At 36.2% G+C, this 57,671-nt stretch carries 58 protein-coding genes and 1 pseudogene; 22 read left to right on the top strand and 37 right to left on the bottom strand.

Translation table 11 applies throughout. From position 1 onward, the window contains the following. Nucleotides 1-39: 39 nt before the first annotated feature. From AZF04_RS05445 to pdhA, 4 genes are all read right to left on the bottom strand, one after another. Nucleotides 40-471, bottom strand: a complete 432-nt coding sequence (locus tag AZF04_RS05445) for a DinB family protein (RefSeq protein WP_061947882.1) — start codon at nt 469-471, stop codon at nt 40-42. Nucleotides 472-556: 85 nt separating this feature from the next. Then, nucleotides 557-769, bottom strand: coding sequence for a hypothetical protein (locus AZF04_RS05450; RefSeq protein WP_061947883.1), 213 nt, complete (start codon nt 767-769; stop codon nt 557-559). Between the two features lie 60 nt (nt 770-829). Continuing rightward, nucleotides 830-1,381: a signal peptidase I gene (gene lepB, locus AZF04_RS05455; protein ID WP_412459197.1), complete on the bottom strand. Its 552-nt coding sequence runs from the start codon at nt 1,379-1,381 to the stop codon at nt 830-832. A 169-nt stretch (nt 1,382-1,550) separates the two neighbouring features. After that, entirely contained in the window at nt 1,551-2,579 is a 1,029-nt protein-coding gene (gene pdhA / locus AZF04_RS05460; RefSeq protein WP_061947885.1) for a pyruvate dehydrogenase (acetyl-transferring) E1 component subunit alpha, read from the bottom strand. A 139-nt stretch (nt 2,580-2,718) separates the two neighbouring features. Between pdhA and AZF04_RS05465 the strand changes: the two genes are divergently transcribed. After that, a complete protein-coding gene (locus AZF04_RS05465; RefSeq protein ID WP_061947886.1) occupies nt 2,719-3,552 on the top strand; it encodes a PaaX family transcriptional regulator C-terminal domain-containing protein in 834 nt (277 codons plus the stop codon). A 386-nt stretch (nt 3,553-3,938) separates the two neighbouring features. Here AZF04_RS05465 and AZF04_RS21115 read toward each other — a convergent pair whose 3' ends face one another. The 3 genes from AZF04_RS21115 to AZF04_RS05480 form a co-directional block, all read right to left on the bottom strand. Continuing rightward, complete coding sequence (locus AZF04_RS21115; protein WP_061947887.1) at nt 3,939-4,298, bottom strand: LPXTG cell wall anchor domain-containing protein; 360 nt, start codon at nt 4,296-4,298, stop codon at nt 3,939-3,941. Next, complete coding sequence (gene pelA, locus AZF04_RS21120; RefSeq protein WP_064504067.1) at nt 4,264-9,366, bottom strand: pectate lyase; 5,103 nt, start codon at nt 9,364-9,366, stop codon at nt 4,264-4,266. The genes AZF04_RS21115 and pelA overlap by 35 nt, the downstream gene beginning before the upstream one ends. Before the next feature lie 1,129 nt (nt 9,367-10,495). Further along, a complete protein-coding gene (locus tag AZF04_RS05480) occupies nt 10,496-10,843 on the bottom strand; it encodes a VOC family protein (RefSeq protein ID WP_061947888.1) in 348 nt (115 codons plus the stop codon). A 636-nt stretch (nt 10,844-11,479) separates the two neighbouring features. Between AZF04_RS05480 and AZF04_RS05485 the strand changes: the two genes are divergently transcribed. The 4 genes from AZF04_RS05485 to AZF04_RS05500 all read left to right on the top strand — a co-directional run bounded on the left by AZF04_RS05485 (nt 11,480) and on the right by AZF04_RS05500 (nt 14,582). Further along, entirely contained in the window at nt 11,480-12,292 is an 813-nt protein-coding gene (locus tag AZF04_RS05485; protein WP_061947889.1) for an alpha/beta fold hydrolase, read from the top strand. A 94-nt stretch (nt 12,293-12,386) separates the two neighbouring features. Beyond that, nucleotides 12,387-12,821, top strand: coding sequence for a YciI family protein (locus AZF04_RS05490; protein WP_061947890.1), 435 nt, complete (start codon nt 12,387-12,389; stop codon nt 12,819-12,821). Beyond that, nucleotides 12,818-14,077 (top strand): RNA polymerase sigma factor, encoded by a 1,260-nt coding sequence (locus AZF04_RS05495; protein ID WP_061947891.1) that lies wholly within the window; start codon nt 12,818-12,820, stop codon nt 14,075-14,077. Before AZF04_RS05490 ends, AZF04_RS05495 begins: the two co-directional genes overlap by 4 nt. Before the next feature lie 163 nt (nt 14,078-14,240). Then, complete coding sequence (locus AZF04_RS05500) at nt 14,241-14,582, top strand: DUF1801 domain-containing protein (protein WP_061947892.1); 342 nt, start codon at nt 14,241-14,243, stop codon at nt 14,580-14,582. Nucleotides 14,583-14,750: 168 nt separating this feature from the next. Here the strand turns inward: AZF04_RS05500 and AZF04_RS05505 are convergent, their stop codons facing one another. Both AZF04_RS05505 and AZF04_RS05510 read right to left on the bottom strand, forming a co-directional pair. Further along, nucleotides 14,751-15,107 carry a cupin domain-containing protein gene (locus tag AZF04_RS05505; protein ID WP_061947893.1) on the bottom strand — a complete coding sequence of 119 codons (357 nt, stop codon included), beginning with the start codon at nt 15,105-15,107 and terminating at the stop codon, nt 14,751-14,753. A 402-nt stretch (nt 15,108-15,509) separates the two neighbouring features. After that, entirely contained in the window at nt 15,510-16,061 is a 552-nt protein-coding gene (locus AZF04_RS05510; RefSeq protein ID WP_235599930.1) for a helix-turn-helix domain-containing protein, read from the bottom strand. A gap of 222 nt (nt 16,062-16,283) precedes the next feature. On the opposite strand from AZF04_RS05510, the gene AZF04_RS05515 reads away from it, so the two are divergent. Continuing rightward, a complete protein-coding gene (locus AZF04_RS05515; RefSeq protein WP_045488866.1) occupies nt 16,284-17,042 on the top strand; it encodes a sugar phosphate isomerase/epimerase family protein in 759 nt (252 codons plus the stop codon). A gap of 19 nt (nt 17,043-17,061) precedes the next feature. Further along, the gene (locus tag AZF04_RS05520; RefSeq protein WP_061947894.1) at nt 17,062-18,084 is read left to right on the top strand and encodes a Gfo/Idh/MocA family protein; all 1,023 of its coding nucleotides are present in this window, start codon (nt 17,062-17,064) and stop codon (nt 18,082-18,084) included. Between the two features lie 159 nt (nt 18,085-18,243). On the opposite strand, the gene pflA is transcribed toward AZF04_RS05520, so the two are convergent. Continuing rightward, nucleotides 18,244-18,981 carry a pyruvate formate-lyase-activating protein gene (gene pflA / locus AZF04_RS05525; RefSeq protein ID WP_061947895.1) on the bottom strand — a complete coding sequence of 246 codons (738 nt, stop codon included), beginning with the start codon at nt 18,979-18,981 and terminating at the stop codon, nt 18,244-18,246. Nucleotides 18,982-19,020: 39 nt separating this feature from the next. Further along, nucleotides 19,021-21,246 carry a formate C-acetyltransferase gene (gene pflB, locus AZF04_RS05530; protein ID WP_061947896.1) on the bottom strand — a complete coding sequence of 742 codons (2,226 nt, stop codon included), beginning with the start codon at nt 21,244-21,246 and terminating at the stop codon, nt 19,021-19,023. A gap of 353 nt (nt 21,247-21,599) precedes the next feature. On the opposite strand from pflB, the gene AZF04_RS21125 reads away from it, so the two are divergent. Next, a complete protein-coding gene (locus AZF04_RS21125) occupies nt 21,600-21,755 on the top strand; it encodes a hypothetical protein (protein WP_156479506.1) in 156 nt (51 codons plus the stop codon). Nucleotides 21,756-21,883: 128 nt separating this feature from the next. Continuing rightward, entirely contained in the window at nt 21,884-23,092 is a 1,209-nt protein-coding gene (gene chrA, locus AZF04_RS05535; RefSeq protein ID WP_061947897.1) for a chromate efflux transporter, read from the top strand. A gap of 107 nt (nt 23,093-23,199) precedes the next feature. Here chrA and AZF04_RS05540 read toward each other — a convergent pair whose 3' ends face one another. From AZF04_RS05540 to AZF04_RS05580, 9 genes are all read right to left on the bottom strand, one after another. Continuing rightward, nucleotides 23,200-24,216 carry an ABC transporter substrate-binding protein gene (locus AZF04_RS05540; RefSeq protein WP_061947898.1) on the bottom strand — a complete coding sequence of 339 codons (1,017 nt, stop codon included), beginning with the start codon at nt 24,214-24,216 and terminating at the stop codon, nt 23,200-23,202. A gap of 28 nt (nt 24,217-24,244) precedes the next feature. After that, on the bottom strand, nt 24,245-25,321 hold the full coding sequence (locus AZF04_RS05545; RefSeq protein ID WP_045489087.1) for an ABC transporter ATP-binding protein: 1,077 nt from the start codon (nt 25,319-25,321) through the stop codon (nt 24,245-24,247). A gap of 14 nt (nt 25,322-25,335) precedes the next feature. After that, entirely contained in the window at nt 25,336-27,054 is a 1,719-nt protein-coding gene (locus tag AZF04_RS05550) for an ABC transporter permease (protein WP_061947899.1), read from the bottom strand. An 80-nt stretch (nt 27,055-27,134) separates the two neighbouring features. Continuing rightward, entirely contained in the window at nt 27,135-28,136 is a 1,002-nt protein-coding gene (locus tag AZF04_RS05555; RefSeq protein ID WP_061947900.1) for an ABC transporter substrate-binding protein, read from the bottom strand. Nucleotides 28,137-28,445: 309 nt separating this feature from the next. Continuing rightward, the gene (locus tag AZF04_RS05560) at nt 28,446-29,729 is read right to left on the bottom strand and encodes a PTS ascorbate transporter subunit IIC (protein WP_061947901.1); all 1,284 of its coding nucleotides are present in this window, start codon (nt 29,727-29,729) and stop codon (nt 28,446-28,448) included. Nucleotides 29,730-29,738: 9 nt separating this feature from the next. Further along, nucleotides 29,739-30,029, bottom strand: coding sequence for a PTS sugar transporter subunit IIB (locus tag AZF04_RS05565; RefSeq protein WP_061947902.1), 291 nt, complete (start codon nt 30,027-30,029; stop codon nt 29,739-29,741). Beyond that, a complete protein-coding gene (locus AZF04_RS05570) occupies nt 30,026-32,113 on the bottom strand; it encodes a BglG family transcription antiterminator (RefSeq protein WP_061947903.1) in 2,088 nt (695 codons plus the stop codon). Before AZF04_RS05570 ends, AZF04_RS05565 begins: the two co-directional genes overlap by 4 nt. A 275-nt stretch (nt 32,114-32,388) precedes the next feature. After that, on the bottom strand, nt 32,389-33,576 hold the full coding sequence (locus AZF04_RS05575) for a cytochrome P450 family protein (protein ID WP_061947904.1): 1,188 nt from the start codon (nt 33,574-33,576) through the stop codon (nt 32,389-32,391). Between the two features lie 86 nt (nt 33,577-33,662). Beyond that, the gene (locus tag AZF04_RS05580) at nt 33,663-34,244 is read right to left on the bottom strand and encodes a TetR/AcrR family transcriptional regulator (RefSeq protein ID WP_161485254.1); all 582 of its coding nucleotides are present in this window, start codon (nt 34,242-34,244) and stop codon (nt 33,663-33,665) included. Between the two features lie 103 nt (nt 34,245-34,347). Here AZF04_RS05580 and AZF04_RS05585 point away from each other — a divergent pair, with 103 nt between their 5' ends. From AZF04_RS05585 to AZF04_RS05605, 5 genes are all read left to right on the top strand, one after another. Next, entirely contained in the window at nt 34,348-34,677 is a 330-nt protein-coding gene (locus AZF04_RS05585) for a DMT family transporter (protein WP_061947906.1), read from the top strand. Between the two features lie 2 nt (nt 34,678-34,679). Further along, nucleotides 34,680-34,997: a DMT family transporter gene (locus AZF04_RS05590; RefSeq protein WP_061947907.1), complete on the top strand. Its 318-nt coding sequence runs from the start codon at nt 34,680-34,682 to the stop codon at nt 34,995-34,997. A 166-nt stretch (nt 34,998-35,163) separates the two neighbouring features. Beyond that, nucleotides 35,164-35,592, top strand: a complete 429-nt coding sequence (locus tag AZF04_RS05595) for a MarR family winged helix-turn-helix transcriptional regulator (protein ID WP_061947908.1) — start codon at nt 35,164-35,166, stop codon at nt 35,590-35,592. A gap of 25 nt (nt 35,593-35,617) precedes the next feature. Then, nucleotides 35,618-36,262 (top strand): nitroreductase family protein, encoded by a 645-nt coding sequence (locus AZF04_RS05600; RefSeq protein ID WP_061947909.1) that lies wholly within the window; start codon nt 35,618-35,620, stop codon nt 36,260-36,262. Nucleotides 36,263-36,556: 294 nt separating this feature from the next. Further along, nucleotides 36,557-36,754: a hypothetical protein gene (locus AZF04_RS05605; RefSeq protein WP_061947910.1), complete on the top strand. Its 198-nt coding sequence runs from the start codon at nt 36,557-36,559 to the stop codon at nt 36,752-36,754. 37 nt (nt 36,755-36,791) lie between these two features. Here the strand turns inward: AZF04_RS05605 and AZF04_RS05610 are convergent, their stop codons facing one another. The 5 genes from AZF04_RS05610 to AZF04_RS05630 form a co-directional block, all read right to left on the bottom strand. Then, nucleotides 36,792-37,997, bottom strand: a complete 1,206-nt coding sequence (locus AZF04_RS05610) for a GTP-binding protein (protein ID WP_061947911.1) — start codon at nt 37,995-37,997, stop codon at nt 36,792-36,794. 9 nt (nt 37,998-38,006) lie between these two features. Then, complete coding sequence (gene folE2, locus AZF04_RS05615) at nt 38,007-38,831, bottom strand: GTP cyclohydrolase FolE2 (RefSeq protein ID WP_235599931.1); 825 nt, start codon at nt 38,829-38,831, stop codon at nt 38,007-38,009. 117 nt (nt 38,832-38,948) lie between these two features. Beyond that, nucleotides 38,949-39,293, bottom strand: a complete 345-nt coding sequence (locus AZF04_RS05620) for a hypothetical protein (protein ID WP_061947913.1) — start codon at nt 39,291-39,293, stop codon at nt 38,949-38,951. 34 nt (nt 39,294-39,327) lie between these two features. Continuing rightward, complete coding sequence (gene rpsN, locus AZF04_RS05625; protein WP_061947914.1) at nt 39,328-39,597, bottom strand: 30S ribosomal protein S14; 270 nt, start codon at nt 39,595-39,597, stop codon at nt 39,328-39,330. 37 nt (nt 39,598-39,634) lie between these two features. Further along, nucleotides 39,635-41,329 carry a metal ABC transporter solute-binding protein, Zn/Mn family gene (locus AZF04_RS05630; protein ID WP_061947915.1) on the bottom strand — a complete coding sequence of 565 codons (1,695 nt, stop codon included), beginning with the start codon at nt 41,327-41,329 and terminating at the stop codon, nt 39,635-39,637. A 195-nt stretch (nt 41,330-41,524) separates the two neighbouring features. Between AZF04_RS05630 and AZF04_RS05635 the strand changes: the two genes are divergently transcribed. Continuing rightward, the gene (locus AZF04_RS05635; RefSeq protein ID WP_061947916.1) at nt 41,525-42,400 is read left to right on the top strand and encodes a metal ABC transporter permease; all 876 of its coding nucleotides are present in this window, start codon (nt 41,525-41,527) and stop codon (nt 42,398-42,400) included. A 577-nt stretch (nt 42,401-42,977) separates the two neighbouring features. On the opposite strand, the gene AZF04_RS05645 is transcribed toward AZF04_RS05635, so the two are convergent. Continuing rightward, a complete protein-coding gene (locus AZF04_RS05645) occupies nt 42,978-43,406 on the bottom strand; it encodes a Fur family transcriptional regulator (RefSeq protein ID WP_045489137.1) in 429 nt (142 codons plus the stop codon). 183 nt (nt 43,407-43,589) lie between these two features. After that, a complete protein-coding gene (locus AZF04_RS05650; RefSeq protein WP_061947918.1) occupies nt 43,590-44,618 on the bottom strand; it encodes a ZinT family metal-binding protein in 1,029 nt (342 codons plus the stop codon). A gap of 188 nt (nt 44,619-44,806) precedes the next feature. Between AZF04_RS05650 and AZF04_RS05655 the strand changes: the two genes are divergently transcribed. Beyond that, entirely contained in the window at nt 44,807-45,718 is a 912-nt protein-coding gene (locus tag AZF04_RS05655; RefSeq protein ID WP_153017223.1) for an aminoglycoside phosphotransferase family protein, read from the top strand. A 16-nt stretch (nt 45,719-45,734) separates the two neighbouring features. Here the strand turns inward: AZF04_RS05655 and AZF04_RS05660 are convergent, their stop codons facing one another. Beyond that, complete coding sequence (locus tag AZF04_RS05660; RefSeq protein ID WP_153017224.1) at nt 45,735-46,127, bottom strand: hypothetical protein; 393 nt, start codon at nt 46,125-46,127, stop codon at nt 45,735-45,737. Between the two features lie 134 nt (nt 46,128-46,261). Here AZF04_RS05660 and AZF04_RS05665 point away from each other — a divergent pair, with 134 nt between their 5' ends. The 3 genes and pseudogenes from AZF04_RS05665 to AZF04_RS20575 form a co-directional block, all read left to right on the top strand. Then, a complete protein-coding gene (locus AZF04_RS05665) occupies nt 46,262-46,858 on the top strand; it encodes a hypothetical protein (protein ID WP_061947921.1) in 597 nt (198 codons plus the stop codon). Beyond that, nucleotides 46,855-47,046 carry a hypothetical protein gene (locus tag AZF04_RS05670; protein WP_061947922.1) on the top strand — a complete coding sequence of 64 codons (192 nt, stop codon included), beginning with the start codon at nt 46,855-46,857 and terminating at the stop codon, nt 47,044-47,046. Before AZF04_RS05665 ends, AZF04_RS05670 begins: the two co-directional genes overlap by 4 nt. A 136-nt stretch (nt 47,047-47,182) precedes the next feature. Next, a pseudogene (locus AZF04_RS20575) lies at nt 47,183-47,578 on the top strand (DinB family protein); the annotation flags it as partial. An 87-nt stretch (nt 47,579-47,665) separates the two neighbouring features. Here the strand turns inward: AZF04_RS20575 and AZF04_RS21130 are convergent. Beyond that, on the bottom strand, nt 47,666-48,244 hold the full coding sequence (locus tag AZF04_RS21130) for a BclA C-terminal domain-containing protein (RefSeq protein ID WP_061947923.1): 579 nt from the start codon (nt 48,242-48,244) through the stop codon (nt 47,666-47,668). A 258-nt stretch (nt 48,245-48,502) separates the two neighbouring features. Continuing rightward, nucleotides 48,503-49,477 carry a collagen-like protein gene (locus tag AZF04_RS05680; protein ID WP_061947924.1) on the bottom strand — a complete coding sequence of 325 codons (975 nt, stop codon included), beginning with the start codon at nt 49,475-49,477 and terminating at the stop codon, nt 48,503-48,505. A gap of 379 nt (nt 49,478-49,856) precedes the next feature. Between AZF04_RS05680 and catA the strand changes: the two genes are divergently transcribed. Both catA and AZF04_RS05690 read left to right on the top strand, forming a co-directional pair. Further along, nucleotides 49,857-50,507 (top strand): type A chloramphenicol O-acetyltransferase, encoded by a 651-nt coding sequence (gene catA / locus AZF04_RS05685; protein ID WP_061947925.1) that lies wholly within the window; start codon nt 49,857-49,859, stop codon nt 50,505-50,507. 140 nt (nt 50,508-50,647) lie between these two features. Beyond that, nucleotides 50,648-51,532, top strand: coding sequence for an SMI1/KNR4 family protein (locus tag AZF04_RS05690; RefSeq protein ID WP_061947926.1), 885 nt, complete (start codon nt 50,648-50,650; stop codon nt 51,530-51,532). Nucleotides 51,533-51,678: 146 nt separating this feature from the next. Here the strand turns inward: AZF04_RS05690 and AZF04_RS05695 are convergent, their stop codons facing one another. The 5 genes from AZF04_RS05695 to AZF04_RS05715 all read right to left on the bottom strand — a co-directional run bounded on the left by AZF04_RS05695 (nt 51,679) and on the right by AZF04_RS05715 (nt 55,167). Beyond that, complete coding sequence (locus AZF04_RS05695; RefSeq protein ID WP_061947927.1) at nt 51,679-51,954, bottom strand: hypothetical protein; 276 nt, start codon at nt 51,952-51,954, stop codon at nt 51,679-51,681. A gap of 72 nt (nt 51,955-52,026) precedes the next feature. Beyond that, complete coding sequence (locus tag AZF04_RS05700; protein WP_061947928.1) at nt 52,027-52,815, bottom strand: PhzF family phenazine biosynthesis protein; 789 nt, start codon at nt 52,813-52,815, stop codon at nt 52,027-52,029. Between the two features lie 160 nt (nt 52,816-52,975). Continuing rightward, nucleotides 52,976-53,410 carry a DUF5412 family protein gene (locus AZF04_RS05705; RefSeq protein ID WP_061947929.1) on the bottom strand — a complete coding sequence of 145 codons (435 nt, stop codon included), beginning with the start codon at nt 53,408-53,410 and terminating at the stop codon, nt 52,976-52,978. Nucleotides 53,411-53,846: 436 nt separating this feature from the next. Beyond that, the gene (locus tag AZF04_RS05710) at nt 53,847-54,302 is read right to left on the bottom strand and encodes a DUF4240 domain-containing protein (RefSeq protein ID WP_201030528.1); all 456 of its coding nucleotides are present in this window, start codon (nt 54,300-54,302) and stop codon (nt 53,847-53,849) included. A 181-nt stretch (nt 54,303-54,483) separates the two neighbouring features. Continuing rightward, the gene (locus AZF04_RS05715) at nt 54,484-55,167 is read right to left on the bottom strand and encodes an FMN-dependent NADH-azoreductase (protein ID WP_061947930.1); all 684 of its coding nucleotides are present in this window, start codon (nt 55,165-55,167) and stop codon (nt 54,484-54,486) included. Between the two features lie 193 nt (nt 55,168-55,360). Here AZF04_RS05715 and AZF04_RS05720 point away from each other — a divergent pair, with 193 nt between their 5' ends. Beyond that, nucleotides 55,361-55,912, top strand: coding sequence for a TetR/AcrR family transcriptional regulator (locus AZF04_RS05720; RefSeq protein WP_061947931.1), 552 nt, complete (start codon nt 55,361-55,363; stop codon nt 55,910-55,912). 257 nt (nt 55,913-56,169) lie between these two features. On the opposite strand, the gene modB is transcribed toward AZF04_RS05720, so the two are convergent. Continuing rightward, the gene (gene modB / locus AZF04_RS05725) at nt 56,170-56,829 is read right to left on the bottom strand and encodes a molybdate ABC transporter permease subunit (protein WP_082795255.1); all 660 of its coding nucleotides are present in this window, start codon (nt 56,827-56,829) and stop codon (nt 56,170-56,172) included. Between the two features lies 1 nt (nt 56,830). Next, nucleotides 56,831-57,595 carry a molybdate ABC transporter substrate-binding protein gene (gene modA / locus AZF04_RS05730; RefSeq protein ID WP_061947932.1) on the bottom strand — a complete coding sequence of 255 codons (765 nt, stop codon included), beginning with the start codon at nt 57,593-57,595 and terminating at the stop codon, nt 56,831-56,833. Between the last annotated feature and the right edge of the window lie 76 nt (nt 57,596-57,671).

Raw genomic sequence — 57,671 nt, forward strand, 5'->3', positions numbered from 1 at the left:
CTTATAGAGCAATGATGAAATTCACTTAGGTATAAAAAGTTATAAGTTCCAATCTTTTTTCCAAGTTGGTGGCAATTCTATTCCTTTATTTTGAAGAGCCACGGCAAATTGCCCTTGATGAATTCCTTCATGCTGAATCGCCATACTGTAGACTTCCTCAACCGTCAATATTTCATCATGAAAGGCCACAGTCGTACATTTCGTACTTAAAAATGCTTTGATAAGTTGCTCTTTGCTTATATGTAACTCATTCTTTAAATCGACTGATTTCTGTGGTCTGACCCCAGGAAAGGCTAATACCCCTGTTTCTAATCCATCTCGATAAATGTTTCTTACCCGTACAAGATGGACAAATAGCTTTCTCAGTGTACCAATATCCTTCATTAACGGCTCATCCCATTTTTCAATGGAGATCGTTTCTGAAAGTTGATTCGTCATTCCAATCGCATATTCAAGTCCTTTTATATCCATTGAATCCCCTCCTTGTACTAAAGACCTTCTCACAAGTAAATAGGCCAGCATCACAAAGTGCAGACCTCAATAAGTCATCATTTGTTTAAGGGCTAAAATAAATAGCCATTATACTTAACACAATTCCATACAATAACAGCGTTCTTATATATTTTAATCTTTTTCTTGATTTGGTAGCAAGCTCTTCAGAAATCGGGCCACCACGTTTTATTTTTCTTGTGGAAATAACTAATTGTAAAATTAGCACTCCAGCCACTGCTAAAAAAATTAACGAGAGAACAGACGAGATAAAATACATGCAAATAACACCCCTTTCTAAAAAAACACTCATTTCTAAATGGTTCTAATGTTATCTCTGTTATTCACTAGGAAAACCAAAACTCGAAAAGGGATAAAAGCGAAGCTTCACTTCACCTATGACGATCTCCTCAGATATAAATCCAAAGTTACGACTATCAAGACTTCTGCGACGGTTATCACCAAGAACAAAGTACATGCCGTTAGGTACTTCTGAAACTCCAAACATTTCCTCTAGTGTAAAATCCTCTGTTATTTTCCCGAGAAACTTATCATCGCCATTTCCCCATATATAAGGCTCTTCGATTATTTCATCATTTACGAGCAACTGATCATTCTTCATCTCAATTCGATCACCTGGCAAGCCTATGACTCTCTTTATATATCTCTCTTCTAACATATTAGGAGCTTCAAAAACAATCACATCAAGCCTTTCAATCGAAGTAATCTTACTTATCATGAGTCGATCCTGATCCTCAAATGTAGGAGACATCGATTCACCAAAAACCGTCATAGGAGCAAAAAGAAAGGCTTTACATAAGCAGGCAATGACAATACCTACCGCAATAGATGTAGCCCATGATTTTAATTCCTCTTTCATATTGTCTTCCAAAACCATTCCTCCTTGAAAAGAAAAGCGTTTTTAAACCATTAAAAACATAGCCCTTATCTTTTTTTCTAGCGAAAAGCATTTATATTTATCATACCATTCACTAGAAACTTTTCTACCATTTCACCGTATATTTTTTGTTGAAAATAGATAAACACTAAAAAATAATAGTCTACTTCTTTTCGAACATATTTTCTACTAAATCAGATATGCTTTGCTTTTTAGCTGATTCAGCCTTTTTAATGGCGATTTTCACATCATCTACTGCTTTTTCCTCCCATTTCTTCTCTTCTTCACTTGACCATAGCTTCTGATTTTCTAAGAACAAACGATATCGGTGTAAAGGGTCCTTTAATCTCCAGCTCTCTTCTAATTCTTTATCGCGATATTTGCTCGGGTCATCTCCTGATGTTGAATGAGGTCCAAAACGAAAGGTTAATGCTTCAATCAGGGTAGGTCCCTTTCCTTGAAGAGCATCCAATCTTGCTTTTTTCGTGATTGCATACATAGCTAAAACGTCCATGCCATCTACTCTTACTCCTTTTATACCAGCTGCTACTGATTTTTGAGCAATGGTCCTTGCTGCAGTCTGCCTCTCAAATGGTGTCGAAATCGCAAACTGGTTATTTTGCACAATAATAACTGTAGGAGTTTGAAATGCACCTGCAAAGTTCATCCCTTCATAAAAGTCTCCTTGTGAAGAGCCTCCATCTCCTGTATAAGTAATCGCAATGTTTGCCTTTTTTCTTTTCTTTAATCCTAATCCAATCCCCGCGGCTTGAACAATTTGGGCACCAATAATGATTTGTGGAGGAGTAACATTTAATCCCTTAGGCATTTGCCCTCCTTTAAAATGTCCTTTTGACCATAGAAATAATTGTGACAATGGCACTCCATGAAAAAGAATTTGTGGTAAATCACGATACCCAGGAAGAATCCAATCGTTTGGGTCTAACGAGAATTGGGAGCCTATCATACTAGCTTCTTGTCCCGCAACTGGAGCGTAGAATCCTAATCTACCTTGTCTGCTTAAAGAAATGCACCTTTCATCTAGCTTTCTTACATATACCATCCTGGCCATTACTTCTACCAGCTCTTTTTCTGTCAATGAAGGCATTAAGCTCTTATCGACTACTTCACCAGCCTCATTTAAAACCTGTAAAGTTTCCCAACCGTTTTGTTCACTATTATGATTATTCATTGCGCGCCACCTTTTATAATATTATTTTTTCGTTCGTTAAAATTATGTTATTATTAAATGAGTAGCTCGTCAATGGTTATTAAAAGAAATAGTGAAAATTTTAATTAAATCCGCTATGATTCAAATGGAGGTGAGAAAAGTGGCATTAGAAGACCAAATTATGTTTCTGCTATCAAAAAAGAAAGAAATGCAAGGAAAAGAAATTATTCAAATTTTTGAGGCCCAAAACTATTCTAATCAGACAACGAGAAATGCTTTAACTAAACTTAAAAAGCTGTCTTACCTTTCAACTGTTCAGCGCGGATGTTATTCTTTAACTTCTAAAGGGTTGGAATCCTATCACGTTTTGAGAAATAAGGAAAACTTTTACCATCAGAAATGGAATAACAATTGGATATTTGTCATGCTGGAAATCCCTGAGGAACTCCGCAAGAAAAGAGATGCTTTTCGAAATCAATTAATTCGTTTAGGCTTTGGACAATTATATAAAAGTGTCTATGTTTACCCTTGGGACATTCGCCATAAGCTATTTGATTTGATTGATTCGTTGGAAATTGAAAATTACATTACAATCTTAATGGGTGATACGTTTATTCTTAACCCGATTAATCCAGAAGGTACTCCAGGACCGAATAGCGCAGAAAAAATTTGGAATTTACCATCTATAGCTGATATATATGTCGAAAAAAAAGCGTGGCTAGATGAGCATTACTCTCTTCATAATCAATTAGCAATAAAACCTTCATCCAATCTACTTACTACTTTTGCTCAATTCTTGCTATTAAAAGAACTAAGAGATGAATTAATTACAAAGGATCCTATGCTTCCTCCAGAGTTTTTACCAGGTAGCTGGATTGGCACTAAGGTATTATTTGAAATAGAAAATCTCCTTCATTCATTCGCTAAAATATTAGAAAAGGATGGGGATTATTCAGTATTTGTAGGAAAGAACAATGAATACAAAAAAAACTGAAGATACGATGATTTTATGTGTATCTTCAGTCCATCAGCTATGAAATTGATAAAAGTAAATATCAGACAAAGTTATTAAAGCTTTAAGCGTTTATCATACAGCTATTTCTCCTGTCAGCCATTCTTTAATAAAGTCCTTCAATGAAGCTGAAATTCACATCCGACTATATCTTCATGATTCCATACATATATATCATTACGTTCGATTGTACCTTTTTTAGTTATCGCATACCCGAACAAATCACCATTCCAGCATCCGCAAAAAAAATAAATAATCAATTTTACCTTAATTATTGAATGAGAAACGTAAAAAAGAACGGGAAGATTCGAAACCTCCCATTCTCATCTATTTATTTTTCAAATCAGCTTTGCTCACATCTAAATCGGCTATTCCTTTTCCGTTTTTTTTCTCATTCGGAGGATAAATAACGCTCCACCAACGGTCATTAACATAACGCCAATCATCATCCAACTGTACATCGACGTTGCCGTATTCGGTAAAATGCCATTCCCAGACCCTTTGTTTCCTGATTCATTGTTTACCTTTTGCCCACTTCCAGGCGAATGCTTGTCTCCTTTGTTTACATCATTCTTTCCTGCTCCATCATCTCCTCCTGCTCCATCATCTCCTCCTGTTCCGTCATCTCCTCCTGTTCCGTCATCTCCTCCTGTTCCCTCATCTCCTCCTGTTCCGTCATCTCCTCCTGTTCCGTCATCTCCTCCTGTTCCGTCMTCCTGTTCCGTCATCTCCTCCTGTTCCGTCATCTCCTCCTGTTCCGTCATCTCCTCCTGTTCCGTCATCTCCTCCTGTTCCGTCATCTCCTCCTGCTCCATCATCTTCTCCTGCTACTTCTACTAGCTTGCTTACTTTTAAGTTGTCGACGTAGTGATCTCTCTCACTGCTTCCTGGTGTAATTGACTTCACTTGAGCAATATTCTTTCCTTCGCGGTAGAAAGCTTCTTTTTCAAAAACAAGCTCGTCATCTATGAATAAATCAAATGTCTGCGTTTCGATATCAGCGACCACACGAACATTTCTCCATTGTTCATTGATGTTTTCAACGGTGCTTGCTTTAAAGCTATTATCTGGCAACCTCGTACTGAACAGATGGTTACGTGCCTCAATTCGAATTAAGTCATTTCCTTCTTCGTCAGCAAGTGTGAGCACAACGGTCGCATTTGCTCTTGTTGGCTGCATAAAATCTAATTCAGCTAACACGATTCCATCTTGTTTTTCAAATTCCTTAACAAAACCATTGCTATTTCCTGATGCGGGAAGATGTAGGACTTTGCTTGCGCCTTCAAGCTCAACTACAACGCCCGCATCACCAGTCATCATAAATCCTTCTGGCTCTGTTCCTGGAGTAAATCCTTCAAAATCTTCCATGAAGATAACGATTTCTTCAAACTCTTTCTCAGGTGTTTCCTCGCCTGGGTCATTTCCATCACCATCACCTGGCTCTTCTCCACCTGAACCACCTTCTGATGGGTCCCAGCCTTTTAATACATTGGCAACTGTCCATTTGGCAGCTTCTTCATCTGTTAGCTGTCTTCTTGAATCATTGATTACCGCACCTGGGCCTTTGTTTTGATATTCAAAAAGTCTAGCATCTTCAGGCGCTAAGCCACTCATCGAAGTCCATCCTTCTTCTTTAATGTGATCTCCTAATTCCGTATGCATAAAGACGACACTGCCTCGCGCCTCTGGATTTCCACCTGCTGGCCATGGTCTTCCTAAATAAACCGTGCCCGGAGCTGCATCACTAGTTAGCTCACTATTTAAAATAAGGAAGCCATACTCTTCAGAAAGCAATGTGCTTGCTGCAGTAACATAACCATTGTTAGTGCTAGAACCTCGATCAAGAGAATGAATCACTGAATTTTCAAAGACCGCACGAGCTCCTCCGAAAATAAAGTCAACATCTCCTTCTACATATACATTTTGATAATACTGAGTTCCAGAATGCGCATAAAGCGTATCTTGGTTTCCAGTAAAGGAGACATTTTTAAAATGCATTCGCTCACCACTTGCATAAACAGCAACAGCTTGTCTTCCTTCGACATTTGAATTTGCATCAAATGAATTTTCAAATGTTAAATTTTCTGCACGGAAGTCACTTGCTCGTAAAAAAGCACTCGAACTTCCACTTGTTCCAATTGTGCCTCCTACCCCATTGTCTCTCCCTGCCCAGTTATCATAGGTAAGAATGGTTTCTGTTTGGCTTTCACCAAGCAAAGTTATATATGGTTTATTGTTAGGAACCGTCACGACTTCTTTATACGTGCCGTTTTTTATGAAAATGGTTACTGGTTTTTGATTATTTGTAGGTACCGCATCAATCGCTGCTTGGACCGTTTCATAATCACCGCTTCCATCTTTGGCAACTGTCAGCAAATACTCGTCTTTCTCCATTTCCTTTGTTTCCCCTTTTAATTGAGCCACTTGATCTTTCACTAATGTGCGCCCTTTTTTGTCAACGGATTGTGTGTTTTTCACTTGAACAAACACTTTATCATCAAAAAATCCGATGTTTTTCGCGACATCCAAAATTTGCGTGGCCCAATGACCACCCCATGAATAGCCATTTCTCCGTTCTTCTTCAATTTCATGAATATCGTATTTAATCACACCATCACGCCCAGAGAAAATTCCTTTGTTGGTGCCCACTTCATAAAAACGATACCAAGCGGTTGAATTCGGATCGTCATGAAAATAAATATTTTCCGGGTCACCACTTACGTAGCGTGTATTTTCCAGCTTCACCTCATCTAACCATTCGAGTGCCCCTAATACCGCTCGCTCTACTTCATCCGTTTGCGTTCTAGACATGAGAAAGCGAATCACTCCAATTGATTCAGAAGCAGAATTGGAAGGATGTTCATATGCGCGCCCTTCTCTTGGAGCATATGTTACCGGATCGTGTTGTTGACCCCATACTTGCAGTTTTCCATCAGCTTTTATTTGTGCTTTTAAAATATAATCAATCGCTATGTCCATTGAATGCTTGATTCTTGTAAAATAGGCTTCATCAATTACATCTCCATGAAATGGATAGCGTTTTTCAAGCACATCATCAAACATTTCAAGAACATTAATCATCGCTTCATCGTTAAAGGTTACAAAATCGGAATAATTTCCTCGTGCTGGATATACTTGAGCAAATCCTCCTGATTCGTATTGCAGTTTAAAGAGGAACTCAAAGCCTTTCTCAACACTTTCTTTGAACCTTTCATCTTTGGTTTCTTCATACATTTGAGACAAAAAGACAATCTCACTAATAGTCGCATCATTATCAATCGTTCCTAAATCTTGACCATTGTTCACCCATCCTGACTTTGGTTCACTACCATTCCAAGGACGTGTATACATATGTGGCCAGTCTTTCGTCCAACCACCGTGGTCCATTTGCCATGTTAACAAATTGTCAGCTTCTATTAAGGCTTTTTCAAGGTCCCCTGAAAATCTTGTTTCGATTTTTTCTAATTCAAGCTCTCCATACTTGTCCCACTCGTCTAAACTGTGAAGAATTAACACCGTCTGACCAAACTGATTGATTCCTTGTGCAGCTTTATCAATTCGTAGCGGTTGAAAACCAGGTGAGAGCAAGGCCCAATTTCTTGTTGGTGCCACTACTTGCAAGTCGTTAAAATCAAACGAATCAAATCGACCGTTTAACGTCACCGCAAGTAAATTCGTTGCGACTGTATGAACACCGACGATTTCTACATGTTCAGTGCCCGTTACAGAAAGCTCATTTAAAAGCTCTCTTGCTTCACCCCTTGTTAATTGGGATTGATCATTTGAATCTGTTGTTGATTGTTCGAGAGCTGCTATAACTTGATTTGCTTCTTGCACGGTCATAACTTTTTCAGGAGAAATTTTTCCGTTTTCCGCCAGTCCATGCATATAGCCCGCATCAAAAGCTGCTTCGACCACATAGGCATACCATTTGTCTTCTGTTACTTCCCAGCTTTCAGAATCCAAACGTAAATTTTTATAAGGCTCATCTTTCACAAAACCGAATACATCATTAACAAGAGCCATCCATTCAAGTCTTGTAATCGGTTTTTCATCTGCTGCTTCTTGCGCGACAACAAGTCCCACTTCTTCTAATGTTCGTAGCTGCAAGCCACTAACAATTTCTCCTACTTCAACATATTCTGATTCAACCGGCTCTCCGTCGTTCCTTTCTGACTTTGTATGAACTCGCAAATGATCGACATTCGCTCCACCACTTGGCGCAATCCCTATTGCTCGAATTTTATTTTCTCCTTCTTTTAATTGGGCTTTCATTGAAGAATACGTCCATACTGCCCAACCACCTGAAGGATCAAAAGCTAGTTCTGCTTCAATTGTTTCTCCATTTAATACAATTTCTTTCGGACGTAAATCAGTACCACCATGTGCGTAACGGAAATCAAGCGAATATTCCCCTTCAACAGGAACATCAACTGTCCATTCAATCCAGCCACCTGGCGCATTTGGTACATAATCAACAAATCCGGTTCCGGTAAAGCCTGTATGTTTGTTATCAATAATTGCTGCTTCAAACAACGCATCCTCTGCTTCATAAATCTCATCCCAGAGCAGATTCACATTAAGATGGTCAACATTTGCACCACCACTTGGCGCAATCCCTATTGCTCGAATCTTATTTTCCCCTGCTTTTAAAGTCGCCTCCATGTCGGAATAATCCCAGACAGCCCAGCCACCTGTTGGATCAAAGGCAAGCTCTTCTTCAACCACTTCATCATTTACAAGGATTTCTTTTGGTCGTAAATCCGTACCACCATGTGCATAACGGAAGCCTAAGGAATACTGACCATCAACTGGCACGTTAACCGTCCACTCAATCCAGCCACCTGGCGCATTCGGCACATAATCAACAAATCCAGTTCCTGTAAATCCTGTATGTTTGTTATCAATAATTGCTGCTTCAAACAACGCATCCTCTGCTTCATAAATGCCGAGTCTGCTTGTTCCTTCTTCAACTGGCTCTGTTGGTTCCTCTGTCTCGTTAGCTACTTCTTCTACTTGGTCAGATTCGTCTTGTTCGTCTACTTCTTCTACTTCCTCTTGTTGATTGGGTTCTTCTGGTTGGTCTGGTTCAGTTATATCTGACTCTTCTGAAAATTCAACTTCTTCTAGTGAAAAAACAGATATGATTAAATCATCAACATAATGCCCTTTTGTTGAACTGTTTGACGTAAAGGTTTCAATAAAATTAAAAAAGGTTATATCTTGTTCAAAGGGAGCTCCTTCAAGTTTCAGCTCATCATCAACATATACATCCGCTGTTTGCGCAGGAATATTTAATATTACTTTAAGCGCATACCAACGATTTTCCTCGACCTCTACTAAAGGTTGAAAATCATTTCCTGTTCGATAATTGATTTGTCCATCCTTTGTTTCAATTGTTGCCGCTGTTTTGTCGCCTTTTAAGCGCATTACTTTTGTTGAGCTTGTATATTCTGGCTGCATAAATAACATTTCAACCGACACTTCACCTGTTACTTTTTCTACTTTTTTAGAAAGTGCCACATGAGTTGTTTCACTCGTATCATCTAAGAAGACACTTTTATTCATTTCGTCTGGAACCTCGACAACACGAACAGTCCCCCCAGCCTCATTAACGGTTACATGAGCCGGAACTTCCCCTACTTCGTCCTGATTAAAATCTGTTTCAAAAAAAACAACACGTTCCTCACTGTTTTTGTTTTCAGCAAAAACGTGGGCCCCTGATGACAAAGCACTCATGAAGGAAATCATAAAGGCCAATGCAAGTATTCCAACTCTTTTACACTGTTTGAGCATACACTTTCCCCTCTCATTGTTTTTTCTCCCGTTTCGTCAGACTAAGACATCTTTGATTTTTTTGCTGAAAGTCGACGACATTCGGAAGCGCTTACAAACGAGAGTGTAACACACATTTTTTCGATACCATACAAACAAAATAGTTGGATTGTATTCATTTTTAGTTCTGAATCAATAACCTTATGAAATGATTATCAAGGTTATAAGTAGGCTAATATAATAACCTCTACGAATTGGTGAAAATTGAATAAAACCTTAAGATGAATGACTATAACAATTTCTTGTAGAAAACGAGATCGTTCTTTTAACGCAAGTGATGTTTACTCCGAAAACAACACAGCCTGCGCGATAGAAGTTTGAACATCTAATTGTATTTCTATTCCATTAATTAAGAACATCGAGGTTATAAGAACCATAAGTTGTCATAAAAGCAGGCATTGACAACATCTGTTCCTCACTCTACCATAATTGTTGCTTTAAAAATCGGTTAATAACAGCTTGGAACAAAAAAATCTATTAGTTGTAGAAATGGTAAACAAACATAACTTAAGAATGCTCAATCTATTATCACTGAATAATTTGATAGACAAACTTCAAGCACTCCTAGCCCTTATAGGCCCTCCTTTTTCACCTCTATACTTGAATCAATTATAATGAAAACCAAAAGCGGTTAGGTTTTTGATTTTCACTTTAGGTAGATGCTTTCGGCTTGTCTTCAGCTAACTCTGACTACGCAGAGCTTCGTCAGAGTGGATCTTCAGACTGCGCTGATCCTTTGGGAGTCACTACCTACCGTTTCAATCAACAAGTTCATTCACTTATAGAGCCATTATGAAATTCACTCACTTAAATAAGATTACTTCTTTTGATGTGGTTAAAATGATGAAGATCATGTTCGGCTAGACTTTGAAAATATTCGTATAAAGAAAGAGTAGACTCACTAATCGTAAAAATGACTTCCCATTGGTCATCAGGAATATATTCAATCATGTTGCAAAGTTTTGTTCTTGTTAAGACAGAGTTCTGAATTGTATAACGAGTACATCTCATATAAAAGCTTTGCTACCGGATGACTCATTTTTTTGCTCGACATTTTATTACCTGTTTTTTAGAATGAATACAATAGGAATTATTGAAAGAAATTAATAGCATTATTGTCTAAATCAATAATGGTGAAGTCAAGCTCTCCCCAGTTCTGTCTCGTTAAGACTCCATTAGGATGAATGATATTCATGTCTTTATACTTCTCGTAAAATTGCTCCACTTTTTTCACATGAATTCGGCAGCTTTGTGCGACTAACTTCGATATTCCCTCTGTTTCTGACCACTTAAACAAATGAATCTCCACTTTATCCATGCTCAGGATGGCATATTCTGAATCACTATAAACGATTTCAAAGCCCATTTTATGATAAAAAAGAATACTTTCTTGTATAAGGCTAACAGGAAATCTAGGTATCGCCGCTATCATCTTCACGCAAAAACGCCCCCTTCTTTCTTCACACTTTCATCTTACTGTATTAATCATCATGTATCTATTGCTCTCGAGTATCGATAAAATGGCTTTGCCTTCATCGAGGAGAACATCTGCGTTCAACATCAGAATTAGAAAACTTTCACAAATCAAACGGAACGACTTTGTTTGGACCAACTACCGTTTATTTTAAAGGGTTTCTGAAAAAATTAGAGAATGTAACATCATGTAAATTTTTCAAGAAATATATTTGAATCAATTTCATCATTCATATCTTATAATGAAAACCGAACGATTTGTTTTTTGATTTCCACTTTAGGTAGATGCTTTCCCAAGGGCTTGTCTTCAGCTAACTCTGACTATGCAGAGCGTCGTCAGAGTGGATCTTCAAACTGCGCTCATCCTTTGGGAGTCACTACCTATTGTTACAATCAACAAGTTAATTCACAAACATTTAAAACATATTTTATAAGAAACTTTCGGTTTCATTCACTTATAGAGCAATGATGAAATTCACTCATTTATAGAATTTTTTTATAAATGTGTCGATTATCATTATATAGTTTCGTCGTATTATTAGGGGCAAATATAAACTCTAGAATTTTAAGTACTCAAATAAAAGTTAAAGGGGGAAAAGTTATGTATTTTGTTACATCAAAAGACGGCACGAAAATCGCTTATGACAAAATTGGCCAAGGGCCCGCTCTTATTCTTGTAGCAGGCGCTTTCAGCTACCGAAAATTCACACAACAAGTGGAATTAGCTAATTTGTTGTCTGAGCACTTTACGGTTTACAACTATGACCGCCGTGGACGAGGAGATAGTAGTGATACACAACCATATCATGTTGATCGAGAGATTGAAGATCTTCAGTCATTGATTGATGAAGCAGGTGGTTCAGCTTATATTTGGGGATTATCTTCTGGAGCTGTTTTATCACTCTTAGCAGCAAAAAAGATGGAAAGCATTACTAAGCTTGCTTTACACGAGCCACCGTTCGTGGTGAAGGAGGAGGATCGTAAGGCACCAAAAGATTTCAGATCGCATCTTACGAGTCTCATTTCTAAAAATAACAGAGATGAAGCTATTAAGTACTTTATGGTTAAGGGAATGGGTGCTCCATCACTTGTTGTGAGTATGATGCGCATTATGCCAGGTGTGTGGTCTAAGCTTATGGCGGTTGCACATACACTTCCCTATGACGCTGCTTTGTTAGATGGTTATATGGATGGAAAGGAACTATCTACTGAATGTTGGAGTAGTATTCAGATACCTACATTGGTGCTCGAAGGGACAGAGAGTCCCAGCTCTCTTCGCAATAGTGCAAAAGCATTGGCAAGCGTACTCCCCCATTCACAGTTAGTGAGTAAAAAAGGGTTAGGCCATACTAAGAAGCTTCATACAAAAAAAATCTCTCACGAGCTTTTGACATTTTTTACAGAAAATCACTAAATCGTATATTAAAGTGAATGATCGGATAATTCATTCACTTAATAAATTTGCTTTAAAAGAATGATACTTACTATAAATAGAGAGGGTTTTGAAAATGAGATTTATGATGATTGTTAAAGCAACTACGGATTCAGAAGAAGGTAAAATGCCAAGTAAAGAGCTTATTGAAGCTATGCAAAAATATAACGAAGAATTGGTCAAAGCTGGTGTTTTATTAGCAGGCGATGGATTACATGCTAGTTCAAATGGGATTAGAATTTCCTATTCGGAACATAGTGGAAAACCAAAGATTATAGACGGTCCATTTACAGAAGCAAAGGAATTAATTGCTGGTTATACACTTATTGAAGTGAAATCAAGAGAAGAAGCAATTGAATGGGCATTAAGGATGCCAGATCCACATGGATTCGGGCAGGGACAAATTGAGCTTAGACAGGTATTTGAGCCAGTAGACTTAACACAGAACCCAGAAATTCTGGAAAAAGAAGCGGCGCTTCGTGAACAAATAGAAGCGCAAAAAAAGAAGTGAGTTTTTCCAAAACCAAACGAACTATTGAAGCAATATGGAGCATTGAGTTTCCTACCCTTATTGCAAAGTTAACAGGAATGGTGCGCGATGTCAGTCTTGCCGAAGATCTGGCTCAAGATACCTTAGTAATTGCTCTTGAAAAATGGCCGCATACTGGAATACCAGATAATCCTGGGGCATGGTTAATGACGACGGGCAAACGGCGGGCAATTGATCACTTACGAAGAACGAAGGTTCTTGAACAAAAATATACGGAAATTGCAAATGATACAAGATTATTTATTGAGGAAGATATAGAGAATGTTCTGAGTGGAGAAATCGGTGATGAACTGCTTCGTTTAATTTTTATGACCAGTCACCCCATATTATCACAGGATGCCAGAGTTGCTTTAACATTGCGTTTGGTATGTGGACTTACTACGGCAGAAATTGCACGTTCATTTCTTGTTGCAGAATCAACAATTGCTCAGAGAATCGTCCGGGCTAAGGGAACACTCAAGGAAAAAAAGATTCCTTTTGAGGTACCTCTTGAAGAAGAACTTAACAACCGCCTTTCGACTGTACTCGAAGTCATTTATCTTATGTTTAATGAGGGTTATTCAGCCACTATTGGAGAAAATTGGATGCGCCCCATATTATGTCAAGAGTCATTGAGACTTGGGCGTGTTCTTGCCGAAATCGTACCTTCTGAACCGGAAGTGCATGGGCTAGTTGCTTTAATGGAAATTCAATCATCCCGCTTTAGAGCTCGTATTAATTCGAAAGGAGAACCCATCCTTCTATTAGATCAAAATCGGGCACTTTGGGATCAATTATTGATTCGCCGTGGTTTATCAGCATTAGAACGTAGTCGGAAGTTAGGACGTTCCCCTGGACCTTATTTCTTACAGGCAGCCATCACTGCCTGCCACTCTCAGGCGCGAACTCCAGAAGAAACCAATTGGCACCAAATAGCTGCTCTTTACGAATCACTTTCCATTGTAATGCCCTCCCCAATTGTTGAATTAAATCGTGCAGTTGCCATTTCCATGGCATTTGGTCCAGAAATCGGGTTAATTATGGTGGACGAGTTAAAATCTGACCCTTACCTTAAAAAATATCATCTTCTGCCCAGTGTTCGAGGAGATTTTTTAAATAAGCTAGGTCGATACGAAGACGCACGAGCGGAATTTGAACGTGCTGCATCAATGACACAAAATGAGAGAGAAAGAATTCTATTACTGAATCGTGCGAAGGAATGTGGAATATTAGAATAGTGGGACTGCCATTTGTCTATATTCCTGTCCTAGAAAAGTGCATTTCTTGCAAGAAGCAAAGACATATTAGGTATATTTAGAAATTACCCTAAGCAGAAGTCAATGTTACTAAATATGGAGAATTTATTTATCAATATATTAACGGAAAGGATTGTATATAAAAATGAACCAAGAAATAACCACTTTTATTGATACATTAAAAGAACCTTGGCAGAAAGAACTTGCGACAAATTTAAGAGAGGTTGTCCACCATGCAATACCCGATGTAAATGAGCGTATTCAATACAAGAAACCACATTTTTTAAAAAACGGAAAGTACGCAGCTGTGATTTCAACATCAAAAATAGCAGTCAGCTTTACCATTTTTAATGCAGATACTTTAGAGCTTCCTGAAGGCCAGTTTGATGGACCGGAAAATAGAAAAACGATGAAGCTTAGTAAAGGAGATACAATAAATTTCGAACAACTTACCAAATTAGTTAGTCAAGCTACTGTTTCCCTTTAAATATAAGTTAAATAAACGCATTACTTGTCTGAATCGGCAAAAAGACACAAATTTAAAACAAATACAGTCAAAACTAAAATACCTGGCTCCAATTGATTATAGGAGCCAGGCAACAATATTCTTCGCCCTCCGTATCCAAACTACTTAAAAACCATTGCTATGACCGCATTATTCTCCAACTGTTTCCCGATTTGGGGAAGAATACATAATCATCATACGGCAAGGCTCCCAGCTCGTTACCACAGCATTATGAGGAACGTTTTGGGGGATTCTTAACATCATTCCAGGTTTAAGATGATGAATCTCATCACCAAGAGAATGTTCACACTCCCCTGATAATACATAAATTAATTCTTCACAATTCGGATGTATATGTCTTGGGTTCTCTTTACCAGCCTCAATATATACCATTCCAAAAGTCATCTGGCTCTCTGGGTCAATTTCTGCACCACATAGCCATTGTATTTTCCCCCAATCCATATCTAATACGTGTTTCTCATCCTTTAAATTTGTAATTGTTGCCATAAGAAAATCCCTCCTATTTATTTTACAAGTTCTAATTATAATATTATTCAACTAAGTTGAATAAAACAAGAGTTTTTTTATGAGCAACTTTTTTTGATTTAAGCCTATTATCGGAATTTAACAAAAGAATTTATTAAATGAATCAATTTCATCATTCATTTCTTATAATGAAAACCGAACGATTAGGTTTTGATTTTCACTTTAGGTAGATGCTTTCCCAAGGGCCTGTCTTCAGCTAACTCTGACATTTAGCGGGTCGTCAGAGTAGATCTTCAGACTGCGCTGATCCTTTGGGAGTCACTACCTACCGTTTCGATCAAGAAATTAATTCACAAAAGTTTAAAACATATTTTATAAGAAACGTTCGGTCTCATTCGCTTATAGAGCCATTATGAAATTCACTCAAATACTAAAAACGGCTAAATATTTAACTTCCTCTGAAATAGGCGTCAACGTATGCTCTTCTATTGACGTAAAGTAAATGGAATCTCCCGGTCCAAGAGTGTATTCTATACTACCTACTCTATACTTCATTTGCCCTTCAAGAACAAACAAAAATTCTTCTCCATTATGTGAGAGAACATGCTTTTTTACTTCTCCTTTTTTTGCTACAAAATAATATGGTTGCATAATTTTATCTTGTCGTCTCGTTGCGAAAGCATAAAAAGAATATCCATTTTCTGTTTTGATCCAGCTATCAGGATCCTTATAACTATCTGTCTGAGTAAAAACGGTTCCACTTTCTTTATTATCTTCTAACAAGTCGGAAACAGTCACTCCAAGGGCTTCCGAAATTTTCATTAATGTCGCGATAGGAGGTGTTGTTGCCCCATTTTCGATTTTTGATAAAAGACTTTTAGTAAAGCCACAAAGGGAAGAAACCTCCTCCAATGTTCGGTTTTGTTGTTTACGTATACGACGAATTTTCATTCCTAAATCTTTAGCAATTGACAATTGAATGTTCCTTTCTATTTAAGTTTGATGGAGTATAATAATCCCTTTTATACTCCATCAAACAGCAAGTATTCTCCCTTTATTATACACTAATTCTTATAAAAAGTTTATTCTAATTCAAATATATTATTGCAAATTCAACTAAGTTGAATTAAACTTAACTAACGAAAAGGAGAGTTACTTGTAAACGCTTTCTGTTTTTCAAAAAAGGAGGAAAAGATTATGAAGTTCGCATTTTCGAGACCTACGACCACCACCGAAGATATGAACACGTTAATTAAAAACTATCAATCTATTGGATATGATGGACTTCAGCTAAAGTATGCTCAATACGGACCTTATATTCACAACCCCCAAGAGTTTTTAGATTTATTTGGTACCTTTAAAGGAGTGGCTTCTGGATTAATTGCTGGAGGAAGATTAGATGAAAAAAATCAAAATGAGTTGAGGGAACTCTTTTTATTCAGTCAAAAAATTGGGGTAGAACGAATCATTTTTTGCCACGGTGTACCGAGAAAAGAAGTATCTGATGATGATTTAGGCAAATTCGCCATTCAACTTTCTGATTTAGGTCAAGAGGCTTTTGAGAAATATGGTGTAAAACTCTCTCTTCACCATCATTATAATCAACCCGTTATGTACAGAAGAGACTTTGATTTATTCTTTGATAAAGTACGAGACCAATCTATTAATTTAACAGTAGACACTGCACACCTTTATGCTTCAGGGATAAAAGATATTGATGAACTAATATACAATTTTCAAGATCATATTGATAACTTCCATTTAAAAGATTTTAAAAATGGTGATTGGAAAATTCTCGGGGAAGGCGAAATAAACTTCGAACCCATATTTAATAGCATACATGGAATTAACTATCACGGCTGGGTATCTGCTGACGAAGAAAGCGGTAGTGATATCTTAACAGGTATGAAAGATTGTTTATCTTTCATGAAAGAAGGTCTAACACATTCAAACTGAAAGAAAGGGTGTCATGAATATGTCTACAAATAAATGTTATCGTATAGGAATTGTTGGAGCTGGAAATGTCACAAGAATGCATTTAGATGGATTAAAAAAGAATGAAAATCGTGTAAAGGTAACAGCCATATGTGATCCTAATTCTGAAACATTAAAAGAGAGAGCTGACTTTTACAATATCGAGCAAAGATATACAAATTTGGATGATTTTATTGAAAATAGCCAAGTAGAAGTAGCCATTGTATGTACGCCATCTGTCATTAGAAAAGAGGTCATTTTTCCATTAATTGAAGCAGGAATTCCCATCTTTTGCGAAAAGCCATTTACGGAAACATTAAAAGAAGCAATAGAAATTGATCATATGGCAAAAAAATATAATGTACCTATAAGTATTAACCAAAACTTCAGAAGTCACTACCCTTTTCATTTTATTAGAAATTTAATTGCTGAAAATCAGATTGGAGCCATCACGGCTGTCCATTTTCGTGATATTTTTTATCGTCAGGATCAGGGTTGGAGAACACAATGTGAGCGAAATTCCATGTCTGTCATGGGGGTTCACTGGTTTGATGGGTTTAGACTAATACTTAACAGCGAAGCTAAAAGCCTAGTATGCCAAACACATTCTTCCCCAAACGTCCAATGTGTTGGTGATACAGATGCTTCTGTACAAATTCTTTTCCAAAATGGAGTGACCGTTTCTTATATGCAAAGCTTTTCTTCAAGCTACGGAAGTAACCAACTAATTATTATTGGAACTTCAGGTACTATTGTGGCTGATTACAATGACATTTCATTATTCGAAGTGGGAGCTAAAAATCCGGTTAAGACTTGGAAAGATCCACAAGGAGGTCAGGATTTAAAAGCGGATTCAGCCTTTAATGGTTTAAATGAATTATTACTTTCTATAGAAAATAATGAAAATGCTTCAAATAGTTGCGAGGATAATTTAAGAACAATCTCTTTACTTGAAGCTGCCTATATTTCTTCTCAAGAACAGAGAATGGTTTATTTTAAACCTGATGGAATTCTAGAAAATTAATAAATCTCACCGTTGAATGAAAAAGACCCTCTGTATCTATTCAATTATGAACGAATTGATAGGTACGGAGGGTCTTTCTTATAGGTTAAAGAAGGTACATAATCCATCTGATTTCAAAATAGATGCATTCGAAAAGAAATTCGATTTACTAGTCTGAACTCATGCGTGAGACCCACCTTGTAAAATCAAGTTTGCTTTTTCTACACTACTTTCACTTGGTGGTTCAATGTGCTCTAATGGATATCGATACCCCAAAGCCTCCCACTTATATACTCCTAGTTTATGATAGGGTAAAATTTCAATTTTCTTTACATTATTCAAAGTTTTAATATACGCTGAAAGCTTCCGTAAATCGTTCTCGTTATCATTTATTGTTGGTACTAAAACATGCCTAATCCATACTGGAATTTGTTTATCTGAAAGTAGCTCTGCAAACTCCAAAATATGACGATTGGTTTTCCCAGTTAATTTGCGGTGCTTTTTTTCATCAATATGCTTTAAATCTAGCAGAATTAAATCTGTATAATTTAGTAATTCTTCGAGCTCAGCCATAAATTTTGGCTCTCTCGAGAAACATCCCCCCGACGAATCAATGGTCGTATGGATACCTCTTTTTTTACATTCTTTAAAAAGCTCTATTAAAAACGACGGTTGCAGAAGAGGTTCTCCTCCACTAACGGTTATGCCCCCTTTAGATGCCTTGATAAAAGGAAGATACGACTCTAAATCGTTCATAATCTCATCCACCGATATTTCTCTTCCTGATCCAATTTCCCAAGTATCCGCATTATGGCAAAATTGGCACCTTAATAAACACCCTTGTAGAAAAACCACATAACGAATACCAGGTCCATCTACCGTTCCAAATGTTTCGATTGAATGAATATTACCGTTCATCGTATCTCCCTCCATTTTCAATCTATCTTCACGAATACTTTATATTGCACCATGAAAAGTACGATTAATGACATCTATTTGCTGCTCTCTCGTTAACTTGATAAAATTCACAGCATAGCCCGAAACTCTTATCGTTAATTGAGGGTATTCTTCAGGATGTTCCATAGCATCTAATAATGTTTCTCTATTAAATACATTAATATTTAGGTGATGTCCCTTTTTCTCTGAATATCCATCAAGTAGTGCTACTAAGTTATTCACTTTATTTTCCTCTTCTTTCCCTAGAGCTTTTGGAACTAAAGAAAAGGTATTAGAAATTCCATCTAAAGCATAAGAGTAAGGAATTTTGGCAACAGAATTCAAGGAAGCGAGCGCTCCTTTAGTGTCTCTGCCATGCATAGGATTGGCTCCTGGTGCAAATGGTTCTCCCTCTCTTCGACCATCTGGGGTATTTCCAGTCTTTTTTCCATAAACTACATTTGAAGTAATGGTCAATACAGATGTTGTCGTTTGAGATTGACGATAGGTTTGATGCTTTTGTAGCATCTTCATAAAGGTTTTGACCACATTTACAGCAATTGAATCGACACGGTCATCATTGTTACCATATTTCGGATAGTCTCCCTCGACATAATAATCAACCGCTAAACCATTTTCATCTCGAATAGCATGCACCTTCGAATGTTTAATCGCACTTAAAGAATCAGCTACAACACTTAAACCAGCAATTCCGGTTGCCATTGTTCTCAAAATGTCCGAATCATGAAGCGCCATCTCAATTCGTTCATAGCTATATTTATCATGCATATAATGAATAATGTTTAAGGTATTAATATATAATTCAGCTAACCATTCCATCATCCCTTCAAAATTGCTCATTACTTCTTCATAACTTATAATGTCTGACGTAATGGGCTGCATTTTGGGACCAACTTGAATTTTAAGCTTCTCATCTACTCCGCCATTTATCGCATATAACAAGGTTTTGGCTAAATTAGCTCTCGCTCCAAAGAATTGCATTTGCTTTCCGATTCTCATGGCGGACACGCAGCAAGCAATTCCATAATCATCTCCCCACTCAGCACGCATCAAGTCATCATTTTCGTATTGAATAGCACTCGATTCTATTGACATTTTTGCACAATATTTCTTGAAGCCTTCCGGTAGTTGAGTGGACCATAATACGGTTAAATTCGGTTCAGGAGCAGGACCTAAATTAGTAAGTGTATTCAGAAAACGAAATGAATTCTTCGTTACGAGTGGCTGACCGTTTAAGGCCACTCCTCCAATTGATTCTGTCACCCACGTCGGGTCACCACTGAATAGCTCATTATAATCAGGAGTACGGGCAAATTTAACTAACCGAAGCTTCATCACAAAATGATCGACGAGCTCTTGAGCTTCTTTTTCATTTAGTACACCTGTTTCTAGGTCTCTCTCTATAAAGATATCAAGAAAAGTTGAAACCCTTCCTAGACTCATTGCTGCACCATTTTGCTCCTTAATAGCCGCTAAATAAGCTAAGTATAGCCATTGGAAAGCTTCCGTTGCATTAGATGCTGGATTAGATAAATCAAATCCGTATATTTCTCCTAGCTGCTTTAATTCTTGCAAAGCTCTTATTTGTTCGGTTATTTCTTCTCTCAGACGAATTTTATCTTCGGTCATCGTCCGACTACTTTCCTTTTTATCAATTTGCTTTTGCTTGATTAAGAAATCGGTACCGTATAGAGCTACCCTTCGGTAATCTCCTATTATACGCCCCCTACCATAAGCATCTGGTAAACCCGTTATGATTCCCGCTTTTCTAGCAATCTTCATTTCATCCGTATAAGCATCGAAAACCCCTTGATTATGAGTTTTTCGATAATCCGAGAATATCTTTGATATCTCGTCATCTACTTTATAGCCATATGACTCTGCTGCAGCTTCTGCCATTCTTATTCCACCATAAGGCATTAGAGAACGTTTGAACGGTGCATCCGTTTGTACACCAACCACCTTTTCTAAATCTTGATTTAAATAACCTGCCTGATGTGAAGTGATAGAAGATACCACATTCGTATCCAAATCATACACGCCACCACGAAGTCGCTCGTCTTTAGATAAATCCATTATCTGTTTCCAAAGGGAAGTGGTTGCTTTCGTTGGTCCCTCTAAAAAGGAATCATCCCCTTCAAATGTGTTCACATTATCTAGAATAAACTCTCGAACATTTACCTCTTCTTTCCAAGATTCGCCTTTAAATGATTGCCAATGTTTCATAGTCCTTCCTCCTCATAGTTTGGAATAAAAAACATAACAGATATTCAAATTTCGAATATAACAGCTTTATATTTATAGCATACTATGAAAAATATTGAATGTTGTAGCAAAAATGTGAACCTATTGTGAAATTTATCACAAATTAATTTATCCCTTTACCTATCATATTTGAAAGCGTTATACTTTTTCATTGTAATTTCACTGAAAATATTTTCCAAAAATAAACAAAATATCTGTTATATTATATTTCTATCTACTTTATATAACAGTTTTATCTTTAATCTTATTTCCTGTTTTATGCTTGCCTAAATAGAAAATCATTTTTTAGAAGGTATTAACAGGCAAACATAAGGATGAGAAATACTCATGAACGAATGATTCCACACATGTTAGGTGCCGCTGAAGAAGAGGATGAATATGAGGAAATGTCTATCCATCCTTTAATCGAGAAATTGATGTATTCCATTAAGAGAGCGGAAAATCAGCTTCTAATCAACCATATGATGTAAAAGAAAAAAATTTTACATAACGTTTACAATAATCATATTTATACGAAACTTTCCCTATGATAGTCTAATAGTACAATGATTAACAAATACATATACATTTTTATATTAAAGGTTAGGATGATTTAAAAATGAATGATTATAATCAGGAAAAAGAGACATCGAAGCTTAAAAAGTGGCTGCAAATACTTCTCGTATCCACAAGACTTGGCTTAACCTCATTTGGTGGTCCAATTGCTCACTTAGGATATTTTCATGAAGAATATGTTAGAAAGAAAAAATGGCTAAATGAACAAAATTACAGTGATTTAGTTGCGCTTTCTCAGTTTTTACCCGGTCCAGCAAGCAGTCAAGTAGGAATTGGGATTGGGATTATTCGTGGGGGAATCATCGGTGGTATTATTTCTTTTTTAGGGTTTACGCTCCCCTCCGTTTTAGCATTAATAGTATTTGCTATTTTAATCAACCAAGGAATTGTAGACGATTCTGGCTGGATCCACGGGCTTAAAATAGTAGCGGTAGTCATTGTCGCTCATGCTATTCTCGGGATGGCAAAAAATTTAACTCCAGATACTAAAAGAAAGTTAATTGCTCTTTTTGCATTACTACTGACCCTACTATGGCCCAATCTTTTTGCTCAAATGATTGGGATCGTTTTATCGGCTTTTATTGGATTTTTATTATACAAAAACGTCAATCAATCCGACTCTACTCAAACAACATCTATATACCCTATTTCAAAGAAATGGGCTCTCATTTGTTTAAGTATCTTTTTTGGCTTACTACTATTCCTTCCTATCTTAAAGGAATTAACCTCTATTCAATGGATTGCTATGTTTGATAGCTTTTATCGCTCTGGTTCACTTGTATTCGGTGGTGGACATGTTGTTTTACCATTATTAGAAAAAGAATTTGTTCCGAGCGGAATGATTAGCGCAGAGGATTTCCTTGCTGGATATGGAGCGACTCAAGCAGTACCAGGTCCATTATTTACCTTTGCAGCCTATATCGGAACGATAATGGGTGGCTGGAGTGGTGGTTTATTAGCCACATTCGCTATTTTCCTACCCGCTTTTCTTCTAATTTTAGGGACCCTACCCTTTTGGGATATTCTAAGACAGCATTCTAAATTAAAAGGAGCTCTAATGGGAATTAACGCAGCCGTAGTAGGTATCTTAATCTCAGCCTTTTATGCACCTATTTGGACAAGCGCAATCGTAAGTCCAGTTGACTTTGCATTAGCAGCCGTCTTATTTAGCTTACTTGTCTTTTTAAAACAACCACCTTGGCTCATCGTTATAATTGGAGCTCTTGCAGGATTTATTATTTATGGATTTTAACGAGATGACATTATAAATTTCTAAAAAACCCAAAACCTTTGGGAGTGACCCCCACTTTCTCTAAAGGTTTTGGGTTTAATATTTAAAATGAATGCGATAAAAAATCACTATTGAATGACTTCTTCCTGCCATCTTTTTAACAAATAATCTCGATGTAATCCAGACCATTCTTTATCGTAACTAATGATATTGGATTCCGTTAAATAGTAAGCCTCTTCTGGTGATATCGCTTGTTCATTCGTTAAAAGCTGATAGTTGCCCATTTGCTTCCCAATCTCTTGCGCTTGCTTGGTTAATGACCAGTCTATAAATGCTTTCGCCTCTTCTAGATTTTCAATTCCTTTAATTAATCCAACTGCTCCAATTTCATAACCCGTCCCTTCAGCAGGAAAGGAAATATGAATATCGCGAAAACCTTCTTTATAAAATTTAAGAGCATCATGTGCAAACATAATGGCGACACCTGACTCTCCCATTCCTACCATTCGTCCCGGAGCACTTCCTGAAGCCGTATAAGTATTTATATTTTCATCAAGCTTGACTAAATAATCAAAGGCTTGATCTTCACCCATTAACTGAACCAAAGTAGATAGAATGGTATAACCCGTTCCTGAATGAGAAGGGTTGGGCACCGTAATTCTTCCTCGAAATTCTGGCTCCAAAAGATCCTGCCAAGATTGAGGAGGTGTCAATCCAATGTCTTGTAGCCAAGACCGGTTTGTTACAACCGCAATAGATCCGACATATATTCCCGTCCAATATCCTTCAGTATCTTTGTATTCATCTGAAATAAAAGCAGCATTAGGTGAAATATATGGCTGAAGCAAACCTTCACTTTTTGCCTGAATGAAAGTATCACTAGGTCCACCATACCAAACACTAGCAATTGGCTCATCTTTTTCTTCTCTTATTTTCTCTAAAATAGCACTACTTGACATTCGGTAATGAGTTACATTTATACCAGTTTCTTTTTCAAAGGATTCCATCGCTTTTATGGCTAAATCATCATATAGACCAACGTATACTATTAAGTTTCTGGATGGTTCGGTATTAACACCACAGGAGCATAAAACAAAAAGAAGAGAAACAGAAATGAAGGAAGTTACAATTTTATAAATTCCCATCTTTTCAGCTCCTCTCTTTTTATCGTGATTATGATTTTTTTATGACATGTAACGAATTTTTATTGAAAACTAATCCTACCGTATCACCTTCTTGGTATACTTTTTCACCCATAGGATTATATACATTGAACTGAAAGTCTTGACCTTTAAAATTCACTTCATATTCTTGAAGTTGTCCCATAAATACACTTTTCGTTACCTTTGCTTTATACGTTCCTTCTTCATTTAATGAAACGGCTTCAGGTCTAACGACTAGTATAACCGAATCACCCTTTTTAAATGAACCGTAAGAAGCGACTGTAAAGGTTGCTTGTGATGTTTGAACGACTAATTCATCTAGAGTAACCTCGATAATTTCTCCTTCAAAGAAATTCGCTGTTCCGATAAAGTCTGCTACAAATTTTGTACTTGGTCTTTGATAGATTTCTTGAGGTGTACCAATCTGCTCGATTTTCCCTTTATTCATTACAATGACTTTATCACTCATACTCATTGCTTCACTTTGGTCATGAGTTACATAAATTGCCGTTATCCCTACTCGTTGTTGTAATCTACGAATTTCATCACGCATCGTTAGCCTTAATTTTGCATCTAAATTAGATAAAGGTTCATCAAATAATAACACACTCGGTTCCATTACTAAAGCTCTCGCTAGTGCAACTCGTTGCTGCTGTCCTCCAGATAACTGGTTTGGCATTCGTTCCTTATGCATATTCAAATTCATAATGTCAAAGATAGCATCTACTTTCTTATCCATATCTTCTTTTGACATCTTTTTTATTTTTAATCCATAGACAACATTTTCATAAACGGTCATATGTGGAAATAAAGCGTATGATTGAAAGACCATTGTACAATCTCGTTTATTAGGAGAAATTTTGTTAACATTTTCATTCCCAAAATAAATATCACCATTGGATATATCTTCGAACCCAGCAATCATTCTTAGTGTCGTTGTTTTACCGCATCCAGAAGGACCTAATAGCGTTGCAAATTCTCCTTCTTTAATCACAAGATCGATATCTTCAACAGCATGAACTTGTTTTCCATGGTCGTCTTCAAAGGTTTTCGTTACTTTTTTTAGAGTGACAGATTTTGAACTCATTTATATACCCCTCTCTATACATCTAGTGTCTGTTCTTTAGCTATTTTTGTTGTTTTTTTCTTATTTTTTTCATATGAGCTTTGGCCAAATAACCTTAATAATCCATTTAAGATTAATAATGAAACAATCATAATAATAATTAAAATCGTACAATACGCACTGGCTACACCGATTCTTCCCGACTCTACCTGTGATAGGATGGATGCTGTGATTAGATTATACTTTGCTGAAATTAAGAAAATAACAGCACTCATAGCCGTCATACTTTTAACAAAGCTGTATACTAAGCCACTAAAGAACGCCGGTTTTATTAAAGGAAGCACTATACTAAAAAAGGTCTTAGATTGACTCGCACCTAAATTAGTTGCTGCTTCTTCTATGGAAGGATCAATTTGCTGTAATGCCGTCACACCTGAGCGGATTCCTACTGGAATAGCTCGAACAACAAAGGCCGCAATAATAACGGTTGCCGTTCCTGTTAGAGCAAGAGGTGCCTGATTGAAAGATAAAATATAAGATATCCCTAGAACTGTTCCAGGTATCGCTATAGAAAGCATACTAACCATTTCTAGAACTCTTTTTCCAATAAAGTTTTTACGAACAATTAAAAAGGCAATAATCATACCTAATAAACCAGCTATTGGAGTCGCTAAAACCGATAAAAGGAACGTATCCGTCATCGCTTTTTGACCTAATGAGAAGACATAACGATAATGATTTAATGTGAAGCTATTATCAATCCCCCATAGCTGAATAAAGGAGCCTATTGGTACTAATAAATAAAAGACAATAACTGTGATAGATAGAGAAAAACAAATCGTAAACATAATATTTTTAAGCAGCCCTTTTTCAATCATTCGGCGACCACTTGTTGGCTTACCTGTCACGGTTACATAGCTACGCTTTCCAACCCAAAATTTCTGGATAACATATACAATCATCGTAATGGTCAACAATAGCATTGCTAAAGCTGCTCCTGCTTGCATATCATAGCTACCAACGGCTTGAAGGTAGATTTCTCTTGCTACAGTCGTATAGTTACCACCAATGGTCATTGGATTTCCGAAATCCGCTAATGATTGAATAAATACTAGAAGAAAAGCATTCGCAATACCAGGAATTGATAATGGTAAGGTGACTCTAATAAAGGTTTTAAGCTTACTAGCCCCCATATTTTCACTAGCTTCCTCTAGTGCTGGACTGATTGAACGCAATAGTCCTGATAAAACTAAAAAGGCAATTGGGAAATACGTTAAGGTTTGAACGAGAATTAAACCATTTAAACCATATATATTAGCATTCTCCATCCCTAAAAATGAACTAGTAATAAACCCTTGTCTTCCAAATAATAAAATGGCCGATAGGGCAATAACAAATGGAGGAGAAATAACTGGCAATATTGCAATACCATTAAATAATTTTTTAAATGGTACATTAATATAAGCAAACGTATAGGCAAAAATATACGCAATAATAGTAGATAAAGTACCAACAATAATAGCTAATACTAAGGAATTCGTTAAAGCTGTTAATAATTGCCCTCCAGATAATATTCTTTCGTAGGAGAAGAAAGTAAAGTCCCCTTGTGAATTAACAAAACTAGCTTTACCAATTTGAAACAACGGATATACGATAAAAACAAACAGCGAAGCCATTACTAAAATGATGCATGTTAGTAATAACGGGTCACGCGCTAGCTTCTTCAGGTCTTTTATCATTTTTGAACCCTTCATTTTGACAACTCCTTTCAAACCTATCTATCAAATGATAGCGAAGGCTGAAGGAGAATTCTCTCCCCCAGCCAACGTTCCATTTATCTATTCACTTCTTGGTCCCACTTATCGATAAGACGAGTTCTTTCGTCTCCAGCTTCTTTTGGATTGTAATCAATCGTATTAATATCATCTAAACGAATCGCTTTTTCTGGTTCTTGCGCTTCTGGATTCGTTAAGTTTTGATAACTACCTGTACGCTGCCCTACTTCTTGAGCACTTGTACCTAAAGACCAATCTACAAATGTTTCAGCTAATTCAGATTGTGGTCCACCTTCAATAATTGCAACAGCTCCTGTTTCATAGCCTGTTCCATCCTCTGGAATGGTCAATTCAATACTGTCAAAGCCTTCTTCTTGGTATTTAACAATATCATTAGCAAATAATAATCCTGCCCCTGCTTCTCCCATTCCTACCATACGGCCAGGTGCTGAACCACTTGTCGTATATTGCTGAACTTGAGGGTGAAGTTCATTTAAATACTCAAAGCCCTCCTCTTCTCCACCGAAAACCTTTAGTACGGTATAAAGAATCGCATAGGCTGTCCCAGATGAACCAGGATGAGCCATGATAATTTCATTTTCATAGGCAGGGTCTAATAAATCCTCCCATGATGTCGGAGCTTCTAAACCATGTTTCTCTAAGAAATCTTTATTCGTTGCAAAACCTAAAGGTCCTACATAAATTCCTGTCCAATAACCCTCTTCATCCTTAAAGCGCTCATCTATAATATCTGCTTCTGGAGATTGATAAGGCTTTAATAAATTCTCATCGACGGCTGCAACAAATGTATCAGCTGGTCCCCCATACCAGACATCAGCCTGTGGATTATCTTTTTCTGCGCGGATTTTCGCTAATATTTCTCCGGCAGACATTCTAATCATTTCTACCTCAATACCAGTATCTTCTGTAAATTGTTTCATAGCTTCTACAGCATGGTCTTCCTGAAAACCAACATATACCGTCAATTTCTCACTATTACCACATGCCGATAAAATTAAAATCAAAATAAAACTTATAATAGCTAAATACTGTTTTCTCATTTTCTTTTCCCCCTTTTCCTTTTACAACTTAATCGTAATGGATGCGTTTACATTTTTATAGTTTGATTTCTTGCCACTTTAAATGGCAAAAAATAAAGTAACAAGCGAATGGGAAAAGGGATAACTTTTTTCTCCAGCTAATATTTCTTAAAAGGGGTTTTTATCCTGCTTGAAAGCTCCCTTCCTTGAAAATAGGTAAAATGAGGCACCCTTCTACTATTAGGCAATTTCGACAGGTTTATGAAATAGATCAAAAAATCTTCATCACCATTTTCTGAGTGATGAAGACCTTTAGTCTTGGCTTTTCTCTTAAAAAGCATTCCAAATGAATTGCCAGCACTCAATCAGCCAGTGAACAATTAAACCTAAAATGGCAAAGTCACTGTCTGCGAAAGTGGCTCGAATATACCCTAGGTTAGCCAATAAAGGCACTAAATAAATGGGGACAATCGTAATAAAAAAACCATGTAAAATTGATGCAATCACAAGTCCTCTTCTGCCACCAACCTTATAAGCAATGACCCCTGCTGCACCTCCCGAAAAAAAGTGTGGGATGACTCCTGGAATAATGGTAGTGTACTGAATCGTCAATAAGACAGACATCGCTATTAGCCCACCTAAAAAGCTAAATAGAAATCCAAAAACAGCAGCAATGGGAGCATATGGAAATAAAATGGGACTGTCTAGTGCAGGTATCGATTGAGGGACAATTTTTTCTGCTATTCCTTGAAATGCTGGAATAATCTCTGCCACTAGCATTCTTACCCCTGCTAAAATAATAAAAACACCGGCTGTAAACCAAATGGCTTGGATCGCCGAAACGATAATAAAGTGATGTCCTGAAAACATTTCTTTCATTCCTTCAGGGGAAACAAATAGACCAGAAACTAAAAATAAGATAAAAGTAAATACGGCAATAACCACTATTTGCTCTTGAAAGTATGGTTGAATCTTTTCAACAAATTTTGGCATCTCTTTTTTATCTTTCGATCGAACCATTTGAGCGACCAAACCAGAAAGAAAATAACCGATACTATTAAAATGACCTAAAGCTACTTGATTTGTTCCTGTTACTTTTTTGACATAGCGTTGCGCCAATACTGGTGAAAAGGACATCGAGAGTGCTAATATAATTCCTCCAATAATGAAAACCTTCCAGCTTTCTAAAAAATAATTCGCTAATAAACTTCCTAGCATTGATGCCATAAACAAAATATGGTGTCCGGTCAAAAATATATATTTTATCGATGTAAAACGGGCAATAGCCAAATGCAAAATCATACCTATTAACATAATCCATGCTATTTCAGTGCCATAATTAATTTGCGCCAAAGCAACAATTGTTTCATTGTGAGGAATAATACCTATCACTTGAAATCCTCGTTGTATAATGGCAGATAGGTTTGATAATGCGGTTCCGGCAGCCATTCCCCCCACTTGAATTAAACTATATCCCAGCATGGTCTTGACCGTACCGCTAATTACTTTTGGAAAAGCTTGGCGCTGAATGATAAGGCCTACTAAAGCAATCAGTCCTAGAATAAAGGCCGGCTCACCAAATAAACCCATATTAAAAAAAGGAGTTATATTCATAAAGAACCTCTATTGATTAACCCAGATTTTTACTACTTCGTTACTTAGTAGTTGCTGTCGAAGATAGTCTGGGTCGATTAAGTTTTCAAGAGCAATATATTCTGTATGATGTTTTATTTCCAAAGAATCGATAATCTGCTTCGCACCGATTACGATATCATGGTGTTCACTATTAAAAGTACTCACATCTGTATTGATAATGGTCGCATCGACATTCCATTCTTTTAAAATACGTTCAAGCTGAATTTTAATCAGTAAGCTCGTACCTAAACCACTACTGCAAACAATTGAAATCTTCACCCTTTTTCCCCTTCCTTCTTGACGATTTCTTTCCAAATATTTTGTGGGTTTGTTTCATATTTTAATTTACTCATAAATAAAGGATCGCTTAACAACTCTAATAAGGTAGATAATGCCTTAATATGCTGAGTTCGATCGGTAGCAGCTAAGGTTGCTATGAGCCAAACCTTTTTTTTACTTGCACCAAATACAAGTGGCTTTTTCAAAGTGACTAAACTTAAGCCTGTTTGTATGACGGCATCAGAGGTAGCATGTGGAAAGGCTACTCCTTCTGCTATCACAAAATGATTTTGTGGCTGCTCGGCCAATTTCACTAAATAATGACCATAATCAATGCTTGTACAATTTGATTGAATCAATAGCTGGTTGCCGTATTGGATGCACTCTTGCCAACTTCTTAATTCTTTTTGTAAAGCTATATTTTTAGACGATAATAATTGAGAAAGCTCTTTATCCTGATTAGTGGATTGATTTCCTTGAAAAAAATGAAGTAAATCTCGAGTTAAACCTTTTTCATCGTTTATTATCGCATGATTTTCAATGATTGACATGATATTATTCATAACTTGCATAAGCATGCCTTCCTCGTGCATCGCTTGATGAGGCTCTCCAATATATGGAGTCAGCTTTAAGATATCCTCTTTCGTTAATAACGGTGAAACCTTAATAACAGGAATTTGATTCTGGATTGGTAAATCAATGGTTGTTAAAATCAAATCCTCCATAAAGGAGGTCGCATTCATAATCTCTTTATATGAATATTTTTTAATACTAATGATTTGTGGATATAAGGTAGCCATCCTTTGCTCCAATAAAGTCGATGTACCTAAGCCTGAGCTACGTACAATCCCTATTTTATACTTGAGAGGCAGGACAGGCTGTGTCATCCCACTAATAATATGCAGAGCGATATAGCAAATTTCATCCCTATCAAAACGAATATGAAAAGGCTCTAATACGCGGTTTGTTTCCTCATCTATCATTTGAATTAATGCCCCATGTATTTTTTCAATTTGATCTTTCAGAGGATTTTTCGTTTGCAAATTGTACTTAGCTCGATAAAAGGCGGGCTTCAAATGTATCGATAATCCATCCATTATTTTATCTTGATTCATTAGCTTCTGATTATATCTTTGTTCAACATTCTTCATTATTTCTAAAGCTAAATCTCTATAAAAATCGTCTTCTTCGTCATCGGACTCTTTTTCTCTTTGAGCCCCTAATACATGCTGTGTAATATAGGCGATTTCTTCCTCTGGTGTTTTTACATGAAATAATAATTGTAACGGTTCAAGAATAAGAGCCTTAACTTTGGAAAATTCCGTTTTATTTTTCAGTTCATTTAGAAGCTCTTGATCCATCTGGATAAGATGACCTTCTTTTAATCTTTGTACGGCCATTAATAAATGAAGACTTAAGGCCGAGAAACTAGAATCAGAAAATTGAAGAGAAAGTTTTTCTTCTAAATGATGTAATAATTGACTGATTTCATAGATATCCTCTAATGGAAACCATTCTTTCCACGGGGATACAAGCACTTCACTTCCTTCACCCCTTATAAAAAGCTGAAAGATATGTTGATCATTAAATTGCTCTCTTAATAAGTCTATATAAGCAGCCCTCACCATTCGTTCATTTCCAATCAGTTGAATATCACCTTTGTTTCTAACAAAATTTAATCCTTTTTCATTTAACCATTTTTTTACCTGTTTTAAATCCTGTAAAAAGGTACTTTTACTAACCTGTAGCTCTTCTTGTATAACATCCGAGCTTACAAATGATTCTTCAATCAGAGCTTTTATAATCATTTTATTTCTTTCTTTATTATGAAAAAATAATGGCTTATTTTGAGTCTCCTGTAAAAGTAGCTTCATTTGTTTCTCTGTTAATGGAAGCTTTACGCCTTTCTTTCTGTTGCGTTCTAGTCTAATCTGATATTTGAGTAGCCAATCCTCTAATAGGAGAAGGTCGTGACGAACGGTTCGATTGGAGACATTATATTTACTCTTTAAATCTTCGACCTTCACATAATCATTCTGCTCCATCAGATATTGAAGTACATCTAATTGTCTTTTTGTTAGCATATTTCACCTGCTTAAACTTTATATCCTTCCATTCTTTACATCATCATACGGCTTTTTTAATAAAAAAAATAGAGGTGGAATTATACCTCCTCTATTTTAAAGCTGATATAACATTTTATAGTATCACCGTAATCACTCTGTTCAATGATAGGCTTTCTCTGATCGAGTCAAAAAAACATATCAAGAATGATCTTTTTTATAATTTAAACACCGAAGCCTACGGTCCCCATCTAATCAGAGAACCATCCAAATGCCTTGTCACCGATTAATACAAACTATTTTAACCACACAGGAAAAGATTTTAAACCTCTTATTATAAAGCTTTCTCTCCATTGAAGGTATTTTAAATCAGTGGCTAATCGGACATCGGGGAACTTCTCGAACAAAGTTTGTAGTGCAACCTCTCCCTCCAAACGGGCCAGGGGTGCTCCTAAGCAGTAATGAATACCTTTACCAAATGCAAGATGCGGACTTTGCTCTCTTTTTATTTGGAATTCATCAGCATTCGCAAAAACATTCGGATCATGACCAGCTGATGCAAGAGATACAATAACATGATCTCCTTTCTTTACTTGCTGGCCTTCAAATAGAAAATCTTCATTTGCCCAGCGATCTGTACTAAATTCAACGGGACCATTATAACGAAGAATTTCCTCAACGGCTTGCTTGTATAAAGAAGGCTCCTTCTTTAATAGCTCTAACTGACTAGGGTGAGTTAATAAGGCAAGAAGACCATTAGAGATGAGATTTACCGTCGTCTCATGTCCTGCGACAATCATAAGCATAATAATTCCGTGTAGCTCTTTCGTTGTCAATCTATCACCTTGCTCCTCTGCTTTAATCAAGTCAGAAAGTAAATCATTTTTCGGAAACTCTTTTTTCTGCTGAATAAGCTGATCAAGATATTGAATAAATTCAGACATTATCTGCTCATATTGCTCTGCATCACCGATATCTACTATAGCATGTGACCAACGCTGGAATTTCTCTTGATCCTCTACTGGCACACCAATTAATTCACAAATAACTCGTATCGGTATTGGAAAAGCATAATCTTCAATAAACTCAATCGTATCCTTTTTGCTCATTAATTCAGCCTGTTCCTCGGCTATCTCTTTAATACGCTCCCGAAAACTTTCTATTTTCTTTGGTGTAAATCCACTTTGAACTAAGCTTCGTAAGCGACGATGATTAGGCGGATCAGCAAACAGCATACTCTGAGCAATAGGAGGTAAATTCTCATTCGTTATATCATTAGGAAAAACCGTACGCATGTCTTTAATAAATCGGTCATCTTTTAAAACCGCTTCTGCTGTCTCATAGGTAAAAGCCATCCACGAGCTTTGTCCGCCGCTAACAAAATTCACTTTTGCAAAAGAATGGTGAGGACGGATAGTTTGATAGTAATGATATGGATTTTGATGAAATTCATTTGAGAATAAATCAATGGATTGAGTGGTCATAAAAAGCCTCCTATTCTATATCATTTAATTCTTCATAAACGATTTAATTCCTACTATTATTATTGGCCAATTATTCCTATAACTCTTTAACTCTTCTTAATTCCATGCCAAAATACAGACCAAGCCTCTTCAAAACGCTGATGGAAATCTTGATCATCATAAATAAAGCTTTCAGTAAACAAGCCATCTAGTAAACAAAAATAGGCAGAACTAAATGTTCTTTCTGAAATATCTCTAAAACGATTTTCATTCATTCCATGTATGTATAGCTGACTAATAATAGAAGCAATTTCTTGGTCTCCTCTTTCAACAATATCCTTCACTTCTTTTTTCAAATCAATAGGTGGAAAAAGCATAATTCTCTTGTAAAGTATTCCTTCTTGCTTATTAAGAATAAAATCACAGCTATGCTTTAATACTAAATAAAGTCGTGTATGTATGTCTTCTGCTTCATATTGATTAGAGGTAACCATCATTTTCTCAACCAACAGACTCATAATTCTCTCAGCAACAACTAAATATAACTCGTTTTTACTCTTAAAGTGGTTGTACATAGACGGCTTCTGAATTCCTACCATTTGGGCAATTTCCGATAAAGTCGTTCCTTCAAAACTCTTTTGAGAAAATGAAAGGATCGACACTTCTATTATTTTTTCTTTTGTGTTCAAGGTAATCATCCTTTTCATAAAAATAAATTGCACCTTCAGTCATTCGGTGTTATACTAACTACCGGTAGTTAGTATAACACAAAATAAAGGAGTGTAGACAAAATTGTGGATATTAGTCATCATTGCTGGAATCTTTGAAGTAGGTTGGGCAACTGGATTAAAGTATGCCAGCACCCCTTTAGAGTGGAGCTTAACCGTCGTTGGAATCATTGTTAGCTTTACTTTACTCATTCGCGCAGCTACTGTTTTACCGACAAGTACAGTATACGCAATATTTGTGGCTTTAGGTACCGTTGGGACGATATTTGTAGATATTTTGATTTTTCAAGCTCCCTTTAATATGGCGATGCTCTTTTTCATTTTTTTATTACTAGTTGGTGTACTCGGCTTGAAGCTCGTAACAGGTGATAAAAAGATAGAAAGGGGTCATTAAGAATGAGTTGGTTCTTTTTAATTTTCGCAGGAATTTTTGAAGTAATTGGAGTAACCGGTATTCAAATCATGACGAAGGGTCAAAAGCAGAGAGGGTTAGTCATTCTGATCATTGGTTTTACAATCAGCTTTCTGATGTTAGGATTCGCGATGGAGTCTATTCCGCTTGGTGTTGCCTATGCAGTATGGACAGGAATTGGAACAGTAGGAAGTACTATTGTAGGGATGCTTTACTATAATGAATCTCATGATAAATTAAGGCTATTATTTATTAGTTTTGTTGTCATTGCCGTAGTTGGCTTAAGAGTAGTTTCACCTTAATCATACAGGAATTTAGCTTATACAATCGCTAAGTTCCTGTTTTTTTATTGGTCCATTAAACAACCAAACTTCATACTTGACACTTTTAGATTTCGGTTATATTATTGACATATCAATAATTGATACATCAATTAATATTTAACATAGAAAGGAGAGAGAAAGCTCAATGAGTGATTGTCTTATAAAGTTAAACATTTTTATGAAGCTTCAAACGGTTAACAAAGATTTATGTTCAAGTTTTGAGAGCTGTTTGGGGGCTAGTCCATCTAGAGTTGAAATTCTCCATGTTCTACTTGAGCATGATGAAATTTTACAATCTGTTTTACAGAAAAAAGTTAATATTGACCCCGCTGCCATTACGAGACATTTAAAGCAATTAGAAACTTCTGGAATGATTACTCGATATAAAAAGCCGAATGATCAAAGATCAACATGGGTTAAACTAGATGACGTTTCAAAGCTTGAAATTCAGCAATCCTATAAAGAGAAGAAAAAATTTATAGATGAGATGTTTTTACATTTCTCAGATAAAGAGCTTAAAGAATTTCTTTCTATGTTAAACAAAATAGAAGAAAATGTATCACAAAATCATTAAATTCAAAGGATAGGGGTAAAAAAAGATGAATACGCTAAATACTCAACATAAAGAAGCTTTTTTAGAGGTTGTAAATAATAGAAGGTCGATTCGTGCTTACGACCAAGAAACAAAAATTTCGAAAGAGGAATTAACTCAAATTCTTGAAGCTGCCGTTAAAGCACCTTCCTCAGTCAATTTACAGCCGTGGAGATTTGTCATTATTGAAAGCGATGAAGGGAAAGCTAAATTAGCTCCACTAGCTCGTTTTAATCAACAACAGGTTGCTACTTCTTCTGCGGTTATCGCGGTATTTGCTGATATGAACAACCTTGATTATCTAGAAGATATTTACGGAAAAGCGGTAGAACTTGGGTTAATGCCTTCAGAAGTAAGAGATAACCAAGTGCCAGCCATCAAAAATTTATTATCAGGTATGAGTGACCAAAGCAATAGAGAAAGTATCCTAATAGATAGTGGTTTAGTATCCATGCAGTTAATGCTAGCTGCTAAAGCCTTCGGTTATGACACAAACCCAATTGGAGGTTACGAAAAAGACAAAATCGCTGAAGCCTTTGATTTAGACAAAGAACGATATGTGCCTGTTATGCTTCTCTCTATTGGTAAAGCTGCTGAATCTGGATATCAATCCTACCGTATGCCTGTCGAACAAGTAGCCGAATGGAAGTAAGCTAAAGCGGCTGGTACAGCCTAGCATGAATGAAAAGTCCACATTTGTTAGCTAGTCACTTCAAAAAACCTCCTTTTTTGCAAAAAAGGAGGGTTCATGTTTTGTTATTGATGTTTGCTCCCTTACATGTTATTTCAAGTTTCTCTAATGTGGTGTTTTAAACCAGGTTTGGTCTCAGCCTCTCTTTTAATAATACCGTTAAAATCTTAAACGAATTCTTCCCCTATAACCTTCTATTTTATCGCTGCTTTGAATACATATTTTACAAGTAACGGATGGCTAAGGGGGCTGAATATGAAAAACATTCATTGGGGCATCATGCTTTCAAAGCTTTTCTATTTATTTTGTGTGTTTATTTGTTCCATCCTTATCCAATCGTTATATTTATTTATCATGGTCACTTTTATTATGGCGATACCTTGGATTTGGTTGAATATTTATTGGCTAAAAAAAAAGCTGCACAAAGCAGCTAAAAATCGAGCATATAAATAAGACATTCCCTCACAAGTTACACATGAATTTCATTTCTTTAATTCGATTGCATTTGTATTTGCCAATGAAAAGGATCGGGTAATTTTGACCAATCCTCATTAAATTCATCCTCAGTTAATATACATTCATCTAATTCTTTTGTAATGATATGAACATCTAAATCCATTCCAATAAATACGAGCTTTGTATGTCTATCACCATACGTTTCATCCCAATTTAATAATAATTGAGGGTTTTCTTGCTTAATTATTTTTTGGTTATGTTCAGGTAAAGAAGCGACCCAATAAGATAAAGGTTCAAGCTTTACTGAAGGCCCTGCTTGTGACAATAAAATAGAAATATCATTTCGGGTTGCACACCAAGCAACTCCTTTTGCCCGAACAATTTGCATAGGCATTGCTCCACACCACTGATTAAATCTTTCTGAATGAAAAGGTCTTTTACTCTTATAAACAAAAGACGAGATACCGTACTCTTCAGTCTCTGGCGTGTGCTCTGATGGACCGATATTCAATTCTTTCAACCACCCTGCGGATTCGCTAGCACGGTCGAAATCAAATAAACTTGTATTAAAAATCTCCTCAAATTCTATTTCACTATTTGTCGTTCTTATTATATTTGCTTCTGGTTGAAGAGTACGAATTACATTTTCCAATGAATCAATATTTTCCGATTGAACTAAATCACACTTATTTAAAATTAATACATTACAGAATTCAATTTGGTCTATTAACAGATCCGCTATATTACGATCATCCTCTTCATTTATAGCTTCTTTTCTTTCTAATAATGTATCTCCTGATTCGAAATCATGCCAAAAACGATAAGCATCAACCACTGTAACCATTGTGTCTAATTGACAAAACTCGGTTAAATCTATTCCCATTTCTTCATCAATATATGAAAAAGTTTGCGCAACAGGAATAGGCTCACTTATACCGGAAGATTCAATAATGATATAATCAATATCTCCTTGTAAGGCTAGCTTCTTTACCTCGATTAATAAATCCTCACGGAGAGTGCAACAAATGCAGCCATTTGACATTTCTACTAGCTTCTCTTCCGTCCTTGAGAAGCCACCTTGTGTTTGAATGAGTTCACTGTCAATATTCACTTCACTCATATCATTGACAATAACAGCTACTTTTAAATTTTGCCTGTTTTTTAGAACATAGTTTAATAAGGTTGTCTTACCAGAGCCTAAGTATCCACTTAAAACTGTTACAGGGATTTTCTTCATGATTTCGCTCCTTTAATTAAAATGGTCTTTTTTATAAGTTAATGAAGCATACGCATCATGCTGATGAATAGATTCTTCATTATTACAAGTTATAGTAAATTTACTAACCCATTCTAGTTCCACTAAACTAGCTGCAATAAGTCTAATTAAATCTTCTACGAATCTCGGATTTTCAAAGGCTGTTTCTGTTACTTTTTTTTCATCTGGTCTCTTTAAAATAGAATGAATGCGAGCACTCGCATTCGATTCAATCACTTCAAGAAGCTCTTCTTTAAAATGCTCAGAGCAAAGCTCACCTTCTGCACTTTCCACTTCGACATTAACTATTCCTCTTTGATTGTGGGCACTATATTCGCTTATTTCCTTAGAGCACGGACATAGAGTTGTGATCATAGCCTGCAATCCCACTTTTTCGTGCCATGTATCTTGTGCAAATTTAGTCTCTAACCAAATCTTCGCCTCCACTAGCCCTTCAAAATTTGATACAGGGCTACTTCTAGTAAAAAACCAAGGATACGATACTTTCATATAAACTTCCGATTGCTCCATTTTTTGAGCTAATTGCTTGGAAAATCGACGTAGAAGCTTCTGATTAAGTATGGCTCCTTCACTATAATATTGATGAAGGGTTTCTGGTATTCTACTCATATTTATACCCTTCTGATGAGAAGGAAGAGAGGTGCTAATCTTAAAGTTACCAAAAGTCTGTTGAACTTTAGGCTCTATACTTGAATGGATCAGCATAGGGTAATGTAGCTTCTCTACCCCAACTTGATTTATATGGAAGAAATAATCTTTCTCCATGCTTTGAAGATCGGTCATTTCACTTTTCTTCAACGGCTTTTCTCCCTTAATTGGACCAGTTGAACCGAAGTGCTCATGTCTCTTAGATTGACTTGGTAAATGGATAGCCCGCACTCTCCTTCCTTTTATCAATGAAAAGCTATTCACTACTCATTCATAATACAAAAAATATTGATTTTGTTTGGGTCTGTTGTAATTGACTAACGAATAAAGCTGCTTGTTACTACTCCTAACCTTAATATAATTCTCAATGGTTGCTTCTGCCTTATCTAATATTTCTTTCACCCTGCTTGCATCCATACCAAAATAGTGAGCGGCTTTAAGGATAGGTGAATCCTCCCTTAAAAGCTGAAGATACTCTTGTGGACTCTCGGCTATACTTTCCAATTTGAATTCTCTTTGAATAATAAATAGGTAAATATCTCTTTCTTCTTTCTTCAACCGACTAATTGCTCTTCTATGAAAAAAATCTAAATTGGCTGTACCGTTCTTCATTTATAAAACTCCTATTTTATCTTAGTCGTTTCTTTTACCAGCTTGATTTTTTCACACCTGGAATTTGACCTTTATGAGCTAATTCCCTAAAGGCAATCCTAGACATTTTAAACTTTCTTAAATAACCTCTTGGCCTCCCCGTTACTTCACATCTGTTTTTCAAACGAGAAGGAGATGAATCTCTTGGAAGTTTACTAAGGCCGATATAGTCACCCTTTTCTTTTAGCTCTCTACGAATTTCTGCGTACTTTTGGACCATCTCTTGTCGTTTCTTTTCTTTTACCACTTTTGATTTTTTAGCCATTTCACTCACACCTTTTCCTTATAAGAGATTAAATTTTTTAATAGTTAAGTGCTGTTTCTAACGTTTCTATATTTTTTTTCATCATACTTATATAATCTTCGCCGTTATCAAGATCTTCTTGGGAAATACTCTCCATATTTCGTAAAATAAGACTTTCCGCACCAATCTCAGATTGAATCACCTCTGCAATCGTTGAGCTCACATTATTTTCAAAGGTCACATATTTAAGGTCATTCTCGTTTGCAACATTTACTAACTCAACTAGCTGAGCTTGTGAAGGCTCTTGAGTAGAGGATAACCCTAAAATACTCAATTGCTCTAACCCGTAGCGTTGCTCCCAATAGCCATATGCAGCATGCGAAACAATAATTTGATTATGGTCAGCATTAGAAATCGTTTCTGCTAATTGTTGATCTATCTCTTCTAATTGCTTGGTCAATTCAACAAAATTCTCTTCAAAATAGGTTTCCTGTTCAGGAAGTAACTCTACAAGCATTTCTTTAATTTTATTTGCTAAATCAATACTAATAATCGGATCTAAGAATACATGTGGGTCTCCGATTCCATTGTCACCGTGGTGATCATCAATCACGATTTCTACAGCTTCAGACTCTGCATAAATCCCATGCTCGTCATCAAATAAGGCTGCTTTTACTTCTAAGCCGTTCATTTCGGCAATTGCTGTATATTCTGCTCCTGCTAATTCAGGTACAACCTCCCACTCTTCTTCTCCTGGCTCACGAGTGTACCAGTGCCAATGATCATACCCTTCATCTTCCTCAATACTTGCCGTTAAGTTTACTTCATCTCCTGTATGGTAATGATGAGCAACTCCTTCTATTGAAATGGTTTTTTCTCCATGCTCATGGTCTCCATGCTCATGGTCTCCGTGCTCATCGTCTCCGTGCTCGTGGTCTCCATGCTCATGGTCTCCGTGCTCATGGTCTCCGTGCTCGTGGTCTCCATGCTCATGGTCTCCGTGCTCGTGGCCTCCGTGTTCATGGTCTCCGTGCTCGTGGTCCTCAATAACGATTTCTACCGATTCAGATTCAGCATGGATATCATGCTCATTATTAAATAATGCAACCTTTACCTCTAAACCATTGCTTTCAGCAATAGCAGTATATTCGGAACCGCCTATTTCAGGTACAACCTCCCACTCTTCTTCTCCTGATTCGCGAGTGTACCAGTGCCAATGATCATATCCCTCATCTTCCTCTATACTTGCCGTTAAGTTTACTTCATCTCCTGTATGGTAATGATGAGCAACTCCTTCTATTGTAATAACATTTGCTCCATGGTCATTCTCTCCGTGCTCATGGTCTCCGTCTTCATGGTCACCATGCTCATGAGTAGATTCACCTCTAAGCGATAAGTCAGCACCTGCACCAAGAATATGGACATCTTCATTCGCAAGAGCACTTTCTATTTGATCAGCAAAAGGCTCCATCCCTACTCCTGAATAAATAAAAGCATCCGCTTGTGCAACCTTTACCATATCATTGGAACTCAATTCATAAGAATGAGCATCTGCATTTGGTGGATAGATACTCTCTGCGTTAACAAATTCGCCTCCTATTTTATTGGTGAAATCGGCTAATGCATAAATTGAAGTATAAATAGTTAATACTTCGTTCTCCTCAGTTGCATCATTCGACTCCGCATCTGAAGGATTTTGACATCCTGCTATAATGATCGTTAAAGTAATCAAAAGATAAAATAAACGCTTCATAATTCTCTCCCTTAAAAAATATTCAATAATATGTAGCTTATTTCTTTCATTTTTAAATCGTAATAATTACGTTTTATGATAAACGATTCTTTTTTAGATTGTCAACCCAAAATTTTTTTATTTACACAGTTATCTTTATGAGCTATACTAACTATCGATTTAAATCGTAATGATAACTATTAAGTAGGTGAGAAAATGATTGAGGTTTTTTTCCAGTTTGATTTTTTACGCAATGCCCTATTTTCAGGCATACTCGTAGGAATTATAGCTCCCATGATTGGTGTATTTTTAGTCGTGAAGAGAATGTCACTTATCGCAGATGCCCTATCGCACATTACTCTTACTGGTATCGCGTTTCATTTATTATTAGCTTCCTTTTTTGTTTCGCTCGCCCCATTCGATCCTATATACATGGGAGTCGTCTTTGCTATACTAGGTGCTATTTTTATTGATAAACTCAGAAAAGTATATGAGCATTTTAAGGAATTATCGATTCCTATTATTCTTTCTTTAGGTATAGGAGTTGGGGTCATTTTTATTTCTATGGCTAATGGCTTCAATACCGATTTGTTCGCTTATTTATTTGGTAGTATTGCAGCAGTTGGTCAAAATGACTTATTAGTCATTATGGTTGTGTCTATATTCACCGTAATTTCTCTCATTCTTTTTTATAAAGAATGGTTTTTCTTAGCATTTGATAGTGAACAAGCCCAAACATCTGGTATTTCAAAAAATTGGTTAGATTTGATTTTCACTATTATTGTAGCCCTTGTTATTGCAGCGGCAATTAGAATTGTAGGTATTCTCCTCATTTCAGCTCTTATGACATTACCTGTCTCGGCAGCCATTCAATGGTCAAAGAGCTTTAAGCAGATGTTTATTTATTCTATTATTTTTGGAGAACTCTCTGTATTAATTGGACTATTCCTCGGCTATCATTTAAATTTAGCCCCTGGAGGAGTAATCGTAGTCGTAGGAGGTTTATTTCTTTTTGGTAGCATACTGGCTAAAAAGATACTCAATAAATACAATATAAGCTTTAAAGGTGTAAAAACCTCTAAAGCCGAATAAACAAGAAATCCAGACTTACTCTAGAAGTCGTTAAGAATGATTAATTGTGATTAAAGCCACACAAAAGAGAAAGAATCGAGAAAATGTTCCAGCTTTCTCGATTCTTTTTTTGATTGGAAGTTTGGAGGTCGACTGGCGAAAGATGAAGCAAGGGTGAAGCTCTCTTTTGACCATTTTTCGTGTTCAGCGCTGTTTTCGGGTGAATAGACGGCTTCCTTTCGACCACTTTCCTGGTTCCGGCGCTTTTTCGGGTGAATAGATGGCTCCCTTTTGACCACTTTCCTGGTTCATCGCTGTTTTAGGGTGAATAGGAGGCTCCCTTTTGACCTCTTTCCTGGTTCATCGCCGTTTTCGGGTGAATAGGAGGCTTCCCCCGTTGAAACTCCCAGCGCTTTTAATCCTACTGCAGTTGATAAGTTCTTTCCCTTTTGACCAAGTTGAACGGTTTTTTCCAAGCTGCTAAAGCTCGATTTACCTCCTCTCATTAATCTCTCAATTAAAAAAGTGAAACCCATGTACGGATTTCACTTTTCGTTATACTAAGCTCATTTTAAGCCTTATTTAATTTCGCTGATTTTCAATTTTGACACTCTTCACAAATGCCATAAACCTCAAATCGATGACTCATGATTTTATATTGACCAGGCAGCTCAATCCCTTTTTGCATAGGACAAAATTCAAAGTGAAGAGTCTTTTCACAATTTAGGCAAATTAAATGATGGTGGTGGTGATCGGTACAGCTTTCACGGAATTTCAGTCCATCCTCCATAAAGTAAAAATGTTCAAGAACTCCCATTTCACTTAGCATCCTTAGATTTCGATAAATGGTATCTAAGCTTACACTCGGATAATGGGTCGACATTTTATCATACACTTCTTTAGGTGATAAATACCCGTCGTGCTCAGTGAAGATTTTAGCAAGAGTTTTCCTTTGTTCCGTCACTCTCCAACCATTACGTGACATCACTTGTAACATATCACTTAACCTATTTTGATTTTCTGTCATTAGAGACCTTCCCTTTCCATATCTTTGATTACATTTTATCAGTAAATAGGAGGTCTGTCATTCAAGACCATACTCTTAAATGATAGACCCCCTTTCATCGTATGAAACTGAAAACTCTCCAAATCCTTCAGATTTTCTGCCCTAGCTTAAAATTGCAATAATATTTTCGATTATAACTACATCTTAATGTGCAATCATTTCGTGAGCAATATCATCAGCACTTAAATCAGAAGGATAATACGTTGGCCAATGTGTAACTTCCTCTAATAAAGCTTCTCGGTCATCTCCCCAGTATAAGTGGAAATGATGAGATTTAGTAGGGAAAATAATATGATCACTAAATTGTATATAAGTAGGCAATTGATCGTTTTCCTCATCTAATTTAAAGATGAACCTTACTCCGCGATTTCCTCTTTCATAGGTTAAAATTTCGTAGCCGTCATATACATATTCAGCTGTGTTGCTCTCACCATTTTCTACAAAGGTTACATTCTGGCCTTCAATAATAATTTGCTCCACTTCTGTTTCATAACCATTTCTATAATATTCTTTATATTCATCCGCTGTCTTATCGCCACCGTCTTCTTCCTTGTGAGTAAATACTTCATCCAAAGAGCCATCTAAAAGATACGGATAGACTGATTGCCAGTCTCCTTCCCAATCAGATAATTCTCTGTCCTCTATTTGACTGTCTTCAAAATATCCATCATAAATTTGCTGTGTTTCCTCATCATGAGCATGGCTATGGTCATGACCATGGTCGTCAATCTCAATTACAACAGGTGCTGATTGAACAACTGGCTCATGTTGATCATCATATAGTACTGCTTTAATCTCTTGCCCATCTATTGTAGCTTCACCCGCAAAATTAGCCCCAGTTTGACTTGAATCCATTTCCCACTCTTCTTCTGAGGAATCTCGCACATACCAATGCCAATCATCAAACTCACTATGATTTTGTGCTTGAGCCGTTAACTCAATTTGATCACCTGTATGATAGTGATGTGCCACTCCCTCTATTTCAACTTCCTCAGGAATATCTTCATCGTTTGTATGTACATGCTCCTCTTCTCCCTCTGAATCATCATGGTCGTGCTCCTCTTCAGTCCCTGGTGTCTCTTCCATTTCTCCCTCTGTTTCAGCTGCTTGACACCCTACAAGTAACAAGCTGATTAGAAGTATGAACCAAAAGCTTCTTTCTATTTTTAACATAATACATTCTCTCCTCTTTTTTAATTGTAATAATTACGATCTGATAATAGCATACTATCGATTCTGTGACAATCGAAAATTTATATTTATGCCAAACAACGATTATGCTTTCGGTTTTTTTTAAAAAAATAAGCTGGTCCTCTCATTCTCTGATACTATAATTTTAAGGCTTAATTAGGAGGTTTATGATGATTACTGTATTAAAAAAAGAGATTGCATTAATTAGAAACTGTGAAAGTATATTAGAAATCAAAAAAGGTTATTCCAATGATCAAAAATACCTTCTAAACTATGCTAATAAGGAGCAGCGCTTCATTCTCAGAACTTTCCAAAAAGAAGAGTTAGCAAAAAAAAGAGAAGAATTTTCTGTTCTCAAAGGAATGGAACAACTCGATGTTTCTTGCCCACGCCCACTAGAAATCGGCGAAAGCAATGGCATAGGGTATATGATTGTTACTTATCTTGAAGGAGATGATGGGGAGAACTCTATTCGCGTTTGTTCAGAAGAGGAACAATACCAGATTGGTCAAGAAGCTGGAAAGGAGTTATTAAAAGTACATCAATATTTGAACCCTAGTTCTCACTCTACTTCTTGGTTTTCAAGAAAATCACAAAAGCATCAAGCTTACCTCGAAGCTTATCTAACTTGTGGAATGAAAGTAAAACACGAGAAGAAACTTATTCAGTTTATTGAGGAACACATTCATTTAATGAAGGATCGACCGACTGTTTTACAGCATGATGATTATCATTTATCCAATATCGTTCTTAAAAATAAGAAATTTGCTGGAATTCTTGACTTCGGTAGATTTGATTGGGGCGATCCATATCATGACTTTTTAAAGATTGGACTTTTTAGCCGATCACTTAGTATCCCTTTTTCCATCGGGCAAATTGAAGGCTATTTCAAACATCAAAAACCAGAAGAACATTTCTGGAAGCTTTACTCTCTTTATTTAGCGATGTCTGTTTTTTCTAGTATTGTTTGGTGTATAAAAAATGTTCCTAACGAAATAGACGATATGATGGAAAAAATCACAACTTTTTTAGAGGATCATGATTACTTTGATGAAATCATCCCTAATTGGTATAAATCGTGATTGTTCACGCTACTGACTATACTTTTTGTTTGTCTAGGGCTATCCTTTTGTAGATAATCTTATAAATAGCCGTCATGATAGGGAGAATAATTAAAAACCATATAATAGGATTCTCTAATCCTATTCCTACTGTAGATTGGCCTCCTAACCCTGTTAATATCAAGAGTAAAATAAACAGATAAAGAGACGAGTATATAACTGTAGAACCTTTTTTCTTTTCTACATTATTTTTTTTGCGACTGAATTTGGTCACCATTATACTTAGAATGATAGAGAATATAATTGCCCAGATGATCAGAGTGGAATGAATATTTAGAGTAGGAAAAAAATCACCAATGATTAAGGTAGTAAACAAACCAACAACGACTGTATTCATGACAAGTTCTAAAGTTACTTTCAGTGTAATCACTCCCTTTAGCAAAAAATAGTTAGGATGAAGCAAGCTTTTTTTAAAATAAAGTTTGAGCTGTAATGTACAAATCTTCCTATTTCTATTATTAAACCAAAACCATCAAAGTACAATCTTTATTAAGGAGAATCATCATGAAAAAAGGAACCTTAACCTATCTATCGTTTAACTTCGTATTTGGTTTCATTTTAGGCATTTTCTCAAAATATTTGGATACTGCTTCTATTGACGGCAGCTGGTGGTCCTATCCACTTAGCTATCTAGGAGATTTATTTACACGATTAGGAATATGGGTTTTATTAGCCGTCATAATTGCAGCTTATAGTAAAAGCATCATTTTTTCCGCAATCAATACTTTTTTATTTTTTTTAGGAATGCTTGTCAGCTATTATACATATTCAGCTTTCTTATTTGGCTTTTTCCCTTTAAATTACTTTTTCCTTTGGGGAAGCATTGCACTAGCATCTCCTTTTTTAGCGATGCTTGTTTGGAGTGCTAAGCATCATCACCGATTATCAATACTATTATCAGCACTTCCTTTAGGATTAATCCTGAATCTATCTTTAGGCTTGGGATTATTCTATGTGTATCTTAAATATATAGAAGAATTTATTATGTTTCTTATTTTATGTGTAATCTTTTACAAAAACCCAAAGCAAATAGCGATAGTCATCATTCTTTCAGTAGTTGTTGCGGTTCTGTTCCAACTTGTAAGTCCTTTTCATTTTTGAGTAGCAGTTATTGGCTATTACATACTTACGATTGGACGCAAAACAAAAAAGCTGAAACTGTTGAAAACCTAAAAGAAATTGATAAGAATGAAAAAGCTGCTGATAGTCATGTGGAGATTTTCATTTCACTGCTAGAAGCTATTGAATGTACAACGGAAGATTTAGTAGAGAAGCTTTCTGAGCTTTAAATTATTACATGATAGAATAGCGATATTGAAGGAGACGTTTTCCATGTTTCAAAAAGAATACCATCGTGTACAACAAACGAGAGAAACGTTGTTGAATTATTGTCAGAAACTGAACGATGAATAATTTTCTCAAAGCAACGGATTTGGCTTTCAAAGCGTACGAGACACATTCATCCATATATCGGATTGTTATTATGCGTGGCTAGGTTCATTTATATTATCTAAAACGGTAACACCACTCACTCCAAAAGGAAAATGTATTCAATTTACATTAGAAACGATTCAAGCACGCTTTAATGAGGTCGATTATTTTGTAGCGGAAGTATTCACCCAGTATGGGAATAATCTAGATATAACGATTGAAAAGCCGATCCCTTGGAGAAAAACAAAAGAACCGATATCAATGTCTGTTAGCAAATTACTCATGCACAGCATTACACATGAATTCCATCATAAAGTACAAATCGTGGCTATGATTCGGCAAATGGGCTATGAACCTCCGAATACAGATATATTAAGAACAAGAGATTAAAGATAGGACTATTCAACAGCAAAAAAGTTCATAACACACGTAGAAAAGCCATCTAAAATAGAGGGCTTTTCTGATTTATTATCTATATTATGCAAGCTTTGTAATGACTAATGTCGTATTGGTATCATTATGAAGCTGTGCAGGTGTTGCATTTGCATTGACAATTTGAAGCGTACTAGGAACGGTCGTGACATTAATGATAATTTCTCCCGTTGTAGGACCTCCACCATCACCTGTAAAAGGCAGTGGCGTGACAGGAACACCATTGAGTTCTAAATCGAAATCGGCATTTCCTTGATTATGAACAGTAAAATTGATTTCATAAAAACCAGTCTCATTAATAATAATCGTATCTGATGGTGGTGTAAAAGTAAACGCAGTCCCTACCTCAAATCCATTTGTAAATACAATAGCTGTATTACCAGGAATAGTGTCTGTTCCTGTTCCAGGGTCTACTCTAAATACACTCGCAAAACTTGTAATCCCACTCCCAGTTGGGCCAGGTGGTCCAGTTGGGCCTGTTGGTCCTGTGGCTCCAACTCCTGGTCCTGTTGGGCCTGTTGGGCCAGGAGTTCCCGGTGGTCCCTGTGGACCGGTTGCGCCTGGTGGTCCAGGGATAACAGGTATATTTTTCTTTTTACAATTATCTTGATTTTTGAATTTCATAGCTTTTTCACTCCTTTCCATACTGTAAAATTGAATTCTCTATAGTATATTGAAATCTTTAAAAAATGTTTGTGCTAGTATCATAAGTAGCTCAATAAAATTAAGAGTAAATTGATAGAGCTTACCTCTTCTAAAAGTTTATTTCGAAATTGGAAAACTATTATAAAACTAAGCAACATTCCTCCCAAAAAAATAACCCTCCAAAACAGAGGGTTTAAACTTTTTTTGAAAGGGAGGTAACCTAATGATTTCTGATTCTTAACTTATTTTTGTAATAACTAACGTCGTATTTGTTTGATCATGAAGTTGGACAGGCGTTGCACTTGCATTAACGATTTGTAGAGTACTAGGAGCTGTTGTAACATTTATAATAATTTCACCAGAGGTTGGTCCTCCTCCATCACCAGTAAAAGGCTCCGGTGTAACAGGTACTCCATTTAACTCCAGATCAAAATCGGCACTTCCTTGATTATGAACAGTGAACATAACGAGATATAAGCCTGTTTCATTAATGGTGATTGTATCAGACGGTGCAGTAAAGCTAATCCCTGCCCCTGCTTCAAATCCATTGGTGAATACTACAGCTGCATTTCCAGGAACTGTATCTGTTCCCGCTCCTGGATCTACACGAAAGACACTTGCATAGCTTGAAAATCCAACTCCGGTGGCCCCAGTAGCTCCGGTAAATCCTGTCGCACCCGTTACTCCAGTGACTCCTGTAGCTCCAGTAGCTCCGGTAAATCCCGTTACTCCGGTGGCTCCCGTCTCTCCTGTTGAACCAGTGGCTCCGGTAAATCCCGTTACTCCGGTTGGACCTGTCGGGCCGGTAAATCCAGTAGCTCCCGTTACTCCGGTGGCTCCGGAAATTCCTGTTGGGCCTGTTGGGCCTGTAAATCCAGTGGCTCCCGTTGTCCCGGTGGCTCCTGTTATTCCGGTTAACCCTGTCGCTCCGGTGGCTCCTGTTATTCCGGTTAACCCTGTCGCTCCTGTCACCCCTGTTGCTCCGGCCGTTCCAGTGACTCCGGTTACTCCTGTCGAACCAGTCGCTCCTGTTGTTCCGGTTACTCCCGTCGCTCCTGTGGCTCCTGTCGCGCCAGTTACCCCAGTAACTCCGCCGGTTCCACCTGTTGGGCCTGTTGGACCTCTAGTTCCTGGTGGTCCTGGTGGTCCCGGAGGCCCGGGAATAATTGGTATGCTTTTCTTCCCACAATTATTTCGATTATTAAACTTCATGTTTCCTCACCTCTTCTCAGAATATTTGTTAATAGAACTATTAACTTCTATATATTATTAATATTCATCAAAAACGTTTGGACTTATAGCTTTAAAAAAAACCACTATTTTTGCATCAAAAAAGCTAGGGTTAATAGAATAACCTTAGCTTTTTAACGTTCTTAATATACACGAATAAACCGTATTGGTTTAGTTTCAGAATTTTTCAAGACATATTCTTGTATATTTACCCACTGTTTCGCTCAAAATGTCCAGAAACTTTAAATTTTTTTGCTATAATAATCCTAACTTCTAAAAAGAAGGGATGACCATTATGAAAAAGACAGATCGTACTGCCTCCTAAATATTCGACTTATCACAAATTTAGGAGGCGATATAAATGAATTTTAATAAAATTGATATTCATAATTGGGATCGAAAAGAGATATTTAATCATTATTTAAATCAACAAACTAGCTTTAGTATAACTTCAGAGATTAACATCTCCACCTTGTATCGAACACTAAACCATAATGGTTATAAATTTTATCCAGCGCTTATTTTTATCATTACGAAAGTAGTAAACTCCAACACTGTTTTTAGAACCAGTTTTAATCATAAAGGAGATTTGGGTTATTGGGATCAGCTAGTTCCCTTATATACTATATTTGACCAAAAATCTGAGACATTCTCTGCTATTACAACTGATATAGATAATGGTGATTTTAAAAATTTCCATAAGATGTACCTTTCAGATGTAGATGAATTTACAGGAACTGGCTTATTATTCCCGAAAAAGCCTATTCCAGAAAATACCGTATCAATTTCGATGATTCCATGGACTTCTTTTACCGCATTTAACTTAATGATAGAGTCTAACAAAAATCATCTTCTCCCCATTATTACAGCAGGAAAGTTTGTTCATAAAGATGGTTCCATTCTTTTACCAATCTCTTTACAGGTTCATCATGCCGTTTGTGATGGTTATCATGCAAGTAGATTTTTTGAATCCGTGCAACAGCTAGCTAATGCTCCTATTGATTGGCTTTAACCTCAAGATAAGTTGAGCCCAAAAACCCTGAAAGAAATAACTTTCAGGGTCTTTTATAAGTAAAATAGTAACTGTCTATTTTGCAGTTTTAATTGTATATTTATTACATCAGTTAATTTTTATGGAAAGGGAGTTATTTTATGCATGATATATGGAAAAATGAGCTTTTAGATGAATATGAATTAGAACCTTTAACAGACCGTGTCATTGCGTTTGCAGAAGCACAGCTTGGTGTAAAGCTTCCCCCTTCTTTGATTGAACTACTACAAATTCAAAATGGAGGTTACTTACAAGCTAATAGATACCCTTATGTTGATGAGGAAGAAATGGAGGAAGAAACAGACGAAGAAGAGGATGAAGAAAACCCTCATCTCATTTTAGACCATATTTATGGTATTTCTACTAACGAAGACGAAGGGCTGCTACAAACCAATTATCTTGTAAATGAATGGGAATTACCAAAGAATATTGTGATTATTCATCAAGACGGTCATCGATTTATTGCTCTTGACTATCGGACGGTTAAAAACAACCCTCCTGTCATCATAATTGATGAAGACATCGACGTGGTAGACCAATTAGCAGTAGATTTTTCAGAACTGCTTCAGAACTTATATAGTGAAGAAGATGAAGGTAGTGAGGAAGAGAGAAAAGATTACAATCAATTATTCTACCTTTATGGACAAAAACCGAGAGACTACAGCTACAAAGAAGCAGAGAGAATTTTCAAAGGGAAATCTATTGGAGACGTAGAGATGGCACTTCATTATTTCTACCATAAGAACGATAACACGGAGTGGCTAATATCTCAAATCAGTTATTTACTAAACTCAACATTAGATTTTGCCCCAGAAACCACTATTGAAACATTTCATGATTATCTCAAAGCTATTAACTTTCAAAACGAAAGTAACGAAAAGAAACAAAGAATTGAGCAGATTATAAACACTTTTAAAAGCAGTACCAATAGAAAGATTCAAAGATTTGCCAATAAGCTGGAGCAATATGTTGAAACCAACCAGTGAATAGGTGTTTGATAAAAAAAGAAATCGAGAGGTTATCAGCTTCTTCGATTTCTTTTGATTGGTGCCTTTTCCTATCGAATGTTTTTGCTCCTTCAAGCTTTTCTTTAATTAAATCCAAACAAAATTACCCATGCTTTATCATAAGATTAGATTATAAATATAACCATCCAACTAATCCAAATTGGAATGAGCATAATCGCAAATGCGTGTATAAATGGTAAATTCTTCATCCCTTTTTTCCATAATAGATACAAAACAATCATCATAAAAAGAGGATGTAGAAAGACTGTGATGATAAACATCCATAAAACAAAATCTCCAGTAGTGTAAAAAAGATGATGACCAAAAGTAAAGAATGAAAATTCTAAAATGGTAACCACGAAAAAGCTAATCCAAAACCAAAGAGGAAGTCTTTTAGTCATTTATAGTCTCCTTAGATTCATAGTAGATAGACAATCATGAATACCATATTACAGGTAGAATTAGTACATGAATTAAAGCTCAGCTTGAATATGTAGTTCAGCTTCAGAGTAAAGCACGGCTTTTCCTGCCATTTTCACTCGTGTTCCTTCATCTCTACAATAAAGAGTTCCACCTCTTTCAGATAATTGTCTTGCTAATAGTTCCTGCTTTCCTAATTTCTTTGCCCAGATCGGAATTAAGCTACAATGCAAAGAACCTGTTACTGGATCCTCATTGACTTTTAACTTAGGATAAAACCCTCTTGAAACAAAATCATATTCACGACCTTTTGCTGTCACACATACACCTAATCCTTCTGGTAGTTTTTCTAATAGAGAGAAGTCAGGGCTGAGGTTCAGCACTTCTTCTTCCGAATCTAGTAAAAAAACAAGATCGCGATTTAAATAGGCTTCTTTAGGTAGGATTCCTAGCGCCTTAACCATTTGGTCCGTTACAGTGATGTCTTCAGATAAAACAGTAGGGAAATCCAGTTCATACGTATCCCCTTTTTTAGTTACCATTAACTCGCCACTAATCGTACTAAATTTGATGTCATTTAAATGATTGTCATAATAATTAAAAAGGATAAATGCGGTTGCCAAAGTAGCATGTCCACAAAGATTAACCTCACCTCCAGGTGTAAACCACCTTAAGCTGTACTGTTCCTCTTCTTTTACTGCAAAAGCGGTTTCTGATAGGTTGTTTTCAGATGCTATTTTCTGCATAAGCTCCTCTGAAATCCAATGATTTATAATACAAACTCCCGCTGGATTTCCTTCAAAGACTTTCTCTGCAAAAGCATCGACTACGAAATATTTCATCTTTTCCTCCTAAGTGTCAAAATGTAGCTACTATTTATTCTTCAAAAATTCTATCATCTAATTACATATTACAAAACCACTTACAGAAAATTTAGATATTATACTGAAAAAACCAACCATTTAACTAATATAAAGCTTACCGATTTATAGCTCGTCCTAACTAATCGTGATAGCAATTTCTATATTGACTTTTCATTTTTAAACTTCTACATGCTGAACCCATATAATCAAAAATATCTTCCTTTACATTTAAAATGACCTTGCGATATGAATCACTAATCTCTATGGTTTCTTCATTCAACCAACTCATTTTAAAACCTAATATTTCATCTCCATAGTAAATCGTATGAGTCTCCTCTGTTGTTTTGTTTTTTATTTCCACAGATACGTTAACAAATCCTGCCGCTCCACCACCTGAATATGTATAGGCAAAAGCTGTAAATGTTTTTTTAGGTGATGTGACGGTAGAATAACGTTCCCCTGGCGCACCTGGAAATGAACTCTCTTCAAAAGAATACGTTAAAGTATCATATGTATTCCATACGAATATAAAGAAAAACAATAAAATAAGAGCGAATAGTGGCTTCTTCTTCATGCTTTTACGATCTCCTTGAATGCTTATGATTAAGGTATATACTAAAGGAACCGCATTGAAATCACAAGACTGGCATTGACACTTTCATAATCCAATTGTAATATTATGTTAAGTTAAAAGAAAGAAGTCGATTCTATGAGCAAAACATCTAAAAAAGACACCTTTTTAAAAATTATCATTACTATATTTGTAGAATCCTTACTCCTCATACCAAGAATAATTGGTGGTTTTATAAAAGGGTTATTTTAACTTTTTTTATAGTGAATGAAAATGCTTTTGAAATCTTACTTGAAGTATTAAAAATAAAAGGTTAAAGAATAACGAATGAAATCATCTAATAACCTTATTAGAAAAAACCATCAAATGATGGTTTTTTTTTATCTCAGGCATTCGTTACTTTATTACTTCGCCTTTCAATGTTCCAAAAATAACAAAACTAGTCCTTCCACTTACTTTCGTTACTAAATGTTTCGTAATCAAATTTAGGTGAATATTGATATTCGTCGTCATTTTTCATCTCAAATGCTTCATTCGGTAAATAGAGTAGTGATTCAAACTCCATATCCTCTGGCATGGAATCTGGGTTATCAAGAACTTCATAATAAAATTCTTTTCCATTTGCTACTACAACACATCTCGAATATAAAAATTCATCAACTGAAAAATAGGTTTCGTCGTTTATATATGCATCTTCACCTATATTTTGAGCATATACTCTTCCATCCAAATCATATAAAAGCTTCGATAATATATCATCAAACGCAAATATTTCTTCATTAGACTTTTTGGATAGATATTTAATTGCTTTTTTTAATACTTTTACGTCGTCACCTGCATGCTTCCATTCAAACATATCTATGATTTTCCAAAACTCATTTTCGTCCATTATCATAAAAACACCCCTCACCTTTAATACTATCATTCTATCTTTCTTTTTAAGAGAAGAGAAGTAGGTTTCACTCTTTATACACTAAAAAAAGAAGACGTATTCCTAACTGGAAAACGACTTCATTCAATCTTTAAATAGGTACAATCGAGACGGTAGGTCTAAAGACCTGTTAATGAAAATTCTTTTATTCAACTAAAACACTTGTAGATGAATCTCCAATTGGTGTTTCAATCCCATCCAAAATAGTTAGTTCTTCTGCCGTTTCAACAACTCTATCTAGTCCGTTTCTGATAATTTCCTCAGCTTTATCGGGGCTAGCATTATGTCCTTCAATAATAACCTCGTCAATAACTTTCATACCAAACATTCCAGCAAATATATGACGCATATAATTAACGGCATGTTCCATAGTTTGCATCTCCGGTGAAGAATAATCCCCTCCTCTCGCATTCATAAGAATAATCTTTTTCTCTGGCATAAGATAAACAGGTCCATCTGAACCATATTTAAATGTGTAACCTGCTTCATCAATATAGTCGATAAGGGTATGAAGTCTTGCCGGAATCGTCAAATTCCATAATGGAAAAATAAATACTACAACGTCCGCAGAAGCAAATATATCTTTTGCTTTTTGTTTTGCAGCTAAAAGTCGTTCTTCTACATTTGATAGTTCCTCACCACTTTGTAGCTTTCCTAAAGCACTAAAAAATTCTTCCCCGAAATATGGCATATCTTCTTCAAAAACATCATAGACAGTCACATTTACATTTTTTGCTTCTTTTATCTTTTCCATAAAGGTCGTATACATTTTACTAGAAACACCTACTGTTGCTGGACGATTATTTGCTTTTACTACTAATAAATTCATTTTAATTCCTCCGATTTTCTTATAATTTATAAATATCCAATTTATTCTAATTATTTCTATTGCTTAAAGTGATACCTAATGTACAATTAAATTATAGATGTAGTTCGTTCACCACTCAATCAACAAAAAGACGGTTTTGTTGCGTAAACAACTATTGGCTTAAAATGTTTATAAGGAATAGAGGGATCCCTTTATGGCTGAGGAAAATACAGACATTCGTTCACTGAGAACAAGACAATTCATTATTAATTCCTTTACAGAGCTATTAGAAAAAAAGGATTTCAACAAAATTAAAATTAGTGATATTACATCAGGAGCCATGATAAATCGTTCAACCTTTTATCGCCATTTTCTTGATAAATATGATTTGCTCCAAAAATTAACTAAAGAAGATTTAATGAAAAATGTCATCAAAGAACTGTCACATCATAAAGATTTCAATGAAGAAATGCTGAAAAATGTATTTTTATCCATTACTAACTATCACATGAGCCACCGATGCCAGAGAAGCCAGGATATGGAGTTAGAAGCTATATTAAAAAAAGAGCTTGAACAGATTATTTTGCAAGCCCTATTAAAGAAGTATCCTAATGAAGAGCATAAAAGGTTAAGAATAATAGCTACCATGTTAAGTTGGATGATATATGGCGCTTCAATGGATTGGAAACAAAACAGTAGTAAATCACCAGAAGATTATTATGAATATGCGAATTCATCAATAAGGCAATTAATAAACATAGAGTAGGTATGGTATAAATCACTCATAGAATGGGTTCCTATTTCTCCAAAAAAAAAGGTATCTGAGTTTCTCAGATACCTTTTCATTCATTTATCTTTTTCGGCGAAAATGAAAATATAAAAAGAAAGCCATATCTATTGTGAAAGGGATTAGTGCCTATCCGTTCAATTTATCAAACCTACAAAATAGTTAAATTCATCCAAATTCCTCTCACCTGATTCGCAAAAGTCATCCTCTTCTTTTAGAAGAAGAGTAATCATCTACTATTTATTACTCTTTTTTAATCTCTGAACAACTGAAAGTAACACAAAAGAGAAGACGATTATTGAGAATACCCAATAATAGGCCATTCCGATGTTACCTGATTCGACAGAAATGTATATACTTGTTGGAATCGTTTGAGTTACCCCTGCTATGGTTCCAGCAAACATTAGCGTTGCGCCAAATTCTCCAAGTGCTCTTGCGAATCCAAGCATATAACCTGAAATTAGGGTACGCCATGAAAGTGGAATCGTCACATACCAAAAAACTTGTTGTTCGGATGCACCCATCTGTCGGGCGGCTGCTTCCAATTCACTATCAACGCTTTCAAATCCACTCATTAACATTTGGTAGATTAAGGGGAAAGCTACGACTGCAGCTGCTATAACAGCTGCTATGTATGAAAAAACAATAGGTTGATTAAATATGGTTTCAAACCATTGGCCAACCAAACTCCTTCTTCCAAAAATCACTAAAAGACCAAATCCTATGACGGTTGGAGGTAATACCAAAGGAAGCATCAAGAATGTTTCAATAAAAATTTTCCCTTTAAAGCTTTTCTTCTTTAAAAACCACGCTGCGATTACAGCTAATACAAATGCTATGAAACTTGCAAGTATAACAACACGAATAGAAACAAAAATTGGTTCCCAAAAATCCATGTTATTCCCCTTGTTCAAATCCATATTTCTCAAATATAGATAAGGAATCCTCAGTTAATAAATATTGATAAAAAGCTTTTGCTATCTCATTCTCTGCAGCGTCCTCTAAAAGTCCGATTGGATAAATAATGGGCTGATGGGATTGCTTTGGTGCAACATCAATAATTTCAATTTGACTAGAAGAAAGAGCATCTGTCTGATAAACTAATCCAACATCTGTATTGCCGGTTTCGACATAAGTCAAAACCTGACGCACATCTGTGCCATAAATGACACGTGCTTGAATATCCTCCCACATTCCTTCATGTTCTAAGGCTTCAAGTGAATACCTACCAGCCGGCACACTATCGGGCTGACCCATTGCAATTCCTTGAATATCATCACTAATTAAATCCGACCATCCATTCAGTTTTTTTGCTGCTTCAGGGGTAGATATCATCACGAGTTGGTTTGTGAGAGCACGAGCCCAATCACTTACTTCACCATCAGAGACTAATTTCTCCATATCTTCTAATGATGCAGATAAAAAAATATCGGCTGGCGCACCCTGGATTATTTGTTCTCTTAACTTTCCAGAAGAACCATAGTTGATAATTAAATCAACATTGTCTTCCTGCTCGTATTGTTTTTGAATTTCACCAAGAGCGTCAGTTAAGCTTGCAGCTGCCATCACATGAATCTCTGTTTTTTTTCCTTCAGCTGTTCCTCCACATGCTGTTAGAAAAATACTAAACCCTATCATGATTATCCCTATCCATTTTTCCATTTCGCTCTCACCTCTATTTATACTTAATTGAATCAAATTCATTCTTCATATCTTATAATGAAAACCGAGCGGTTAG

The sequence above is a fragment of the Alkalihalobacillus trypoxylicola genome (assembly GCF_001590785.1).
Lineage (GTDB): Bacteria > Bacillota > Bacilli > Bacillales > Bacillaceae_D > Alkalihalobacillus > Alkalihalobacillus trypoxylicola.

Bases quoted from the DNA above. Each gene is read 5' to 3' on its own strand.
- AZF04_RS05445 (WP_061947882.1), bottom strand. From the start codon at position 471: ATGGATATAAAAGGACTTGAATATGCGATTGGAATGACGAATCAACTT.
- AZF04_RS05450 (WP_061947883.1), bottom strand. From the start codon at position 769: ATGTATTTTATCTCGTCTGTTCTCTCGTTAATTTTTTTAGCAGTGGCT.
- pdhA (WP_061947885.1), bottom strand. From the start codon at position 2,579: ATGAATAATCATAATAGTGAACAAAACGGTTGGGAAACTTTACAGGTT.
- AZF04_RS05485 (WP_061947889.1), top strand. From the start codon at position 11,480: ATGTATTTTGTTACATCAAAAGACGGCACGAAAATCGCTTATGACAAA.
- AZF04_RS05490 (WP_061947890.1), top strand. From the start codon at position 12,387: ATGAGATTTATGATGATTGTTAAAGCAACTACGGATTCAGAAGAAGGT.
- AZF04_RS05500 (WP_061947892.1), top strand. From the start codon at position 14,241: ATGAACCAAGAAATAACCACTTTTATTGATACATTAAAAGAACCTTGG.
- AZF04_RS05505 (WP_061947893.1), bottom strand. From the start codon at position 15,107: ATGGCAACAATTACAAATTTAAAGGATGAGAAACACGTATTAGATATG.
- AZF04_RS05515 (WP_045488866.1), top strand. From the start codon at position 16,284: ATGAAGTTCGCATTTTCGAGACCTACGACCACCACCGAAGATATGAAC.
- AZF04_RS05520 (WP_061947894.1), top strand. From the start codon at position 17,062: ATGTCTACAAATAAATGTTATCGTATAGGAATTGTTGGAGCTGGAAAT.
- pflA (WP_061947895.1), bottom strand. From the start codon at position 18,981: ATGAACGGTAATATTCATTCAATCGAAACATTTGGAACGGTAGATGGA.
- pflB (WP_061947896.1), bottom strand. From the start codon at position 21,246: ATGAAACATTGGCAATCATTTAAAGGCGAATCTTGGAAAGAAGAGGTA.
- AZF04_RS21125 (WP_156479506.1), top strand. From the start codon at position 21,600: ATGAGAAATACTCATGAACGAATGATTCCACACATGTTAGGTGCCGCT.
- chrA (WP_061947897.1), top strand. From the start codon at position 21,884: ATGAATGATTATAATCAGGAAAAAGAGACATCGAAGCTTAAAAAGTGG.
- AZF04_RS05540 (WP_061947898.1), bottom strand. From the start codon at position 24,216: ATGGGAATTTATAAAATTGTAACTTCCTTCATTTCTGTTTCTCTTCTT.
- AZF04_RS05545 (WP_045489087.1), bottom strand. From the start codon at position 25,321: ATGAGTTCAAAATCTGTCACTCTAAAAAAAGTAACGAAAACCTTTGAA.
- AZF04_RS05550 (WP_061947899.1), bottom strand. From the start codon at position 27,054: ATGAAGGGTTCAAAAATGATAAAAGACCTGAAGAAGCTAGCGCGTGAC.
- AZF04_RS05555 (WP_061947900.1), bottom strand. From the start codon at position 28,136: ATGAGAAAACAGTATTTAGCTATTATAAGTTTTATTTTGATTTTAATT.
- AZF04_RS05560 (WP_061947901.1), bottom strand. From the start codon at position 29,729: ATGAATATAACTCCTTTTTTTAATATGGGTTTATTTGGTGAGCCGGCC.
- AZF04_RS05570 (WP_061947903.1), bottom strand. From the start codon at position 32,113: ATGCTAACAAAAAGACAATTAGATGTACTTCAATATCTGATGGAGCAG.
- AZF04_RS05575 (WP_061947904.1), bottom strand. From the start codon at position 33,576: ATGACCACTCAATCCATTGATTTATTCTCAAATGAATTTCATCAAAAT.
- AZF04_RS05590 (WP_061947907.1), top strand. From the start codon at position 34,680: ATGAGTTGGTTCTTTTTAATTTTCGCAGGAATTTTTGAAGTAATTGGA.
- AZF04_RS05595 (WP_061947908.1), top strand. From the start codon at position 35,164: ATGAGTGATTGTCTTATAAAGTTAAACATTTTTATGAAGCTTCAAACG.
- AZF04_RS05600 (WP_061947909.1), top strand. From the start codon at position 35,618: ATGAATACGCTAAATACTCAACATAAAGAAGCTTTTTTAGAGGTTGTA.
- AZF04_RS05605 (WP_061947910.1), top strand. From the start codon at position 36,557: ATGAAAAACATTCATTGGGGCATCATGCTTTCAAAGCTTTTCTATTTA.
- AZF04_RS05620 (WP_061947913.1), bottom strand. From the start codon at position 39,293: ATGAAGAACGGTACAGCCAATTTAGATTTTTTTCATAGAAGAGCAATT.
- rpsN (WP_061947914.1), bottom strand. From the start codon at position 39,597: ATGGCTAAAAAATCAAAAGTGGTAAAAGAAAAGAAACGACAAGAGATG.
- AZF04_RS05630 (WP_061947915.1), bottom strand. From the start codon at position 41,329: ATGAAGCGTTTATTTTATCTTTTGATTACTTTAACGATCATTATAGCA.
- AZF04_RS05635 (WP_061947916.1), top strand. From the start codon at position 41,525: ATGATTGAGGTTTTTTTCCAGTTTGATTTTTTACGCAATGCCCTATTT.
- AZF04_RS05645 (WP_045489137.1), bottom strand. From the start codon at position 43,406: ATGACAGAAAATCAAAATAGGTTAAGTGATATGTTACAAGTGATGTCA.
- AZF04_RS05650 (WP_061947918.1), bottom strand. From the start codon at position 44,618: ATGTTAAAAATAGAAAGAAGCTTTTGGTTCATACTTCTAATCAGCTTG.
- AZF04_RS05655 (WP_153017223.1), top strand. From the start codon at position 44,807: ATGATTACTGTATTAAAAAAAGAGATTGCATTAATTAGAAACTGTGAA.
- AZF04_RS05665 (WP_061947921.1), top strand. From the start codon at position 46,262: ATGAAAAAAGGAACCTTAACCTATCTATCGTTTAACTTCGTATTTGGT.
- AZF04_RS21130 (WP_061947923.1), bottom strand. From the start codon at position 48,244: ATGAAATTCAAAAATCAAGATAATTGTAAAAAGAAAAATATACCTGTT.
- AZF04_RS05680 (WP_061947924.1), bottom strand. From the start codon at position 49,477: ATGAAGTTTAATAATCGAAATAATTGTGGGAAGAAAAGCATACCAATT.
- catA (WP_061947925.1), top strand. From the start codon at position 49,857: ATGAATTTTAATAAAATTGATATTCATAATTGGGATCGAAAAGAGATA.
- AZF04_RS05690 (WP_061947926.1), top strand. From the start codon at position 50,648: ATGCATGATATATGGAAAAATGAGCTTTTAGATGAATATGAATTAGAA.
- AZF04_RS05695 (WP_061947927.1), bottom strand. From the start codon at position 51,954: ATGACTAAAAGACTTCCTCTTTGGTTTTGGATTAGCTTTTTCGTGGTT.
- AZF04_RS05700 (WP_061947928.1), bottom strand. From the start codon at position 52,815: ATGAAATATTTCGTAGTCGATGCTTTTGCAGAGAAAGTCTTTGAAGGA.
- AZF04_RS05705 (WP_061947929.1), bottom strand. From the start codon at position 53,410: ATGAAGAAGAAGCCACTATTCGCTCTTATTTTATTGTTTTTCTTTATA.
- AZF04_RS05710 (WP_201030528.1), bottom strand. From the start codon at position 54,302: ATGATAATGGACGAAAATGAGTTTTGGAAAATCATAGATATGTTTGAA.
- AZF04_RS05715 (WP_061947930.1), bottom strand. From the start codon at position 55,167: ATGAATTTATTAGTAGTAAAAGCAAATAATCGTCCAGCAACAGTAGGT.
- AZF04_RS05720 (WP_061947931.1), top strand. From the start codon at position 55,361: ATGGCTGAGGAAAATACAGACATTCGTTCACTGAGAACAAGACAATTC.
- modB (WP_082795255.1), bottom strand. From the start codon at position 56,829: ATGGATTTTTGGGAACCAATTTTTGTTTCTATTCGTGTTGTTATACTT.
- modA (WP_061947932.1), bottom strand. From the start codon at position 57,595: ATGGAAAAATGGATAGGGATAATCATGATAGGGTTTAGTATTTTTCTA.